Consider the following 57671-nt stretch of genomic DNA (forward strand, 5'->3'; position numbering starts at 1 on the left):
GTTTGTTGTTGCTCGTATGTCTACAAAGTATAGGTGTACTCAATGCGGGGCTCTCCATGAGTTTACCCAAAGGCATAAGCTGATTGGTATTATTGCTGTAATTCCTCTGATAATTTTAGTGAATATTTTAGAAACTATTATTCCATCTTCAGTATTAAGATTTGTATTTCTTTTAGCGCTAGCAGTTACTGTAATGGTTTTTATACCTAAACAATATAGACTTTCAGAGCATGATAATTTGAAAAAATAGGTTAAAATTACTTATTAAAAGATGGGTTTGTGTAAACCCATCAAGCGTTTAACTATAGATTTTTAATGTGTGACTCTATCGCCCCAAATTTCTTCTAGGCGGTTATCGCGTCCGCAGCGCCAGCGGTAGGTATTGTAGCGTATGGGGTTATTTTTATAATAATCCTGATGGTAGCTTTCTTTACCTTTAATTGGGTAAAAAGTGCTGGCATTAAGTATTGGCGTGACCACTGTTTGATTTGGGAATTCTGCTATTACGGCTTGTTTGGTTTGCTCTGCTATTTTGCGCTCTTGCTCGTTAGCTACAAATATGGCGCTTAAATAACTTGGGCCTTTATCGCAAAATTGGCCTTTGGCATCAAAGGGATCAATATTTACCCAAAAATGATCAAGTATGCCTTTGTAGCTTACTACATCAGGGTCGTAAGTAATTTGTACTGCTTCATAATGGCCTTGATGGTTACCATTGTAGGTCGGGTTTTTAATTTTACCGCCTGTAAAACCCGATATAACATCTTTTACGCCTTTGAGCTTTTCAAAGTCGCTTTCCATGCACCAAAAACATCCACCGGCTAAAACTGCTTTTTCGGTTTTAGCTGCATGTGAAAAGGTGCTAAACAACATTGCGGCAGATGTTAATGCAAGCGTAAGTGATTTTTTCATATAATAATCTACCTCTAGTATGAGTTTAAATACATATTCTTAATAGTTAGACCCTTTAACTGTAAAACCTATTTCATTGTTTTTAGTAGGCTAACGTGAATAGCGGAAAAAGTAATATACGTAATGGTTTTTAATTACGGCCATACGTACATTGGGCAACCTCTGTAGCACAATGTTGTATTATTAGAGTGTGTTTATTAAAGTGAAAGCATTGAGATAAAAGTAGTAGGTGTTAAATGAACCAGTTAACCGAAAAATCGATAAGTTGCCCGTATTGCGGCGAAAGCATAGAAGTATTATTAGACGCGGCAGATATTGGCGAGCAATACATAGAAGACTGCCAAGTATGCTGTAAGCCTATTTCGTTTGTTGTTTTTGAAGATGAAGACGAGTTAAAAGTAAATGTATACAGTGAAGACGATACATTTTAATCCTTCGTTACTCTTTATATAGGTGGCTGCACAGTGGCAGCCACTTCCGTTTATACACGGGTGCTAGCTATTATTTTGCTCTCGGGCTAGTTGGTTTGGTAACAGCACTTCTACTATTTCGCGTGCGGGGAGTGTATAACGTGTGCCGTCAAACATTACCGAGGTAAACTCGTTTATATTAGTAATGCCTGTTAGGGTCCAGCCCTCACCACGTTTAGGGCAGTATACGGTTGTGGTAGGTTGAATTACTTTAAAATCGTCGCTCATTATTGCTCTCAATATTGGCTATAAAGATAATGCTTGTGAATACGCTATGGTAAGTTAATAATGCTTAACCATAAAGCGCTATTTTAACTCCTGTATAAAATGTTTAAAACAACTCAGCTTGAACGCGTTACGTTGCGTTTAATTACTCATAAGCATGCCCCACAGTTATTTTCTATTTTGAATCACCCGCAAGTGAGCGAATTTAACGACTATAAAACCCCCTTAAGTAAATGCCAAATTAAACAATTAATACAAGACGATATTACCGCCTATTACGAAGGCGAAGTGATAAGAGTAGCTATTGAACATAATATAAATGGCAAACTTATGGGCACCTGTGGGCTTTATAATTTATCGCCTTGTAAAAGTAGGGCGTTTATTGGGTTTGAGCTTGATCCTATATATTGGGATAAGGGCATTATGTTTGAGGTAATAACCGGCTTTGTTAAAACACTTAAACTGGCTATACCGCTAAACTACTTAGCGGCGCAGGTAAGTGCACATAATGCGCGTTCGCATAACTTATTAGTTAAATTAGGCTTTAGCTTGGGTGAGCATTCTATTTGGTATAAACATGTTTAGAACTGCATTAGTCATGTATTAGTGCTGCATTTGCATTATACACGTTAGTAAATTTCATCATAAGAGGAACAAATGCAATATAAAAAATAGCCAATTTGGCTTATAGTTAAGCGTAAGCAAATGAATTTGTTACCCGAGTTTTTAAAACGTGTTCGCTTAACAAGGATTTTATATGCTAGAAAAACTATCTCAAGATGCCCTCGTTATTTGGGCCACTATTGACCCAATAGGGACTATGGCGCTTTTTGCTGCGCTCACTTCTCATTTAACTGATCAACAACGTCGTAAAACTGCGTTTAAAACTGTGCTATATGCAGGTGCTGTGTTACTTGGCTCTATTTTAATAGGGCAGCTTATTTTAAATGCGATGGGTATAAGGCTGGTATCGTTTCAGTTAGGGGGCGGGATAATTTTATTTTTGTTTGGCTTACAAATGATATTTGGCAATGATTCTAACAAAGCAAAACAAGACCCAGGGCACGATATTGCAGTGTTTCCCCTTGCTATACCTGCTACCGCCACACCAGGTGCTATTTTAGCCGTTATATTACTTACCGATAATCACATTCACCCAATTACAACCCAAATAGGCACAGCTTTAATTACACTGGCAGTGTTAGGTGTAACCTTAATTTTGTTGTTGCTGTCGGGCAAAATTATAAAGCTAATTGGTATTGGCGGGGCGTCTATTTTAACGCGTGTGATGGGGATGATACTGGCCGCATTTTCTGTAGAGCTGATAATGACTGCACTTGAAGTTAAGCAGTGGGTAACGCTAGGGCCCTAATCAATCTTAAGATTTTTATAAAAAAGGCATGCACTGTATTTATATACAGTGCATGCCTTTTTGCTTATAATCCCTTTAATTAATACTTATTTGCTAAGGCTAAAAAACTGACTATACAACGCAATTAACTAAAGCAACAACCATTGCTGGTGGCTTTATAGCAAAAGAACACATCATACTATGTTATTCTAAAGTGCTTAACTTAGCTAAAGAGTGAGGAGGAATAAAAGTAGCCAATAAATAGGGGATAATTGGCTACTTAATTTGATAATTTTACCGGTTATTGATTGCTGCTTAGTACGCTTTAGGTTTTACAAGAAGGGCGATAGCTACAACGGCGCTTAAAATACTGCATATTATAAATACGTTATGTTCACCCCCAGGTATGTACTCCATAAAAGAGGTAAAAAACTGACCGGAGAACACCGCCATTGTGAAATACGATAAGTTACGTCCGCGAACATTTTCTGGGCTTAGCTCTACGGTCATGTGGTTTAAAAGAGGAATGCTAAAACCAAAGCCAATACCAATTAATAGCGCGCCTAATACTAATATCAATGTACTTGATTGTATAAAGCAAAGGTATGATAAACCAAAGGCAAAAAATGCAATTGCTAATACATTTTTCTCACTAAGGCGTTTAGTTGCTTTAGGCATAAATCCCGCTGTAAATACCGCAATTAACGATATAAAAGCCAATAGCTGGCCTATTTCAGACTCATTAAAATTTAGTGCGTGCAAGGTAATAGGTAAAAGCACGGTTGAGGTAAAAAATATGGTCATAGCTAGGGTTGATACTATATAAACCCCTTTAAGCGTTAATGCGTTTGAATTGCTCTTTTTTATTTGTTGAGTTTGCTCTGTGTTTTGGGCGTTTAATTGCTGCTTCCGGGGTACAAACATGAGCAACATAGCTAAAAATACCCAAGCAATTAAATACAAAGCAAGGGGTAATCCCCAATACATTGACGCTAAAACACCGCCTAAAAATAAAAATATAACGCCACCTAGCTCTATCGCCATGCCTTGTTTGGCAATCATATTCAGTCGGGCTTCGCCGCTGTACCACGTTGAAATTAATACGGTGCAACTTGCCATCACTATTGCTGTAATACCACCTAATGCAAAACGATTAATAAATACTAAGGTTGGGCCATGTAAAAAGTAAGCACATGCACCCACTAATCCGTATAAAAATAAACCTATTATAAGTAAAGGATATGCGCCGTACTTGTCTATTAATCTTCCGGCTAGGGGGGCAAACACCACCGCACCTAAAGAAGGTAAAGTAATTAATAATACGCTGTTGCTTTGTATGCCTAGGCCATCAGCAATGGTAACTAAACCCGGCGCTAATAGGGTGCCAACCATTATGGTTAAGCTGGCAATACATAGTAGAGTAAAATTACCGGCGGTTTTGAGTGAACTCATTTTCTCTCCATTAATTTTCGGGTGAATTTATAAGCATGTTTACAGGCATTATTAATACGCAGCGCACACAGCTTTTATAAAGTGTTATAGCAAATAATAGCGATTGTTAACGCATTCAAACATTTAATTTTTTTCATCATTTAACGTTTAAAATAAAAAAGCCCAGCATATAGCTGGGCTTTGTGTGTTGTTATGGTGGGAAATTAAAACTTGTATCTAAAACCAAATGCAATCCCGTCGTCTTCTGAGGCTTCCATTTGCGATTGCTGGTCTTTGTCATCACTTTCAAAGTCGCTAAAATCTTTACGGGCTTCAGCGTAGGCAATGGTGTTTTCGTCAATTAAGTAATGAACACCAATCACAGCAAATTGACGTTTGAATACATCATTAGGATCGGTATTAAAGTTAGGTTGAATAACGTAATCGTCACCGGCATCTAAAATGTTATAAGCCACAAAAGGGCGCACATCGTTATCAAAACGGTACGACATAAAGGTTTCTACACCAATAGAGTCTTTAATTAAGCGCCCTAGGTTATCGGTATCGTGGTTTTCGCTTTTATTTATGTTAGCGGCAACGTATAAACCTAGTTTTTCAATGCTGCCCCACATTACACCCGCACCAAAAATTAAGTCTTCAACGGTTTGTGTTGTGCCATCGCCATACGTTACATCAAATTCACCACGGTTTACGCCTGCTGTTAACGTTAGCATGTCGGTTGCGTTATAAGTTACAGAACCACCAAAGGTGTAGTTAAACTCTACTTCTTGAGCTGCGCTGTCGCCATCATTCCACAGGGCTTCACACGCTTCTTCAGAAATATCATCAACATCACAGGTATAAAATTCGCTGTTTTTAAGTTGCGCTTGAACTGCAAAGCTAAAGTCGTTGTAGCTATTACGGTATTGAATTAGTTTATCACCACGGCCAGTACCATTTACAGCACCGTCGTCTTTGTTGTATGTGTAAACACCCGCAGCATTACCATCCCATACAAAGCTGTTATTGGTGCCATAAACTACGTCGTACCACGCACCCCATTGTTTACCAATGGTAATTTGTCCGTACTTTTCGTGCGAAAGGCCAGCATAACCTAAACGGTTATATAAAAACTCATCTTGAATAGATTCAAAGCGGTTATTGTAAATAATATCGCTACTACCAACAGGGTTTACACCCCATTCAACTAGCGCCAGTGCCGACCAGTCTTTTTTAAGTTGGCGAGTAAAGCCAAAGTTTATACGCGATGTACCATTTACCACTTCGGTTTGGTTTTGCGTATTAATAACGCGCACATCAAGGTAACCACCTACTTTAATAGTGTTCTTTTCATCCTTATAGAGCTCTACTGCTGAAGCAGCTGGCGCAACTACTATGCTTGTTCCTAATAGTAGGGTTACAAAGTTTTTAATCATTTGTGATGCCTTGTGTGTATTAACTTTAAAAAGTGACATTAAATTTAGAAGGAATGAAGACTAGCAAAGCCCTAATGGGCTCAAAAGTGAAAAATAATCAATGAAATTAGCGCCAAAAATGAATAAATATTCACTGGAGGTTAATGGTGTTTTTTATCTGTTAAGGGATATGTTTTTTTTGATTAAAAACTACGTAAATAGTGCTGAAAATAGCGCAAGTAAGTGGGTTTTAAATTGAGTTTTTTTCATGTTGGATAAAAATAAAACGCTAGTGCAAAAACTCTAAAAAGCATTTTATATCATAAATATATACCCAGTTATCTGTTTTTTAAAATGCTTTGCGATAAACAATCGACTTATTAAGTTAAGCGGGTTTATTAATGACAATTTAAACCCTGATATGGCGCACAAATCGCGCTATTATTTTTAGCTAAGCGCATTTTTTAGTTGAATAAGCATTCACTGGCTTAATCGCGTTTTTAGGCACTATTTGTTAGGCATTAATTTACGCCTTTAATGAGTGGAATAGGGCATAGTTCATACGCTTTCAACCTTAAACTTTCATAGAAAAAAAGCTGTATTTAGTTTAAACTGCGCGCAATTTAAATACATCATGTCCCCTTGGAGGGTAGCGCTATTATTAGTACAGCTAACATCACCATGCAATTTGGTGCTAAACCGTTATTTGAAAACATATCTGCAAAGTTTGGCGAAGGAAACCGTTATGGTTTAATTGGTGCAAACGGCTGTGGTAAATCTACATTTATGAAAATCCTAAGTGGCGAACTTGAGCCCTCTGCAGGTAACGTAAGTACAGATCCAAATGAACGTGTGGCTAAACTAAACCAAGACCAGTTTGCTTACGAAGAATACTCTGTAATTGATACTGTCATCATGGGCCATAAAGAATTATGGGATATTAAACAAGAGCGCGATCGCATTTACTCATTACCAGAGATGAGTGAAGAAGACGGCATGAAAGTAGCCGATTTAGAAACTGAGTTTGCCGAAATGGACGGCTATTCAGCTGAGTCTAAAGCGGGTGAGCTTTTATTAGGGGTTGGTATTTCGACAGAGCAGCATTACGGCCCAATGTCTGAAATAGCACCCGGTTTTAAACTACGTGTGTTACTTGCGCAAGTACTGTTTTCTGACCCTGATATTATGCTACTAGATGAGCCAACCAATAACTTGGACATTTACACCATTAAATGGTTAGAAGATGTGCTTAATCAACGCGACTGCACCATGATCATCATCTCGCATGACCGTCACTTTTTAAACTCAGTATGTACGCACATGGCCGATATTGATTACGGCGAGCTTCGTATTTACCCAGGTAACTACGATGAGTACATGTTTGCAGCAACACAAGCACGTGAGCGCCTATTAAGTGAAAACGCGAAAAAGAAAAGTCAAATTGCTGAACTACAACAGTTTGTATCGCGCTTTTCTGCAAACGCGTCAAAGGCTAAACAAGCAACGTCACGTGCAAAACGTATTGATAAAATTCAGCTAGAAGAAGTAAAAGCCTCTTCTCGCCAATCGCCGTTTATTCGCTTTGAGCAAGAAAAACAGCTATTTCGTAATGCATTAGAAATGACCAACCTAAGCCAAGGTTTTGAAGACAATACGCTATTTTCAAATTTAGAAGGCTTAGTAGAAGTAGGCGAGCGCATTGCTATTATCGGTGAAAACGGTGTAGGTAAAACAACATTACTTAATACTCTTGCTGGGCGTTTAGCACCTAAGTCGGGCGAGTTTAAGTGGTCTGAAAATGCCAATATTGGTTACTACGCGCAAGATCATGCTGACGAGTTTGAAAAAGACATGAACTTGTTTGAGTGGATGGAGCAATGGCAACAAGAAGGCGACGACGAGCAAGTAGTTCGTGGCTTTTTAGGACGCATGTTGTTTTCGCAAAACGATATTAAAAAGTCTGTAAAGGTTATTTCAGGTGGTGAACAAGGCCGTATGTTATTTGGTAAAATTATGATGCATAAACCAAATATACTGTTAATGGATGAGCCAACAAACCACATGGATATGGAGTCTATCGAGGCGTTAAACCTTGCATTAGAAGCGTACGAAGGCACATTATTGTTTGTATCGCACGATCGCCAGTTTGTATCATCGGTTGCTACCCGCATTTGGGAGATAAAAGACGGCAAGGTGATTGACTTTAGAGGCAACTACAGCGAATACCTAGCAAGCAAAGAAGTATAAGCACTTTGTAACTGCAACCCTTTAAAAGCCATGTTTAAACGTGGCTTTTTTTGTTTTTGTGAGTCGCAATTAAACTTGGTTTGGGTATAATACCCGCCTAAAACCGGACATAAGTCCGCTATTTTTAAAATACATTACTGAGGAGTATTTATGACTGTTGGCATTATTATGGGTTCTAAATCAGATTGGCCAACCATGGAACACGCAGCGCTCATGCTCGAAAAATTTGGTATTGAGTACGAAACAAAAGTGGTCTCTGCGCACCGCACTCCTCAACTTCTTGCAGATTATGCAAATTCAGCCGCAGATCGTGGCATAAAAGTGATTATAGCTGGCGCCGGTGGTGCTGCGCATTTACCGGGTATGGCAGCGGCATTTACATCTCTTCCTGTGCTTGGTGTACCGGTTAAATCTAAAGCCTTAAACGGAGTAGATTCATTGTTATCTATTTGCCAAATGCCAAAAGGCGTAGCCGTGGGTACACTAGCAATTGGTGAGCCAGGCGCTGCTAACGCAGGTTTACTTGCTGCACAAATTTTAGGGTGCCAAAACCCAGAAATTTTTGCAAAAATTGAAGCATTTCGTAAAGAGCAAACCGAGACTATTTTAGCTAACCCTAATCCTGCAGAGTAAAAATGAAAATTTTAATTTTAGGTGCCGGCCAACTTGCACGAATGATGAGCCTAGCAGGCGCCCCCCTTAATTTAAATGTGGTCGCGTACGATGTAGGCAGCCAAAAAATAATGCATCCGCTAACCGGTGAAATTTACACAACCACACTTGAGCAGGCAATTAGTGACGCTGATGCGATTACCGCAGAGTTTGAGCATATCCCCGATGATGTACTTACACTGTGCTGCAACAGTAATAAATTTTACCCAGGGAAAGCTGCCATAAAAACCGGTGGCGACCGCGCATTAGAAAAAGCGCTACTAGATAAAACAAACGTAGCATGTGCGCCGTATCAACTGATCACAGAAAAAGCGCATTTAGAATTAGCGGTTAAAACCCTAGGTAAACCGCTGGTTATTAAAACGTGCCAAGCAGGGTACGATGGTAAAGGGCAGTGGCGTTTAAAATCAGATGACCAAATAGAGCAAATTTGGTCGGAAATGGCTGATTTTATTGCCTCTGGCACACAGGATGCGCCACACAGCATTATTGCTGAAAAAATGATCCCGTTTGACCGTGAAGTCTCTATTATTGGTGCACGCGATAAGCAAGGTAATGTGGCTATTTACCCAATTACTGAAAACGAGCACACCAACGGTGTGCTTACTTTGTCGATTGCAGGTAAAAATAACACGCTGGTTGAGCAGCAGGCCCATAGTGCATTTACAAAAATTGCCAACGAGCTTAATTATGTTGGCGTACTTGCCATTGAGTTTTTTGATGTAAACGGTACTTTACTGGTTAACGAAATTGCGCCGCGAGTTCATAACTCAGGGCACTGGACACAGCAAGGCTGCCATTGTTCGCAGTTCGAAAACCACATGCGAGCTGTAGCGGGTTTACCACTAGGTAGTACAGAGCTTAAGCATATTACCGCTATGGTTAATGTGCTAGGCCAAAAATGTATTCCTACCGAGGTTTTAACAGTCAGTGATGTAACCAGCCACTGGTACGGAAAAACGGCAAAACCTGGACGTAAAATGGGGCATATTAATGTATCTGCAGATAACATTAATAACCTTGCCGATAAGCTTGGGCAACTTACCGATTACCTACCTGAGCAAGCGTATCCCGGCATTTTAAAAGCCGCTACTGCACTTATGCTAAGTGAGTAAAGGCTGTAATTAACTTATTAAATACCGGCTTAAGCCGGTATTTTTTTGTCATAAAAATAGGTATTAATTGTGTAATACTGGTAAAGTCTATTTTTTAATTTTTTGAAGTAAAAAAATGAAACTAAACATACTTTATGGCGCATTAGCCATTGCCGCTTCATTTAGTTTAAATGCTACAGCCAGCCAAAGCCTTCGTATTGCCACCTTTAATGTGAGTATGGATGCAACTAATCACACGCCAAAAGGCGAGCAAGTTAACCCCGATGCGCTAGTTAATGCACTAAAATCAAACCACCAGCAAATAAAAAATATAGCCGAAATAATTCAGCGTGTTCGCCCTGACATTATTTTATTAAACGAGTTTGACTACGTACCCAAAGCGCAAGGTATAGATTATTTTAAACGCCAGTTTTTAAATGTAAGCCAAAATAAACAAGCCCCCATTGATTACCCATACAGTTTTATTGCCCCTGTAAATACAGGCCTTGCTACTGAGTTTGACCTTGATAACAACGGTAAAAAAACCGCTGTAATGGGCGATGCGCAAGGTTTTGGTTTTTTTGAAGGGCATTACGCAATGGCTATTTTATCTAAATACCCCATTAACCTTGAGAAACTGCGCACGCTTCAAACGTTTAAATATAAAGATATGCCTAATGCGCAAATGCCAATAGACCCAAAAACAAAAGAGAATTGGTATAACACGCAAGAATGGCAAGCGCTTAGGCTTAGCTCAAAATCGTTTTGGGATGTACCTGTTGTAGTAAACAATAAAACAGTGCATGTACTTGCCTCGCACCCAACACCGCCGGTGTTTGATGGTGACGAAGACAGAAACGGCAAACGTAATCATGATGAAGTTAGGTTAATTGCCGATTATGTTGCTAATAAAGCCTATATTTACGACGATAACGGCCAAAAAGGCGGATTAAAAGCAAACTCGCGGTTTGTTATTTTAGGTGACTTAAACGCCGCGCCTGAAGGGGATAAAGCACGGGTTGAAACCACCAATCAAATTTTAAATAACCCACTTATAAATTCACAATTTATACCGCAAAGCGCCGGTGCTAAAGAGCAATACCCGCAGCCATACGCAAAGCACTTTACCGCTAATTGGCAGGCGCGTGTAGATTATGTTTTACCCTCTACCTATGGGTTTAAAATACACGATGGCGGGGTGTTTTGGCCCACTAAAAACAGCGAGCAATATAGATTAATAAAAGATAGAAACGCATCGAGCGATCACCGATTGGTGTGGCTCGATTTGCTAATAGAGTAAACTCAGCTTTACCGTGAAAATGTGTTATTTATCTTAAAAAATTGCAATAACTCAAGTGCTTCTGCTTAAATACGGCTCAATTATAATAACCGTATAGAAGCACTATGATTTTTAACCTATCGTCATCAAAAACATTAGTAGCGCTTGCTGTAACCTCTAGCATTATGCTTGCAGGTTGTAGTGCTACCGCTAATACCTCTTCATCACAGCAAAGCGCTTTACCAGCAACTCCCGTTGCTGCGGTTGTAAACACACCTGCTGATACTGGCTCGCAAAATATTACGCTAGAACAAGCCATGGCAAATCCTGATTGGATAGGCAACCAGCCTAAAAATGCGTACTGGGCAAGTGATTCAGCCACCATTATTTATGCTCAAAAGCAGCAAGGCAGTAACCTAAACGATATTTATAGCCAGCCAATTAACAGCAAAAAAGCGATGCAAGTTTCACTTGATAAACTGCATACTGTAGGTGCTTCTAAAGCGGTTTATTCATCAGATAGAACACTTCAAGCTTATACCTTTAAAGGCAATGTATTTGTTAAAAACCTAACAACGGGTGAACTTAAACAAATAACAGCCACCTCAGCTAATGAGTCTAAACCACAGTTTTTAAACAATGGCGATTTAGTTTACCGCCAAGGTAATGTGTTTTTTAAAGTTGATTTAAAAACAGGGTTAAGTACAGAGCTTGCTAACTTAAAATTGGCCGATGAGCCAAAAGGCTTACAAGAGCCAACTAGTTACATTGCAAAAGAGCAGCATAAACTGATTGAGTTTGTGGCGCTGCAACATAAAAATAAACAGGATACACAAACACGCAATGAACAAATAAACGCGCAAAATAGCTCCATTGCTAACACCGCTTTTTATTTAGGTGATGGCAATGTAATTAAAGAAGCGCAACTATCGCCAAACGGTGATGCTTTAATTGTTGTGCTGCAAAAGCAGCAATCGTGGCGTGATAAAGGCGATATTATGCCTAACTACATCACCGATGATGCCACTATTGAGCCTAAAAAAGTGCGCCGTCGTGTGGCTGATGCAAAAGAGCAAACATCATCGGTGATACACATTAACCTTGTAGATAAAACACAAACGCCACTGAGCTTTGATACGCTACCGGGCTTTGATGAAGATGTTTTAGCCGAGGTTAAAAAAGAAAACTACGCGCGTGATGGTAAAACATATAAATCTAAAAAAGCGCCACGCGGTATTAACTTAATTACTAATTGGGGTTTAAACCAAGCTCCCATAGTGTGGAACGATGACGGCACGCAAGTTGCCATTATGCTAGAGGCGTGGGATAACAAAGACCGCTGGATAGCCACAATCGACTTTGATAAAAACGAGCTTGTGTCGCAGCACCGCCTACATGATGATGCTTGGATAGCTTACGCGTTTAACAATTTTGGCTGGTTACATAATTCAGACACCCTGTATTACTTATCAGAAGAATCGGGCTATAGTCAGCTTTACAAAAAACCGCTTAACGGCAAAGCAACCGCTTTAACTAGTGGCCAGTTTGAAGTATCGGACATTACGTTAACTCATGATAATAGCGCTATTTATTACAAGGCAAACGTAGAGCACCCAGGCCTTTACGAAATTTACCGTGTTAACCCACAAACAGGTAAAAACGAGCAAGTGACAGACCTTAACGGTATGACCGACTACACGTTAAGCCCAGACGAAAGTAAATTACTGCTTAAGCACTCTAAAATAACAATGCCAACAGAGCTTTTTGTTGCCGATGCTAAAGCTAACACCACAGCTACACAGCTCACCCATACAGTGTCGGATGAATTTTTAGCTAAAAAGCTCACCGCACCTAAAATTGTTGCCGTGCCATCTAGCCACACAGAGCAACCTATTTATGCCAAGGTGTATTACCCAAGTGACTATGTAGAAGGTGAAACAGGCAAAACTCGTAAAGCGGTTATTTTTAACCACGGAGCAGGGTACTTACAAAACTCACACATGGGTTGGTCTGTGTATTTTCGTGAGTTTATGTTTCATTCATTACTTGCCGATGAAGGTTACATAGTGATGGATATGGATTACCGCGCTTCTAAAGGTTATGGCCGCGATTGGCGTACTGCGATTTATCGCCAAATGGGCACACCTGAAACGCAAGATTTAGCAGATGGCGTTAAATGGATGGCGCAAAACGCAAATGTTGATACCAACGCAGTAGGCACATACGGTGGCTCATACGGCGGGTTTATGACCTTTATGGCGCTATTTACTGCCCCTGAGCTATTTCAATCGGGGGCAGCACTTCGTCCAGTAACCGATTGGGCGCATTACAACACCGCTTACACGGCTAATATTTTAAATCACCCAGATGTAGATCCCATAGCGTATGAGCGCAGCTCGCCAATTTATTACGCTGAGGGCTTAAACAAGCGCTTATTAATTAACGCACCTATGGTTGACGATAACGTGTTTTTTCAAGACTCAGTACGTTTAGTGCAGCGATTAATTGAACTTGAAAAACAAAACTTTGAAACGGCCATCTTCCCGGTAGAGCCGCATGGCTTTGTACAGCCATCAAGCTGGTTAGATGAATACCGCCGTATTCATAAATTATTTAAAGAAACACTTTAATCTTAAATTAAAGTGTAAAAACAAAAACGCCGCGTTAACTAACGCGGCGTTTTTATTAATATTGAAAAGCTTAATCGCTATTTTTTAAGTATTTAATTGCTAAAGGTATGCCAAACAATGTGCCGCCCACCGCGCCAATTAAGTGCGCATCAATGGCAACGGTTGAATCAATTAATTGGCCAATACTTGCATCGGGGCCGTTTACTTGCTCCATTATTATTTTTATCCACACGCCTATAAATAATAAATAACCCGATTTAAGCGACAGGGTAATGTCTTTTACCGCTCCCCAAATAATGACACCATGTAATAGGGCGCTTAACCCCGTGTAAATAGATATAGCAGGGCAAAACCATAATACGCCGAGCCCACACCACAGTGCTAAAAAAAACACATTAAAGGCATAACGCGCAGGCGACGTGTATTCGCCATGCAGCAACCAAATTAAAAATATGCCTAATGCATTTAATCCTAAATGCGCCCAGTTAGCGTGTACGAATTGACTGGTAAACACTCGCCAAACTTCGCCGTTTTCAATGAGTGCTCGGTTAAATTCAAGTAAATTATTTAAATCAAATGCAGCAAAAACAATACTAAAAAGCATCAAAAATAATGGCGGAAGTAAATAACGAGGTTGTAGCGGTAAATTAAGCATTTTATTATGTTTTTTTAGTCAAAATTTTTGCATATTGTGCCCGTTTAACTTTAAGATGCCAAATACAACTACGTAATTAAGTGTTTTTAGTATTTTTATGCATTTTAAACTTAAGTCATTATTTACTATTGGTTTGTTTGCAGTAACGCTGCCAACAATAGCAAAAGAACCTGCAAAATTAGAAATTCGTGAGCCAGAAGCCACCACCTCAATTGTACAAAAACAATTAGTAACTGGTGATCAATACATGGTGGCCGCGGCTAACCCGTATGCCTCACAAGCTGGACAACAGATTTTAGCTAAAGGCGGAAGCGCGGTAGATGCGGCAATTGCAACGCAATTAGTGCTTACCTTAGTTGAGCCACAATCATCGGGCATTGGTGGTGGTACATTTATGATGTACTACAACAAAGCTGATAACCTACTTACAAGCTTTGATGGCCGTGAAACCGCGCCACAAAATGCTGACGAAAACCTTTTTTTAGATAAACACGGTAAAGCCGTTAAGTGGATTGAAGCAGTTGTTGGCGGTCGCTCTGTGGGTGTGCCAGGTATTTTGCACGCCTTTGCAAGTGCGCATCAACAATACGGTAAACTTGCGTGGAGCGAGTTATTTAAACCCGCTATTAAACTTGCCGAGCAGGGCTTTGAGGTATCGCCACGTTTACACGGTTTATTGGCACGCCAATTAAACCCAGGTGTAATGAGTATGCCGGTGATTAACGAGTACTTTTACCCTAATGGCGAATTAATTAAAGCTGGTACGATTAAAAAAAATCAGCCCTTAGCTAATTTATACAAAGACATTGCTAAACAAGGCATTGATGCATTTTATAAAGGCGATAACGCTAAGCAAATGGTAAGCGCAGTGCAAAATTCAAAAATTGCACCGGGTACATTAAGCGAATCAGACCTGGCTAATTACAAAAGCAAGCAACGCGACGCAGTATGTATTAAATACCGTACTTATAATGTGTGCTCTATGGCCCCACCGAGCAGTGGTGGTGTAGCGGTATTACAAATTTTGGGCTTGCTTGAACACAAAGACATGAGCGCGCTTAAACCTAATAGCGAAGAGGCAATTCATTACTTTAGCCAAGCCTCACGCATAGCATTTTCCGATCGTAATATGTACATGGGTGACCCAGATTTTACACAAGTGCCTACCAAAGAGCTGTTAAATAAAAAGTACATTGCATCGCGCGCCAAGCTTATTACTGAGCAAGACACAAAAGCAGTAGCAGGTAACCCGGTAGGCTATTTAAGCTACGCAAAAGATGATTCTTTTGAACTGCCATCAACATCGCATGTATCCATTGTAGATAGCTTTGGTAATGCCGTATCAATGACCAGTTCAATTGAAATGGCATTTGGCTCAACTGTGATGGTTAATGGCTTTATTTTAAATAACCAATTAACCGATTTTGCGCTTTCGCCACGTATTGACGGCAAATTAGTAGCTAACCGCGTTGAGGCGGGCAAACGCCCACGCAGCTCTATGTCGCCAGTAATGGTGTTTAACAACGACGGCAGCTTACGCTTAGTGGTTGGCTCGCCAGGTGGCAGCCGTATCATTGATTATGTAGCGCAAGTGGTTATTGGTGTACTAGATTGGAATTTATCGGCGCAAGAGGCGATTAACCTGCCAAGAACAACCAATCGTAACGATTACACGAGCCTTGAAAAAGGCACCGCGCTTGAAGCCATAGCCCCACAATTAACTAAACGCGGCCATGCGGTACGCGTACTTGATTTAAACTCTGGCTTACATGCCGTAGAGGTTAAAAACAATAAATTGTATGGCGGTGCCGATCCGCGCCGTGAAGGGGTTGCTTTGTCGGATTTAACTGACAAAAACGCCACTATCAAATTTTAATTTATGTATAATAGCCATGCAGGCAGTGAAGCCTGCATGTGTTTTCTCTCAATGGTCTGACAAGCTTAATTGTCATTGCAATTTAACCTTTTACAATGATAATGGCAGATCATAACTTAAGACTCCGTTAAAGCCTGGAAATATGACAACTAATACTGATCCTAACTACCTTTATATTCCTTACTCTGGCCCTGGCCTAATTGAAACTCCGCTTTTAAACAAAGGCAGCGCGTTTAGTAAAAAAGAACGCGAAAACTTCAACCTTGCGGGTTTGCTTCCTCCACGTTTTGAAACAATTGAAGAGCAGGTTGAGCGTTGTTATCAGCAGTATTCAAGCTTTAACGATAACTTAAACAAGCATATTTACTTGCGTGCCATTCAAGATAACAACGAAACACTTTACTACCGTTTAGTGCGTGATCATCTTGAAGAAATGATGCCAATTATTTACACGCCAACGGTTGGTGATGCCTGTGAAAAATTCTCAGATATTTACCGCAGTGCACGTGGCTTATTTATTTCGTACGAAGATCGCTATCAAATTGACGACATTCTACGTAACGCCACCAAAGGCAAAGTAAAAGTAATTGTGGTTACCGATGGCGAACGTATTTTAGGCCTAGGCGATCAGGGTATTGGTGGCATGGGTATTCCTATTGGTAAATTATCACTTTACACAGCGTGTGGTGGTATTAGCCCAGCGTACACATTACCTGTAATGCTTGATGTAGGTACTAACAACGAAAAACTGCTAAATGACCCTATGTACATGGGCGCGCGTCATAAGCGTATTGCGCAAGATGAATACGATGAGTTTTTAGACTTGTTCATTAAAGCAGTTAAACGTCGCTGGCCAAATGTATTACTGCAGTTTGAAGATTTTGCACAGCCAAACGCTATGCCTTTACTTAAACGCTACCGTAACGAAATCTGTAGCTTTAATGATGACATTCAAGGTACTGCAGCGGTAACTGTAGGCTCTTTATTAGCTGCGTGTCGTGTTAAAGGCTCAACCCTTAGCGAGCAAAAAGTGGTATTTGTTGGCGCAGGCTCAGCCGGTTGTGGTATCGCCGAGCAAATTATTAGCCAAATGGTGTTTGAAGGTATTAGCGAAGCACAAGCGCGTAGCCAAGTATTTATGGTTGACCGTTTTGGCCTACTCACTGAAGGCATGGAAGGCTTACGCGATTTCCAACAAGCACTAGCGCAACCACAAGCTGCATTAAGCGAGTGGACCTACAGCGGCGAATACGCTTCATTGTTAGATGTAATGCACTGTGCAGCACCTGATATTTTAATTGGTGTATCGGGTCAACCGGGTTTATTTACCGAGCAAGTTATCCGCGCTATGCACTCAGGCTGTGAGCAGCCGATTATTTTCCCATTAAGTAATCCATCTAAGCAGGTTGAAGCACACCCAGCAGATGTTATTAAATGGACTGAAGGTAAAGCACTTGTAGCAACGGGTAGCCCGTTTGAGCCAGTAGAATTTAATGGTGAAGTGTTCCCAATCCCACAATGTAACAACAGTTATATTTTCCCAGGTATTGGCCTAGGTGTAATTGCAGCAAAAGCAACACGCATTACCGATGCAATGTTGAGTATGTCGAGCGAAATGCTTGCTGAGTCATCACCCCGTGCAAACACCGGTAAAGGCAGCTTATTACCTGCACTGACTGAAATTGAAACATTAAGTAAGCGTATTGCATTTGCAGTGGCTAAAAAAGCAATTGAAGAGGGTGTAGCTCTTGAGATTAGCGATGATGCACTGTGGGCTGCTATTGATAGAAATTACTGGTTACCTAAATACCGTAACTACAAACGTTGCAGCATTTAATTACGCTGAGTAACGTAAAGTAAATAAGGCTGTACATTGCGTTACAGCCAGTTACAAAAAACAGGCAATTGCCTGTTTTTTTGTGCTTGTTCATTTATTGTTAACCACGTAGGCTCTTTAATGGTGACAACAAAAATACAATGGATAATGCAATGAAAACACACATTCTGTTATTAAGTAGCGCAATTGCCTTAAGTACCTTGAGCCTTGATGCGCATGCAAACTCAACACCTAACGCTCCTCATATTTATGTTAAAGGTGAAGCAACCGTAACCACTATGCCTGACTACGTACAATTAAGCGTAGGCATTGTAGAAATAGATAAAGACCTAATTGATGCTAAAAACAAGGCCGATAAAACCATGGCCAAAGCGATCAAATTAGTAAAAGAGCTTGGCATTAAAGACGGTAATATTAATGCAGGGCATATTTCTATAAATCGCGAAAGCCAATACAACAGAAGCTCTGGCGAGCAAGAATTTAAAGGCTTTAGAGTGTCGCGCACGTTAAGCGTTAAACTCTCGCAAATCGAAAAATACCCTCAGCTGTTACAAAACCTAGTAAATAACGGCATTAACCAAATAAATCAAACTCAATTTTTAGCGAGCAACTATGAAGAGCTACACAAACAGGCGCAAAAACTGGCCATTCAAGATGCCCGTAAAGCCGCTAAAGAACTAAGTGCCGATTACGGCGTTGAGCTTAAAGGGTTATATACGGCATCGCTAAGCCCAATGAACGTACCTGCTCAGCCTTATGCACGCTCAGAAAAAACCATGATGGTAGCAGATAGCGCACCCGGTAATTTTGTTCCTGATGCGTATCATGCTGGAGAAATTAAAGTAACAGCGTCTAGCTATGCGGTTTACTTTATTGACTAGTATGTTTGCAGGTAAAACGAGCCACTAGTTTATCCCCTTGTGGCTTGCTAATGCGGGCAATCGCGTTAAGCATGTTGGTAATTTCTTGTCTGTCGTATTCGTTACTTACATGCTCGTTTATGTCATCTACAATGGCATTTAAGTAATTAAATAGGCTGTTTCGGGCTGCATCATTGCCATGCGCTACAAACAATATATTTTTAAATGCCTCTAAAACGTTCGTCATTACATACGCATCGCCTTTTGCGTAATTACGCAGTGGCGTAAAGTTATCGTGCAGTAACTCATCAAAACTGGTTTCGTGTATAAAGAGTAACGGGGCGTTATCGCTGTGTTTAAACGAATAATTTGTATCGTTAAGCGACAGGCGCTCAATTAATAAAATACTCAGCATATCTATCGATTTAACCGCTGTACCAGGGTCATTAATACCTGGGCTCATTGCTTTAACGGCAATTTCTGAAATTTGCGTTAATCCATAACGGTAATGATCGCTAATGTACTCTTCTATATAAAAAATAAAGCAGTCTAAAATTTTTGCAATAAGTTCTTCGTTGTTAGAAATGTCTTTATCGCATTTTAAAAACGGATAGCCTTTAACGGTAAAGTAACCTTGGTTTACCGAGATATACACCCGAATATTTTCCTCGGCTAATATGGCGCATAACTTATCTGTATGCACCCCTTTGTAATAACCCTCGGTAGTGCTATTAACTGAGTGCCATTGTGTAAAATCAGGAAAGTCAGTGAACGGTTTTTCTGATTGCCTATCAACAATGGCTTTAATTTCGCGTTTAGTTTGGCTAAATAAACCGTTAAGTACATTATCTACTTGAATGGCTTTAGATATTGAATGTATAAAAAATACAAACAAGCCAAGCGATACTAAGCCAAACACCAATGACAGCAGCACCCCAAGCGATGGAATAGCGGTATCGCCACCTTCAAGCTTATTAATATTAATGAGCATAATAATTGAGTAAATTATGCTGCCTAAATAAAAGCCCAATACCATTTGATGCGACTTACGGGTAATAAGCCCAGGTACAACCCGCGGAGATAAACTGGCGCTGGCCGAATTTAAAACCACCATCACCATAGAAAAACTAAACACCGTAAGCGATATAATACTGCCTGCTAGCGTGCTTAAAATGGTGCGGGCATTTTCGGCGCTATCTACCAGCACAACAGATATAAACGCCTTGAGCTGCTCTACAGGCGCTATGTATTCAAGCGACATGGTAATTACAGCAAAAAGTAAAAAACCAACCGAAAGTACAGAAGGGTAAAAGCCAATGCTGTTGATCATTTCACGATAGCGGTCGGCTACTTTGCGAGGGACAAACATAAATTCCTTTAATTGCGTTATAAAATTCAACTAATACACACTGTAGCATAGTTACTAAGTAAACTTATGATTGTGCAAAACTATGTTATTATTGCCAAAAATAAAATAGGACAACACCGTGATAGTTTCTACGTATGCTGCGCTTTTAGCGTTTTATTATATTTACTTAAGTTTTAATGTGATCAAAGTGCGCCGCAGTGAACAAGTGTCGCTTGGCGATAACGGCAACCCTAAATTACAACGTGCTGTGCGTGCCCATGCTAATTTTATGGAATACGTACCCTTTGCGATTATTTTGCTTTTTTTAGCCGAATACCAAGGCCTTGCCAGCCATTATTGTAATATTTTAGGGGGGGCGTTATTAATAGGGCGCGTCTTTCACAATTTAGGCATTGTTGAAAACAACCTTAAGTATCGCCAAATTGGTACCATTGCCACCTTTTTAGTGATGGTTATTAGTGCCTTTTTGTTGCTTGTAACACGCAATAGTTAGTAATAGATGTTATGAGTAAAATATTTATAATAGGGCTTCCGCGTACTGGCACCACCAGTGTATGCCACGCATTTTTAGAGTTTGGCATTGCCACGGCGCACACTGCGTACACCTCGTATTGTTTTGAAAACGCCACAGCCATAGCCGATACCCCTGTGTTTAATGACTACCCAGCATTAGATAGCCATTACCCCGGCGCTAAATTTATATATTTAGCGCGTGAAAAAACACCCTGGATTGCCTCAATTAGGCAATTGCTGCTGCGAATGCATACTAATTTAACGCGCCCAGACGGTGGTTTTAATATTCATATAAAACGGTGTTACTTAACGACCTTTACTGACTTATCGATTGATAATATTAACCAAGATGATTATTTAGCAAAGTGCTACAACACACATTTAGCTAACGCGCGTGAGTATTTTAAGCACCGCAGTAACGACTACTTAGAAATTGATATAGCAAAGCCACAAAGTTTTGCCCAGCTTACTGCGTTTTTAGACATTAAAAGCGAGCGCACCGACTTTGAAAAAATGAACATAGGCGGCAAAGTGACCGCATGGAACGATATTAAACACCCGTTAAAAATTGACTCAACAGCAAAAGGGCGCATAGATAAGCATTTACCTTATATGCGTTAATTTTGCCCTGCGCTGCAAGATTTTTACTATTAAATACGCTAAAATCCCCGCATTATTTTTTAAGTAGTACAAAAAATGTTTGAATTAAAATACAACACCCCCTTTGAATGGACTGAAGCGGTTTTAGCCGACTTTAATACGTTTTTACAAGACCACGCTGCCGCTGAGAAAAAGGCATCGGGCATGGCTATTTCTATGCTGTCTCATTACCCAGACAAACGTAAACTGGTAAAAGCCATGACCGATTTAGCGCTTGAGGAGTTAATCCACTTTAAACAAGTGCTTAAACTGCTTATTGAACGCGATACTAATTTAGGTGATGACAAAAAAGATCCATACATAAAACAAATTCGCGCTTTATTTAGACATGGCCGTGATGGATTTTTAATGGATAGATTACTGGTTGGCGGCGTTATTGAAGCCCGCGGCCACGAGCGTTTTTCATTGGTTGCCCAAGCTTTACCAGAGGGTAAAGAAAAAGACTTTTATGTGGCGATTGCTAAATCAGAAGAAAAACATAAAAACTTATTTGTAGAGTTAGCGTACGAATACTTTGATAAAGAAGAAGTTGATGTTCGTTTAGAAGAGCTACTAGTCGCTGAAGCCGAAATTTGTAAAAACATTCCTTTTACTGCCGCACTGCATTAATACTTTTGGCACAAAGCACTGCTTTGTGCCTTCTCTCCTAACTTCATTTGCATTTTGCAAATCAAAATACTAAAGCCGCCTGTGCTTATATCTCCAACCATTTTAATTTATTGAATTTAAAGCTAAATATTTGCTGGTCTTAAACTTGCTCTGTTAAACCAACGCATACTTGAGGACGCGCATATGTTTAAAGCCATTATTTTTGTAATACTTTTTTTACCGTGCTGTGTATACGCCAAGCAAAGCAGTTTAAATTACATAGAAAACGCCAATGGCGATAGAGTAAAAAAAGTATCTCACTTAGTTAAGTGGACTCATACTCGCTTTGTATTTAACCGCGATATAGCACGTGTTGCGCTAGGCCACGAAACCACACTCGATGTAAACGTAGTAAACGGACGCGAGCTGTTAATTTTAGCTAAAAAGTTGGGCCGCACCTCTATGATGGTGTGGTATGACGACAACACATCAGAAACATTTTTGCTGGGCGTGACCGAAGACTACAGTGTACTTGAAAATGCCCTTAACGATATTCATCCTAACTTAGCGCTCACTATCGCACCTGATAGACACGCGGTAGTACTACGTGGCGAAGTACCTACGCTTAATTATCGCCATGCAGCCCACGAAGCAGCAAAAAACTATTTATATGCAAGTAGCTCGCAATCGGCGCAACCTGTTATTACCTCTGCGCCTAACCAAGGAATGTTTAATTCTTTAGCGCAGCGTTTACAGGGCATGGGTAATTTAAACAATGGCTTAGCACAAAGCTCAAGTAAAGTAGCGATTATTAACCTTATTAAAGTTACGCAAGCGCCAAAGCCTAAGGAAGCGCGCATAGCGCAGGTGTTAAAATCGATGGGGGCTGACAAAGTAACTGTAAAACGTATTTCGGTTGATGAGTTATCAAACGATGATAACGATGTGTTTATGCTCAGCGGCACAGTTAAAAATCAAATTGAACTGGTGCGTTTGTTAAATACCATCAATAAATTATTTGAACCAGAGCAAGCAAGCCAAGCACCCACTTCGGCACTAGATCCAAACGGGCTTATCAGTAGTGCAACGCAAAACGAAACAAGCGCTATTGAAGTACTCGCAAATGAGTCTGGCGGGTTATTAAATGACGATTCTGGCCTGACTTTAAGCAATGTTAATTCAAACGTAGCGCGGGCTACTTTGCTTTCGGTGGCTAAAGGTAAAGTGCTCTCAAGCATTGAAGTAGAAGACTTACCTCAAGTGAGGGTGTCGGTGCAGCTTTATGAAGTTAATCAGCGCCGCTTAAAGCAATGGCGTCCAGATATTAGTGTGCTTTCGAATGGGTATAACAACGAGCAAGGTTTATTTGGCCTAGAAGGCATGAATGCCCGTGAGTCTGGCTCAGCATCAATAGAAAACGCACTGCAATTAATTGGCGGACAATTAACAAATAACTTGCAGTTATCAACCTCGCAATTTGCCATTGATATGTTGTTTTCTTTGCTAGAGCAAGAGGGAATTTCAAGAACGCTTTCGCGACCTACACTTACCGTACTTGCAGGCGAAAGCGCGGTATTTAAAGTAGGCGGCGAAGTGCCAGTACCTACAAGCTACAGCCCATCTGGCGTTTCCAGCGGGCAACAAGGTAACAGCGGTTCAGTGTTTAGTGGTACTGAGTTTAAATCGTTCGGCGTTGAGCTTAATGTTCGTGCTTTAGTGGATGACAAAGACCGCATAACCCTTGATTTAAACCCGGTTATTTCATTGCCAGACACCACACTCACAGCAGAAATAGCACAAAGCACTGGCAGCAGTTTAAACAGCAGTGCATTTAATACGCGCAGCATGCAAACATCTACCCGTTTACAAGACGGACAACCTTTAATTATTGGTGGATTAATTAGTACAGATAACAACGCCAGTCACGACTTTGTACCTGATGCAAACGGCGAGAGCCTGTTTGGTAAATTAAGCGAAACAACCAGTAAAAGCGAAAACAACCGCGAGTTGATTATTGTGGTTACCCCTAATTTAGTCCGCGAGCCGGTTAATAATTTACGTGTGTGGCGAAGAGTTGATTTAGATAGCCAAATGGCCAGTTTTATACAGGAGCAAGGGTTATGAAAATAATATATATCGTTATTTTACTGAGTATATCGGGCTGCGCACATATAGATTATGCGCCTAGTGTAAACCCACATACTGCACTAAGTGAAATTGTTACTAAGTATGCATTAAACAGCAGTGCTTTAACTTGTGAAGGGGTAAGCGCGGTTAATTGTTTAGCCTTAGTGCATGAGCTTAATCAGTTAATGCTTGAGCACCCAAACAATAAGGTTATTTTATCTGTATCAGCTTATGCGATTTATAAAAGCGGACGAGCTAATCAGGCGCAATCGGTAATAAACAAGCTTCTTAATTTACCTAATCCGCCTTTAAACGCGCTATCTTTAGGTATTAACTTGGCTATTGAGCAAGGTAATTTAGCCAAAGCAAAACAAATAGCCCAATACGCTATTGATGAATTTGGTACTGAGGCTTCACCGTATTTACAAATGGCGTCTATTTATTATGCGCAAGGGCATTACGTTATTGCAGCTAACTATTTAGAGCTTGCCTATAAATTTGGCACGCAGAAAAGCCATTATTACTATCACAAAGGGCTAATAGCTGAGGCGACACCTGATAACGCATTGGCGTGCCATTATTATAATGAGGCAATAGGTTTTGATGCGCAGCACAGCCAAGCCACAGCGCGCTACGCGAAACTTTCGGTACTTGGTAATTGTGAAAGTTAAGGCCGCAAGGCCTTTTTATTTTATTAAACTGTGCACTCCTTAGTTAAACCCGCTCATAAAAAGTAAAAGCAACGTACCTACCTAAACAATTAAAATAGCAATCCTCAGCGTTGTTTAAACCTATCTCACTTTATGAATAATCCCAGCTAATTGCTCGTCACTCTTACTTTTAAAAGCTTTGTATAAATGAGTTAACAGCTTGCCTTTTAATTAATCTCTGCTTGCGTTGTAACGCACTTTAATAATGATTTGCAAAATGCGAATCACAACAGGGATAAGTAAAGCTCATTTTAAACAATAAAGGTAACCAATTGATTTTTAATGGTTTAATTAATGGCACGGTCCTCGCTATATATAAAGTGGGCATAAGCTCTAACACATTTAAGGTGATCATTATGAAAACTATGAAAAGCAACTTAAACGGTAAAAAACAACAAGGCTTTGTACTTACTTCTGAGCTAATTATTCTTTCAACTTCTATGGTGGCAGCGCTAGTAATTGGTTTATCAACCTTACGAGACTCTGTAACCAGCGAGCTTGAAGATGTTGCAGAAGCAATTGGCTCGTTAGATCAAAGTTATGTATTTGATGGCATGATCAACGCCGAAGGCACTGCAGAAATTTCAGGCTCTGGCTATGTTGATGCAGTAGATGTTTACGCAGGTGATGGTAGCTCGTTTACTTTTGTTGCCTCTGACTTTAGTGAAAGTGCTGCACTTATTAATGCAACGCCAAGTGGCGATGCTGCAACACGTACAGCAGCAGGTGGTTCACAAGGTAATTAAAATTATAACTACCTAAATCACACTGCCACAACCGTGTGGCAGTGAAATTTGTCAGGAGGAAATTATGAAAAGTAAAAATAATAAAGGGGCGACTACCGCTGCACTCACCTTACTTATCACCTCTGGCATGTTGGCCTCAGCGCTTGGCATCAGACAAGTAAACGAACAAGACTTAGTTACTGCCTGGGTGGTAAATAAAAATATGTCGGCGGGGCAAGTAGTGAGTGTGCACGACATTAGCCAAAAAGATGTAAACCCCAGTAACTATGCAAATATGGCGCTAAGTATACAAAATCCCCGCGCCTTTATTGGTAAGCAATTAGCCACTAATAAAATGGGTGAACAACCACTATTTGAAACAGATTTTATGCAGGTTAAAAGCCAAAATTTATCAGAGGCGATCCCCGCAGGCAGAGTGCTTTATACATTAAAATTAACCACTTTAGATATTCCATTATCGCGGGTGCACAAAGGCGACCGCTTAGATATTGTTGCCAAAACAAACCGGCTTGTAAGAACCGTTGCGCGCGATGTGCAGCTTATTGGTATTTCAAAGGGTCCTGGCAGTAAAGCGCAAAAAAATGGCGTTATGGACAGCCTAGCAAAAAAAGAGCCGGCAACAAGCGCGGGTGTGTCATTAGTGTTGGCTGTACTTCCTAAAGATGTGTATTCGTTAGCCGCAATTGATACCCAAGATAAGGTATCGATAATTGTGCACAGCGCTTATGACATTGAACAAGGGCGCTTACAAAATTTCTCCCAATTACAAACTAGCCGAACAATTCAAGTGGTTAAAGGCGTTAAAAACCAAGCTGTTTATGTAGCTAAGTGAGGCGCTATGTTTAATTTATCAAGTAAACCAGAGTCTGTAGAAGCCAATTTAAATACCTTTGAATCACTTAAAAAAATTCTCCACGATGCAGTAATTGAAGAATATGAGCAAGACCCAAGTGCTTTACTGAATGATGCGCTGCTTGAAAAAATATCCGCCCTTTGCAGTGATATTGACGAATTTGCACAATCATCATTTAACAGCCATCAACAAGCTCAAGTAGTACAAGCCGTTTACGACGAAATACAAGGTTTAGGACCAATAGCGCAATTTATGCTGGATGACCAAGTAAGCGATATTTTAATTAACGATACGCAAAATATTTGGATAGATAAGCAAGGTAAATTGCTATGTACAGCCAGTAAGTTTGACGATGAACGTCACTTACGTCGTTTTGTTGATAGATTACTAGATAGTTGCGCTCGACAAGTTAACGCTCTGACTCCCATTGTAGATGGCAAACTAAAAGATGGCAGCAGGGTACATATTGTAGTGCCACCGGCATGCACCAGTGCTGCTATTGTTTCGATTAGAAAATTTAATCACAAAAAAATTAACGATGATTTTTTAATCGACAATAAGTTTTTAAGCAAAAACTGCCTCACTTTTTTAAAAACCGCGGTGGCCTTAGGGGTTAATATTTTAGTATGTGGAAATGCCGGCGCAGGCAAAACCACCTTATTAAATGTACTCGCTAATTCAATAAATACTAACGAGCGGGTAGTAACTATAGAAGAAAGTGCAGAGCTAAATTTGCACCATAATCATGTGGTGCAATTAGAGGCGCACGACACCAACAGCGATGGCAAAGGCGCCGTTACCCTGCGTGATTTAGTAAAAGCGGCACTAAGAATGCGCGCCGATAGAATACTTGTAGGCGAAGTACGCGCAGGTGAAGTAATAGACATGCTGCAAGCCATGAACTGCGGCCACCAAGGCTCAATGACCACCGTACATGCTAATAGTGCAAGCGATGCGGTAACCCGATTATCAACGCTAGTGCAATTACATAACGCGCAGCTAAGCGACACCCACACCAGCGCATTAATCGCATCAAGCATTCAGTTAATTGTGCATGTTTCTCGAAATACAAACGGTGTAAGAACCCTAAAAAGTATTGGCGAAATAAAGCGAGTAGACGCACGTGCGCAATACTCTGCGCTGTATAGCGTAAGCGATACCGAGCAAGTAAATGATAAGGCAATTAGTACCTCAAGCGTGGTGAGCTTTATGCAAAGCCAAGGTGCCAATGCAAACGAAATTAGTGCATTACTGCAACCGGCCAGGGAGCGTAATTATGAATAAGCTTGATTACTTACTGGCCATAGCAAGTATTATGTCATTTACTTTAGCACTGAGTGTTTTTATAACACTTAAAGTAAAAACACACGCTACAAATACTAAGCACGAGGTTGATGTACTTGAAGAAAAAGACATTATCACAGTGTCACTGCGGGTACTTGGGATTAACATCAGTAATGCTTTATTTATAAGCGTTGCTTGCTCGCTTGCCACCAGTACTTGGTATGTTGCACAGTACTTTTATCCTCAAGCAACTACGAGTGCATTAATCGTTTCTTTGGTTGTATTTATAACCTGCTTTATTGTGATTATTGATTTAGCGCACTATAAATTAGCCAAGTTTGAGCACTTATTTTTAGAGTACATAGAAACCGTACAATCGTGTTTAAGTACTGGGCTTTCACTTGTTCAGGCTATGCAATTTGCCGACGAACACGCCGATAAATACATTAAACCGCAAAGTCATTTATTACTGCAGCGCTTAAATATGGGCAGTGATATACAAAGCTCGTTTGCCCCTTTAATTAAACGCTACAACTGTGAAACCGTGCGGTTATTTGCACATAGCATAATTACTCATACACAAAGCCAGTGCGATTTAACTGACATGCTTAAAAGTGTATGCAAAATGATGTCGTTAAGAACGCTAGATCGCCAGCAGCTCAAAGCTAAGCTTTCTGGTACTAAATACGCTGCGCTGTTTAGTGGCGTTTTACCCTACGCTTTAGTGCCTTTATTTAATTACACCGATCCAACCTGGTTCGATCCGCTGTTAAATAACCCCAATGGCATGGCCTTTATTACCGTTGCGGTGCTTTGCCAGTTATTTGGCTTTTTATGGCTTCGCCTAAGCTTGAGGGTAACGCTATGATAGACCTATTTTTATTTGTTGGCTTATTGGTGAGTATGGGTGCATTTATCCATATTCAAAAGCAGTCATTAAAGGCTGAGGTTCAGCAACCTATCAAAACCAATATAAATTGGTATCCATTAATTGTTATTTCAAAAAGCCAATTTAGACAGGCAGGGTATCAGTTAAATAAAATTTTATTGAGCATGTACTGCTTTAAAATGGCCGCCACATTTTGTGCTTATACTGCCATAGAGATCACTGGTTATGTATTAAGTACACCGCTTGTAGCCATTATCTGTTTTATTAGCTTTTTTGCGCCTGATATGTGGTTTTTATTTAAAAAAGGCCAGCGTAAAGTACAAATAAACAATAGCTTAGAGTTTTTTTTAAGTGTGCTGTTAGTGTATATGCGCGCTGGCTTTTCGCTAGAGCGCGCATTTGCTTTAGCGGTTGATCACGGGTTAAGTAAAAAACACCCTTTATATAAAGAGCTTAAACTATTTTTGTTTGAGCTCAGTGCCGGTAAAGACCGCGAAACAGCCTTTAATTCGTTATATGACAGAACAGGGGTTTCGGGTTTAAAAAAATTAGCTAATTTAATGCTTATTGGCTCTAAGCTTGGCACCCCGTTAATACAGGCGGTTGAGTCACAATTAGAAAGCTTTGCGCTTAAAAAAAATATTTTATTAGCTAAAAAAGTAAATAAAAAAGCATTGCATACCACCTTTCCCATTATCTTAATTTGTTTTCCTATGTTTTTAGTACTGGTGTTTTTTCCTGCGGCGCTGCAGGTAATGAATGTACTAAAAATGCTGGTTGAAGTGCTATAGGAGCGCTCTATGAATAAACAATACCAACAGGGCTACATACTCACTATTGAGCTGATTTTAATTATTACCATTTTAATTATTGGCTCTATTGGTGGTGTTATTTTAGTGCGCGATGCACTTATTAAGCGCTATCACACAAAGGTAGATAACCAAATAACAGTGGTTGATGCTAATAACACCCCTTTGGGAATCGCCATTGGGTTTGATGAGCACCAGGCCCCTTTAATTTTTTACACAGACCGCCAAGCAAATGCAACATATCGCGCTTTAATTGGGATACGCGATGACAGGTTCACCTCACGAGAAGCCATTTATTACGATGCGCCTAATTGCCAAGGCAACCCGTGTATAAAAAGTTTAAGTGATGAGTTTTCAGATAGTCTAGGAGTTAGTAACACCGCTAATAGTGGCAATGTAAGTTATATCAATGCGCTACAGCAAGGCCCTAATTATGCCATTGGCCAATTAAGTAACTCCGTAATGGGGCAATTACTAAAAAGTACAGCATTAGCGTGCCCCGCAACAGGTGACGAAATTGTATCGCGCTATATGTCTCAAAAGGTAGTTACTGGTAACCCATGCGAAAGCTTTTCAATTGCTAAACAGCAAGCCGATAGTAGTTGTTTGGTTGGTGTAACTGCGCTTGGGAATCCGTTACTAGGCATAGACAGTCAGCAATTATCGCAGTCGTGCAATAGTTGCCGAACAGGGTATGAGCCGCAAGGCGATATTCTTGATTTATATTTGCCACAAGTTGAAGTGTTATTAGGAACCGCGCTTGATGCACTGTCGCTCATAGGTGTAGCAAGCAGTGTAGATGTAGAGCTAGGCGGTATTTGCTGCCCACAAGGTACGCAACTAGAAGAAGATGAAAATATAGTAGAAACACTGGCATTTACTATTTTAGAAACAACTTTTGAGCTGCTAGGTATCGATTTAATAAATAACGACATAATTATTCAAACGCTGGCCCTTATTGGCATAGAGCCTGGCGTAACTTACTGCGAGGCTTCGCTCAATTTAACCTCGGCAGAGCCGGTGTTAAATACACAAGGCGAACCTGCTTTAAATAACTTACTTCCGCCATTTAGAGTAAAACTTCCATCACATACAAGTGCTAACAGCACGCGTTGGATTTCTACACCGCCGAAAGGTGAAGGAGTGCGCCCATGAACAGCTCATATGCAAATAATATAAATGAATTTAACAACACACAAATAGATGAAATAAAACAAGAAATAACCGAAACGCTAACCCTAATGAAGCAGTTTTATGATGTTTCTATTGTTAAGTTCGTTGATTATAATGCCTTGTATACGCAACAAATTATTAGCTGCGATGACCCATACAAAGCCGACAGTGAATTAAATAGCTTGGCACAAACGTGCACACAAGAAAAACTCTACATAATTGAAGACACCTTATTTGACCCACTAACAAAAGGGCGCTGCCAACAGGTACGCTTTTACTCTCAATATCCCATTTATAATTTAGATAACAGCTTAATTGGCGTACTGATCATTGCCGATATTTCACCTAAAACACTTATAGGCTCTCAAAAAGAGCAATTTGTATCTTTTGCGCAATTACTGCAAACCCAGCTTAATAAGCATTTTACCCCAACTAAGGCAATTAAACCGAGTGAGACAAAATCACTGAATCGATTTGTTCATTTATTTAGCTTAGCGCCGGTGGCCTTTTTAATTGCGCTGGTTATTTGCTCGTTCTCGGCTTTGCTTTTATATACGTTAGATAAAAAAGATAAAAAAAGTGCCTATGCCATACAAACTCAGCAGTTAAGGCAAACGCTGTTTGATGCATTAGAGCGCTTTGACAACCAAGCACTTTATATTACTCAAAAAGATAAAATTGTTGCAGGCTTTTTAAGAAGCCAACAAAGTTATACACAGCAACAATTAAGTGATTTAGTAAAAACGCAGGTATCAAGCAGTTTAACGTATAAAGGTTTTGTTGTATTTGATAATGACTATAAACAGCTTGCCATATGGTCTAAAAACAACTTTGATTTAGCAGCTTATGGCTTTACTAATTGGCTAAACGCATTTTCAATGCGAGCAAATAAACAATCAGTAGAGGTATTTACTGTAGCCGATACAGCGTTTTTAATTTCAGAAATAAACATGGGTAATAGCGCTATTTATACACTCACAGCCTTTGATTTAAGTAAGTTTTTAAATGCCATTATAGGTAAGCTAAATACGCAAAATTATAATTTATTTATATCAACCCCTCAGTTTATATTAGGAAGTAGGGGGGAGCTAAATGTTAAAACTATCCCTAACAGCATAAGCGCAGCAAGTAGCCGTTTTCCTGCTACGTGGCGCTTGCATGTACAACCCATTAAACCGATAACGCCTGCTAATGTATCTAGGTTCGACTTATTTAAACTGGCATTAATTAGCTTAGCTATATTTGCATTTGTTTATTATTTTTTACGTTTACCAAGGCGCTTACATGACGAAATTAAACAAAAAAATACCCTTATACTTAATAGAGAATCGCTGTTTTCAAGCTCGCTTGATGCACTGCCGCATGGCTTTGCCATTTTTAATAGTAACGAATTTCCGGTAATAACTAATCAGGCATTTAACGAATTGTTTTCTCATGTTATTCAAAGCAATAAGCAATTAAGTTACAGCCAAATAATGAGTATATCTCAACAAAATAATATTATTACGCATTATCAAGAGCATAATAAATTAGCTAATGAACATAGCCAATTAATAGATATCGGCTTTAGTGATGGACGCTGGATCACCGTTGTGCAAAGGCATACCGACTTTGGTGGCTTTGTTTGTTACTTTAGAGATGAAACACAAGCGCATCAAAAAGAGTTATTACTTGCCCAAGTAGTAGAAAAATCTAAGCAAGCTAACCAGCTAAAAGATAAATTTGTAGCACGCTTAGCAATGCAATTAAAAGCACCACTTAGTTCACTGCAATCTATAGTAGAGCTTAATTATAAAAACAGTAAAGGCAATTTTAACAATGAGTTAGAAAATGCATGCACACAGTTAAGTTGTGTTGTGCAGCAGTTGGTTAATATAAATAAAACCGATACCGGTAAATTAAAGCTTAAAATGAGCGCTATTAATTTAGCTGACTTACTTAAAAATACGGCCGATATTCTTAATAAAGACTCTGATGATAAAAATATAATGATTAATAACAATGTGCCCATAGATAAAGGCATAAGCAGTGATGAAAAACTGATTATGCAATTAATTATTCAGCTTGCTAGTGAGCTTATAGAAAGCACACATCAAGGCAAATTGTCATTAAATTCTGAGCTGATTAACGAGCAAGGTAAACATTATTTGTCGCTGGATTTTTCTATAAATAACTTAGCAAATCAGGGAAATTTTTATAGTCAGTTACAAATGGTAAGCAAACAACGGTCTTTTGAAAGCGATATTAATTTTGATGCTACATTAGAGCTGCGGTTTTTTATCTCAATTTTTAAAATGCTCGGCGGTAAAAATATTACTGTGCACGAGCGCGGTAAAACAACATCTATTAATTTATCGTTATTAGTTAACACCGTAGAATTGTTACCCGTAAGTGCAAACAAGCAAGAGTCCATTACTGTAACTACAACGCATACAGAATTTAACAACACCAAATCGTTGTTGTTAGTTGATGATGAGCCGCTCGTAGAAATGGTTATTAAAGCCATGCTAAAAGATGAAAACGTAGCAATAGATTATGCAAGCAATGCAATAGAAGCTATGTTGATGGTGTCGCAAAATAATTACGATATTATTTTAATGGATATTGTTATGCCAGAACTGTCGGGCACTGACGCGATGCTTAAAATAAAAAAACATAACGCAGACAAGCAAACCAAAATTATTGCCCACACTTCAGATTCTGACACAAATAGTAATGCAAAGTATGTTGAACTTGGGTTTGACGACATGCTTGAAAAACCAGTAAAGCAGCAAGTATTAATTAATAAAATTAAGCATTTGCTAAGCTAGTCCAAATTAAACAATATAAAACTGTAAAATACACAGGGCCTATTATTTTTAATAGGCCCAAACTGGCAGTAATTATTTCATGTAGCTGCTACTTTATTTCATAATTTTAAAAATGAAGGTTATTTTAGACTCTTTATATTTTACTCTTTTCGCTTAACTCAAAATAAATCCTACTTACTATTAATAGCCGCAGACCGCATTTTAAAACGCTCTCAGGTTTTTGTAATTATTAAAGCATCAAAAAAAATATTTTAAAAACAAGCTGGGATGATAATTGCTCATCACTATACATACACAGGTTTAGACTAAATTTAAAATATTGATTAGGATAATAAGTATGAGTAAAACACAAACCATTACCGTTGAAGGCCACAAAATTGCGTATCAAGAAATGGGCGAGGGCACACCGCTACTATTATTACATGGTATTCCGACTAACAAATCGTTATGGCGAAATGTTATGCCAACACTGAGTGAGCAACATCGTGTTATTGCGCCTGATTTACTCAATTACGGCGAATCGGATATGCCAAAAAATACCGATGTATCAATTAATGCCCAATGCAAAATAATCAGTCAATTTATGGATGAGCTAGGTATTGCTAAAGCAAACATTGCCTCTCATGATATAGGTGGCGGAATTGCACAACTCATGGCGGTAAATTACCCAGAAAAAGTAAACAGCTTAATATTAATTGATAGTGTTTGCTTTGATTCTTGGCCAATACCCGAGTTTGAACCTTTGCTTGAACCTGGTGTAGAGCAAGAAACATCGGTTGATGAGTTTGTTGATACGCTAAATGATTTTATGCCAAAAGGTGTATACGATAAAAGCATAATGACCGATGAGCTTAAAAAACAGTATTTAAAGCAATGGAGTAATGAGCAAGGTAAAGCAGCGTTATTCAATAATATGCGCCGACTTAATAAAGAGTACACACAAGCAATTGCCGGTGAGCTTAAAAGCTTAAAGCATGAAACCCTCATTTTATGGGGTGATGAAGATAACTTTCAAAAACCTAAATATGCACCTCAGTTAGCTCAAACCTTACCAAATGCAACACTAACTTGGATAGAAAAAGCAGGGCACTGGGTTATAGATGAAAAACCAGAACGAGTAACTTCGTTAATGGGTGAATTTTTGGCTGATAAAAAGTTCTAAAGCACCTTAGTTTTAAAGGACTAGTTAGCCACTTTGGCTAACATGTATATAAAACCATGCCGTTTGAGCTTTATTAATTTTTATATAATTAGTTACTCAAACGGCTTTTTGTTTTCATCTATTTTTTAGTATTAAACCATTTAAGTATAAACCGCTATTAATAGCTCAATGTTCATACATTAAAAGTATGCGTAAACGCTTTATATCAGGGTGATTACGCATAGAAAACCACAAAGAACTCAATTTAACATAATGCATGTAGGTATATAAAAAACCCCTTATTCGCTAGGTCTACAAGTGACGTTACTGCGTTAAATATAAGGCGAGGGTAACTGTATACTCGCGACTTTTATTAGTAATACCAAAAGCCTAAGACGATATTATTGTATTTATAAACAATTAGTTAGATACATATTGCTGTAATAATGTACTGCTAATTTTCACCCTCATTTAATTGAGGATAAAACAATGAAGACAATAATAAAGGCATCAATAGTACTTACAGGTTTATGTTTTGCGCACAGTGCAAGTGCAGACAATTGTTTACAAGGTTGCCCAACAGGTTTAGATAATGGCAATACAATTGAGCGAAGTATTTATACTTTAAAAAATAATCGTTATACAAAGTTTGCAGATTGGGTGGCTTACCATGTTACTACCAGCACTATGAGTGGACCATCGAGAAGTAGAAGTTGGAAAGCCGATCCGGATTTATATTCTCACTATACAAAGGGCGTGCCTGTCTTTCAGGATTAAATTTGTTCGAACTAGGGGCTATTTAATCGCGGCACGAGTTTTGTAACCTAGTGGGCTAAGTAAAAATCGAGTAACAAAGAGTAAATCGCCCCTAGAAAGAACCTTACTAGGCAACGCGTGTTTGGTATTTATGCAGCGTTATCGCCAATTTATGGGGAATAACCACACTACATTGGCTCTGCCTTGCCTAAAAACCAAACACACTGTTGCAAATTCAATCTCGAATGACTGGCACGCCCTTAAACCTAGTGATTACACCGATGCATATGCAACAATAAATACCGATAGAGGCCATCAAGTTCCATTAGCATCTTTTAGCAATACGGCTGATTGGAAACTAACAAACTTACTTTCTAATATTACGCCGCAATCATCCGCATTAAATCAAGGCCCATGGGTTAGGCTTGAATCTGCAGTGCGAAATCACGTAGGAAATGGAAATGATTTATATGTAGTAACAGGTCCATTATACGAATATTATTTTGCAGAGTTACCACAAGCTAACGAAGCACATACGATTCCAAGCGGCTATTTTAAAATTGTTATGCAGCAAACTGGTAGCACAATTAAAGCATCGGCATTTATTATGGAGCAAACAGCAAGTCGCAGTGATAACTTTTGTAATACCGAAGTAAGTATTGATGAAGTTGAATCGCGCTCGGGTATAAATGTAATGCCAAACTTATCGTATAACAGTGCACAAACAATTGAATCATCAGTGTATGGTTTAAGGTCTGAACTAGGTTGTAACTAAGCCATATTATTTTTGCGTTAGGCCTTAGGTTTTGAAGAACTTAAATCTAAGGCTTTAAATTAAACCTGATATGAGGCGTAATAAATTCTTGTAGCAATAAGTTAGCTTCAAATAAAATGATAGAAACGAAAATTACAAAATTTGAGCTTGTTTAAAAAAGGTAATTAATTTTTATAAAGGGAATATAGAGGCAGCTATATGGAATTTGTAATTGCTAGGCTTTATAAGATTGAAATACTAAATAAACATTAGCGAAAATATCGGTGTAAAATGTAGTGCGTAAGTTGTTGTTAAAAGTTACTGTACATAACAATTTGAACGGTTAACTGAAAGACCAACTTTAAAAGACTATTACTCAAAACACCATAAATAAGGGTTTATACGTAAATAATAGAAGCTACTTACTTTGATTACGTATTAATTCACCTTATTTAACATAATATAAATTATAGGTTGTTATGTATATTATAATAAGGAGTGCGTATTGCACTCCTACTATGTCCAATACTAGACGGTATCGGACATTAAGGTGGTTTTACCAAGCTATATCAAGCCTTACTTTGTTAAGTGCTTTTAGTTTATTTCTGGTCATTACGTTTTATTATTCATTACACTTAAAACTTTACTAACTATATTAGTTACAAAGAACTTTAAGCATTGGCTACTTTAAAATTTTAACCATAGCAGTTTTTGCTTTGCTATTTTCATCAACGTTCTTTCATTGCGGCGTTTTTTTATTACAGCGCTATTTAAAACGTTTTATAAAAAGCCTACATTTATTAAAACTTTATTGGTATTTTAAATGAGCCTGTTAATTTTCCTTATTTGAAAATAAAAGGCTCAGTTATCATCCGTAGATTTTAAAAAGCTACCTAAAACAACCTTTGCTAATCCATACTTAAAATACGTTCTGCTGTGTATTCGTTAGTAATTAAACCGCTGATCATATTTGATCTAACTGCACCAAGTATCGCAAGTACCTTATCTTCACCGGCGGCTATAGCGTAAATTTGTTTATTACCTTCAATTTTTAATGGCGTACTGGCAACGCGTTGGTTTACAGTGCAGTCAATTAATTGGCCGCGTTTGTCGTAAACCCAGCTGATCATTTCGCCCACAGCCCCTAAATTTTGTAGCTCTTTTAGCTCTTGCTCATCAACAAAGCCATCAATATGCAATGGCGATTTTTCGCCTAGGCTACCTACACCCACAAACGTTACGTCGGCTTGGGTGGCCAATTTTAAGTTACTGGTAATATTATGTTGTGAATGCAATTGCTGTTTTTCTTCAACACTTCTTGGTAATACAGGAAGCGGCATTGGGTAATGCTTTGCATTTATATGCTCGGCCATTCTAACGACTACATCATAAGGTGAAGCCGACCCATCAAGTGCCATGTTGCCAAGCATAGCCACTACTTTGTGTTGGCTACAATCTAGCGTTGGCAGTTCATCAACGCATGCACGTAGTACGCGCCCGGTCCCCATAGCTAAAATTTTCGGTGTTTCTGATTTTAAATGGCGTTGTATTTCAGCAGCACCGGCTTGCGCTAAACCCACTGTAGAATTTGGATCTGAACCATCGCTAGGCACTACTTCACAAGAGTCTAAGCCAAAACGGCTTTTAATTTTTTCTGCTAAATCCATACATTTAGCAATAGGATGATCGAGCCTTACTTTAATAAGCCCTTGGCTTACAGATAATGCCACCATACGTTGAGCCGATTGACGAGATACATTGAGTTTTTTGGCAATTTCGTCTTGTGTTTTACCCGCAACATAATAGAGCCACCCTGCTCTAGCTGCATCATCGAGCTTACGTATTTCTGTATTTGATAGCTTTGCCACATAAACCTCTTATTTTGATAAGCCGCTTAGTTTAGCGATAAATCATTTTACAATATTTGCAAATATATCATTCATTTATAAAATGCCGAAGTATCACATTAATTTAATAACCAATACTTTAGGTAAATTTGCTATTCCTAAAGTATTGGCCTAAAACGGCGGATTAAACTGTTGGGTTTTTAATCGTTAAACCATTTTTATCAAATCTATGTACCTTGTGCTCAGGTGCACTTAAATAAATTGTATCGCCATATTGTAGTGGGCAATCGCCATCTGCTTTTACCGTAACCGTACTGCCATCGTTAATAGTTACATGTAAAAAGCTTTCAGAACCTAAATGCTCGATAACGCCTACAGTACCTTGCCAAGTTCCTGACTCAGTTGAAATTTCAAAGTGCTCAGGACGTACACCCAAACTGTGCGTTTGTGCATGGCTATCGTTATCTACTTCAATAAAGTTCATTTTTGGTGAACCAATAAAGCCTGCCACAAATTTATTTACCGGGTGCTGATACAGCTCAAGTGGCGTACCGACTTGCTCAATAATCCCCCCATTAAATACCGCAATTCTGTCTGCCATTGTCATCGCTTCAACTTGATCATGTGTTACATAAATCATTGTTGTAGCTAAGCTTTTGTGTAGCTCAGAAATTTCTAAGCGCATATTTACACGAAGTGATGCATCTAAATTTGAAAGCGGTTCGTCAAACAAAAAAGCCGACGGTTGCCTAACAATTGCGCGCCCTATTGCTACACGTTGGCGTTGCCCGCCCGATAATTGCCCTGGTTTACGGTCTAAGTAATCAGTTAAATTAAGTATTTTAGCGGCATTTGCTATTTTACTTTCAATTTCAGCAGGGCTTACTTTTGCGCGTTTTAGTGGAAACGCAATGTTATTGCGTACACTCATGTGCGGGTACAAAGCGTACGACTGAAATACCATAGCTAAACCACGTTTTGCCGGTGGCGTCTGTGTGGCATCTTGGCCATCAATCTCAATTGTGCCGCTGGTTGTGTCTTCCAATCCGGCAATCATACGTAGTAATGTTGATTTACCACAACCCGATGGCCCTACAAATACAATAAATTCGCCGTCTTTTATCTCTAAATCAAGCGGTTTAATTACGTTAACTTCATCAAAACTTTTAGTTACTTTTTTTAGTGTGATGCTGCCCATGTGTGTTCTCCTACTTTACTGCGCCAAAGCTTAAGCCGCGCACTAATTGTTTTTGACTAAACCAACCAAGAATTAATATTGGCACAATGGCCATGGCAGATGCTGCCGACAACTTGGCGTAAAATAACCCTTCTGGGCTTGAGTAACTGGCAATAAATGCCGTTAGTGGTGCGGCATTCGCAGCGGTTAAAATGAGTGTCCAAAATGCTTCGTTCCATGCCAAAATTACGTTTAACAGTAATGTTGAGGCTATGCCGGGTAATGCGATTGGCAGTAATACATGAAATATCTCTTCGCCAATAGTTGCACCATCCATTCGTGACGCCTCTAAAATTTCACCCGGAATTTCTCTAAAGTAGGTGTATAACATCCATACCATAATCGGTAAGTTTATTAAGGTCATAACAATAACTAAGCCCAGTTTTGTATCTAATAAAGCAAAGTCTCTAAAGAGTAAATAAATAGGAATTAACACCCCTACCGGCGGGAGCATTTTTGTAGAAAGCATCCACATAAGTAGGTTTTTAGTTTTTTTCGTTTGCACAAACGCCATTGACCACGCGGCTGGTACGGCTATTAATAAGCCCAATAAACTTGAGCCTAGTGATATAACCACCGAGTTCCAAAAGTGATCAAAATACGGCGAGCGGGCTAACACATCTTGATAGTTTTCCAGTGTCCAATCAAAAGCAAATAACGCTGGTGTGGCTGATATTGCTTCTGCTTCGGTTTTAAAACTGGTAATTAATGTCCATAAAATTGGGAAAAATATCATCCCACTGATGGTCCATGCTGCCAGGGTATAAATTAGTTTTGATTTTTTATTTGCTGCACTAGCCATGATTAACCCTCTAAGTTTTTACCAATAAGGCGCATTAAAAATATGGCTACAATATTGGCAATAATTACTGCAACTATGCCCCCTGCTGAGCCCCCGCCTACATCAAATTGTAATAACGATTGGGTGTAAATTAAGTAAGTAATATTGGTTGATGCATACCCAGGCCCGCCACTGGTTGTCACTAAAATTTCTGCAAAAATAGACAGTAAAAATATAGTTTCAATTAAAATAACAGCGGTAACAGCGCGTGATAAATGCGGCAGCACTATGTAAAAAAACTTACTAAAAGGCCCTGCACCATCTAAATCGGCAGCTTCGAGTTGTTCGCGGTCAAGGGATTGAATTGCCGTGAGTAATATCAACGCAGCAAACGGTAACCACTGCCAAGAAACAATAATAATGATTGAAAACAAAGGCATTTGCGCAAAAAAGTCGATAGGTTCAAACCCGAGCCAAATTGAAAAGTGTGCAAATAATCCGTTTACAGGGTTCATAAACATGTTTTTCCACACCAAAGCCGATACGGTTGGCATAACAAAAAATGGGGCGAGAACCATAATACGAACATAGTTTCGCCCCCATATTGCTTGGTCGAGGAGAACAGCTAAACCGATACCACCACAAATTGTGATAGCTAATACACCCGTTACTAAATAAAGGGTATTAAAAAAGGATTCAACAAATGCGGGATCTGTTAAAAAAAACTCGTAGTTTAAAAAGCCTACAAATTCGCGTTTACCAGGAATAAGTAAGTTGTAATCTACAAACGAGAAATAGAGTGTCATGCACAGCGGCACTATCATCCATCCTAGTAATAAAATTACACTAGGAAATAGCATTATGCGTGCAAGCGTACGAGACTGTGTAGTTGCCATATCAGTGACCTTCAAAAAGTCAGCATTAACCTTAGCAACAACGACAAACGGCTACTAGATAACATGCTAATGCTGACGAAAAATACGAGGTAAGCGCTAAACTTACCCGCCTACTTATTTATTTTGGGTAGCGTGCTTTACGCATTGTGCGCTCAACTAGGCGTTGTGATGTGTTAAGCGCTTGCTCAACAGTCATTTGCCCAGTAAGTGCAGCGGAAAACTGCTGCCCAACAGCAGTGCCAATTCCTTGAAATTCAGGGATAGCTACAAACTGAATGCCAACATAAGGCACGGGTTTAACAGTAGGGTTTTTCGGGTCGGCCGAATTAATAGAATCAAGCGTTATTTGTGCAAACGGTGCTGCATTCATGTATTGCTCGTTTTCATAAAGTGATGCGCGAGTACCCGGCGGTACTTTTGCCCAGCCTTTGTTATCGGCAACTAATTGACTGTACTCTTTTGATGTAGCCCAGCTAATAAATTTCATTGCAGCATCAGATTTTTTACTGCTAGAAGGAATTGCAAGTGTCCATGACCATAGCCAGTTACCACGTTTACCTAGGCCATTATCTGGTGCAAGTGCAAAGCCTACTTTATCAGCGACTTCAGAATCTTTTTTATTGGTTACAAATGCGCCAGCAACCGTTGCATCAATCCAAATACCACATTTACCCGTTTGAAATAACGCTAGGTTTTCGTTAAACCCATTCGCTGACGAACCCGCAGGTCCAGACTCTTTCATAACATCTACATAGTACTGGAGTGTGGCTTTCCACTCAGGGGTGTTAAATTGTGGTTTCCAATTTTCATCAAACCAGCGAGCGCCAAACGAATTTGCCATTGAAGTAATTAAAGCAACATTTTCGCCCCAACCAGCTTTACCGCGTAAGCAAAGGCCATAAACACCTTCATCTTTATTGGTCATCGCTTTTGCAGCTTTTTGAATAAAGCTCCACGTAGGCGCCTTTGGCATTTCTAGGCCGGCTTTTTCCATTAGGTCTGTACGGTACATAACCATAGAGCTTTCGCCATAAAATGGGGCCGCGTATAATTTGTTATCTATCGTTAAGCCACTGCGAATAGCCGGTAGTAAGTCATCAACGTCGTAATTTTCACCTAGGTTATCAAGCTCAGTTAGCCAGTTTTGTTTACCCCAAATTGGCACTTCATATGTGCCAATTGTCATTACGTCGTATTGGCCGCCTTTTGTGGCAACATCGGTTGTTACACGTTGACGTAAAATATTTTCTTCTAGTGTTACCCATTTTAATGAAATATCTGGGTTTTGTTCTTCAAAATGATTGCTAAGCTCTTTCATGGTGATCATGTCACCATTATTAACAGTGGCAATGGTTATGGTTTCTTTAGCGGCTACGTTAATAGCCATAACTGAACACGCGAGCATTAATAATTTAGTTTTCATCGGGTTAACCCTCATAAATATGTTAAATGACGCTTAAAAAATAACTGTAAAGCGCCTTAGTAAATAAAGCGGTGAGTAATTTCAACGTATTTACAGCGCTGAAATTACCTTTAAACCAAACAGTAAGTTAGTAAGCTATTTAAAATTTAACTGAGATTTCTGAGGTGAAACCGTCAAAACCACGACCAATTTGGCCGCCTGAGTTTGCGCCTTCTTCTTGGTTTACATACTCAACTTTTAAAAGTGTAGAATCTGTAAACCAGTAACCTGCGGCTACTTGTAAGCGCTCAACGGTGTTATCGTTTTGGCTGATTAAATCGGAAGTGTTTTCTGACTCTGCATAGCGCGCGGCTACGTAAAGTTTTTCAGGAATGATATATTGCTGTGCTTCAACTGCGTAATATTCTACTGAGCTTTCGCCTTTAATTACACTGTTAGAATCAAACGTGGTACCGTTTTCGTCTGCCACGCCATCTGTACCAAAGTAGGTAATACCTGCCACTGCGTTACCTGCAGAGTCTGCAAAGGTGTAATCGTCAGACGATTTACCCAACATTAAAATGATGCTGGTTTGATCTGATGGCTGATACGCTAAATTTAATTGAATGATGGACTGATCAAGCCCTGGCATAACACCTACGTGAGTATCACGTTCGCTTGAAGGAGAAGCCGAAAAGTTATAGTTTTCGCCATCACCAAAACGGTAATTTGTTGTTGTGAGTCCATCTAAGCTCGCTACGCCATTTTCAAAACGAAGTTGGTCGCCTTGGTTAGCTTGTAAGTAATTTAAGCCAACTTTAAAGCCACCTTCAAACTCTAATGTACCTTGTAAGCGGTAATTAAAGCCTCTATCTTCTTGAAATGCTTCGCCAAAGCTTGATGTAGTAATGTGACCTGCCACGTTATAAGAGCGAAGTACACCACTGTCAAAAGTTTCTGTGTAGCTTAATTGTGCACCGTTTTCTGCGGTTGCGTAGTCGTTAATGCCGTTACCAATTAAGGCATTACCTTGGTTATCTGCGCCGTCTTGAAAACCTTTAAACTGAAATGGAGACGCGCCAATATTACCTAAACGAAGCGTTAAATTTTCGTTTTCGTTTGGTGTGCCGTATAAGCCAAGTAAATCAAATTCAATACCTGCAAAGTCGTTATGAAACGAAAAATCACGGTCGCCGCCGCCAAAATCGTTTGGCTCTTCGGCTATATCAATGTCGGCAGTAATGTATTCATTTATATGAAACTTAAGCATTAAGTTAGCTCTGATACGGCCAAAACCTGATGATTGCTCTTCATCTCCAGGACGAAATGCACCGTCTTTAGCTTGAATAGACTGAAAGTTTTGCATTGCTAGAAAGTTAACGTCAAGGCGGTCAAAGTAATCTGACATTTCTGCTTGTGCAGGCGTCGCCAACGCTGCTGCTACTAAAGTTAGCGCAAATTTAGCTTTCTTATTATTTAACATAATGAACTCTCTATTTAGTGTGTTGTGTATTTTCAGTGTGCAGCTAAAGCTAATGGGCATTTTATTTAAATGTGTTTTTAAACTTCGTAATGGGCATCGGCTCAGCTAATGAGCATAATCACAAATGAATAATGTAACGTCAACATCTTTTATTACAAAACATTTACATGGAATCGTGTTTATAAAAATTTACACTTATAAACAAGGGTTTAATAGTTTTGAATTCCAAAATAAAATTGCCAGTTATGACTAAAGTCTTATTTAAAATGTTCTGTAGAGGGCTATTGAAGAGCGTTATTTAACATTTATTAACCAATTAAATGGTGTGGGCGTTTAATTAATACGGCAGGTTTAGACGCGTAAAAGCGCTAATTGGTTGTTTTTTGATTTACTTTCTTGAGCTTATACAGTGCTTAGCATAAAATTAAATTACTTTAGATGTATAAAAAATAGAAGTAATTAACATATGGAATTTGTGCGCCCGCTTGAGCCTATACTTATTATTGATGACGTTAAGGAAATACGTGACTACCTAAACCAAATTTTAACGGAGCTAGGCTTTGAAGATATTTTAGAAAGCAACGATTACCTTTCTGCAAAACCCCTTCTTGATAAAAAATCACCCAATGTCATCTTTTTGGATGTGGACTTACCTGATTCTGAAAGCTCTGATATTCTAGAACATATTAATGATAGCTACCCTCACGCTCACGTTGTTATGTGCTCGGGTCATAACACCCTTGAAAACGTGCAAAACACATGGGAATTAGGCGCTAAAGGCTTTATAGAAAAACCTTTTAACGCTAAAAAAGTTAATTCTGTTATGAAGCGCCTCGAACTAAGCGAATAAAATAAGGTCAGTATGCAAAGCACTGTTACGGCAATTATCGACGATTTATCGAGTGTTATTTTTGGCAAAAAACAACAAATAAAACTAGCACTCACCTGCTTATTCAGTGAAGGACATTTACTGATAGAAGATTTACCCGGTATGGGCAAAACTACGCTCTCACATGCACTTGCTGCTGTGCTTGGGCTGTCGTATCAGCGTATACAATTTACAAGCGATCTTTTACCTGCCGATATTTTAGGAACTAATGTATTTAACGCTAATGAGCACACGTTTACATTCCATAAAGGGCCGATTTTTAGCCAAGTTGTATTAGCAGATGAAATAAACCGCGCGGGCCCTAAAACGCAAAGTGCATTGCTTGAGGCAATGGAAGAGCAGCAAGTTACAGTAGATGGTACTAAGTACACGTTACCAAATCCTTTTTTTGTAATTGCCACGCAAAACCCGCTTTATCAGTCGGGTACTTACCCACTTCCAGAATCGCAGTTAGATCGATTTTTAATGCGTATAAGTTTAGGCTTTCCTCCTAAAGAGGCTGAAAAACAACTTATTTTAAACATTAAACCGCGAGACTACAGCCAATTACCACAAAGAATAGACGCTAAGCAGCTACAGCAAATTCAAACCTTAATTAACCAAATTGTGATAAGCAGCCCTGTAATCGATTATATTATTGAATTAGTAACACATACTCGTCAAAGCGCAGCATTTGCAGGCTCGCTCTCTCCTCGGGCAAGTATGGCGCTGGCCAAAGCGGCTAAGTCGTGGGCATTTATTGAAGGGCGAGAGTTTGTAACCCCTGACGATGTACAAGCTGTATTTGCAAGTGTGTGCCAACACCGCTTAGGACTGCATAACGAGTCGGGAGAAGCGCAAGTAAATGAAATCTTAAAAACCGTTGCTGTGCCAGTTTAACGTGTTATTTAAAAAAAAAGCCCAAAAGGTCAGTATATTAGGCGCATTAAAAAAGCGTTTACTTAATAAACTCCTTAAAAACAAGCATTCAAAGCAATCCATTACGCTGGCTCATAACAATATATATGTAGTGCCCTCGCAACTCGGCTTTTACTTTATTATTGTGGCTATTTTAAATTTTGTTATGGGCATTAATTATCAAAATAACTTAATTTTGGTGATGGCTTATTTAATGTTTGTGGTGATGATTATTGCCGTTCTGCTTGGTTATACAAATGCCAAAGGGCTAAAAGTTGAATATATAAAAAGTTTTGCCAGCTTCTCACCAAATAAAGGCTCGGTTAAATTTATTTTAAAAGCCCCTACACTTACGCAATCAGTATCGCTTAGCTACTCAAGTGACCCTGAATACGCAAAGCACTTAGCGCAAGTTACGCCCAAAGACAGCGCTTTAATTATTAACCTACCTTATAATGCCCGCGGTATATATACCCTTGAACGTTTTAAAATACACAGTAATTACCCATTTGGGCTGGTAAGCGTGTGGAGTTATATACAACCCAATGACTCTGTTTACGTTTACCCTGCGCCAGAGCATGTATTAAACGACACTTACAACAGTACGTTTGAACACACAACGCAAACAGGCAGTATTAAAGAGCCCGGCAGCGAAGAGTTTGATGAGCTAATTACGCATTTACCAGAAATGGGATTGCAGCGAATTTCATGGAAACATTACGCTAAATCACAGCAGTTACTCGTAAAAGAATTTATAGATTATAAAAAGTCCGATATTGTTTTTGATTTTAACCTGCTAACGGGTAACACCGAGCAACGCTTGAGTCAGCTTTGCTTTTTAGTGTGTAATGCATGCGAAAACAACACACCGTTTACACTGATTTTGCCCTCAGCAAATTACAAAGCAACTAACAACGCGCACGATAAATCACAGTGTTTAGCACTTCTGAGCGAATACGGCGGAGCAACTAATGGCTGAGCTATTAAATTACCGGGCAATTAATTTAGCAATGAGCTTTATATACGCCTGCTTATTTGCGTTTTATTTATCGCATATGCCCATACTGTTTATTGGGGTTTTATCGCTTTTATGTCTTTGGAACGTGTACTTAACACTGACTAACAACCCTAAACCTAACGCGTGGCTTGCAAATATTTTGGCTGGATTAGCTTTAATATTAATGATTTACACCATAGGTATAGGCGATACAGTCATATTGTTTGTTGCTATGCTATTGCTCTCTAGTATTTTTAAATTACTGCAGGCTAAAACAAAAAAACATTACCATATTATTGTCACACTCACGTTTTTTTCTATTTCATCGGCGTATTTGTTTAACCAAAGCATAATAACCACCTTAACCATGAGCGCCCTATTTTTACTCAACTTTGCTGTATTGAGCTTAATTGAATCTTCTCATAGTTTAAAATTAGCCTCTAAACAAAGTGCTAAGCTGTTATTTATTGCTTTGCCTTTAGCAATATTTTTGCTGTTGTTTTTACCTAAAATGCCCGCTTTTTGGCAGTTACCTGGGCCAAAGCTTGCTAAAACAGGGCTCTCTGAACAAGTAGACCCGTTTGATATTGCAAAGCTGTCTAATTCTGATGAACTGGTTTTTAGAGCGCGTTTTGATAACGACACGCCCGCCTCACCTTATTATTGGCGAGCACTTGTACACGATACCTTTGATGGTAAAGCGTGGAAAACATCTGATTTATTAAAATATAATAATCAAAGTGCTGATCCCAATAAACAAATTACGATACAACACACCTACACTATTATTGCCGAGCCTGCAAATCAAAAATGGTTATATGGGCTTGGTTACGCAACCAGTAACAATAAAAATGTTGAAAGTAATGCGCTAGGTTTACTTCGAAAAAAACAATATCAAGCTAAAAGCTTGCAGTATCAGGTATCAAGTGCAGCACTGAGTACAGAGCAACTTTCAGATTGGCAAACCGCTTATTACACACGTTTAAATAACCAAACAAACCAACAAGCAGCCAAGCTTGCTGCCGAACTTAAACAATCAACAACCTCGCAAAGTGACTTTTATAATGCATTGCTTAGCTACTTTGCTAAACAAGAATTTAGTTACACGTTAACCCCCGAGCCTATGACCGGTGACAGCACTATTGATCAATTTTTATTTGATAAAAAACGCGGCTTTTGCGGCCATTACGCCAGTGCAGCAGCGTATATTTTTAGAAGCGCCGGTATTCCCGCGCGCTTGGCCAGCGGTTATTTAGGTGGCGAAAAAAACCAAACAAATAATTATTTATCGGTTCGCCAATACGATGCCCACGCTTGGGTTGAAGTGTATATTAATAATCAGTGGCAAATTTTTGATGCCACTGCGGTGGTCGCCCCCGAGCGTTTAAATGGTTCACTTTCACAAAACGAAGAACTCAATGATGAATTTAAAAGTAATCTCGATTTTGGCTTAGTGAGTTTAAGTAACTTTGCAGCCGTTAATTGGTTAAGGCTCAAACTAGAAACCCTTGATTACCAATGGACCAGCTGGGTACTTGGCTTTGACGAAGAAAAGCAAAGCAACTTTTTAAAATCACTTTTTGGTAGTAAACATCTTTGGCTGGTACCTTTAGCGGTTATTTTAGGACTTGCTTTTAGCTTTGCTGCTTACTTTATTTATTTAAATTGGCCACGCAATAAAAGTAAACGCCCGCCGTTAGTTTCAGAATTTGAGGCAATTAAGCACTGGGCAGATAAAAACGACATAGCGGCGCCTAGTCACTATTCACCTAATCAGCAGTTAATATACTTTGCTGAGCAAAGCCCTGATACTGCGGAACCTTTAAGCGAATTTAGCTATTTATTTAATCAAGTGCGCTACGCTAAAAAACCTTTTACTAAAGAACGTAAAAATCAGGCTAAAGATCTGATAAAATTAATTAAATCTTCAAAATAGAGAAAACTATGAATGCGGTTGTTATAGGCGTTATTTTAATGCTTGGGCTCTCCTTAGCACGTGTAAATGTCATTGTAGCTATGATAATTAGTGCACTTGTAGCTGGTTTAACAGCGGGTTTAGGAATAAAAGAAAGTGTTGATGCATTTAATTCTGGTTTGTCGGCCGGCGCTGAAATTGCACTAAGTTACGCAATGTTAGGTGCCTTTGCAGTGGCTATTTCAAAATCGGGATTAACCCGTATCCTCGCCGAAAAGCTATTAAACAAAGTGAATGCACAAGGTGCAGGCAGCGAAACCTTTTTAAGCTATTTTATTTTATTAATTATATTAGGCTGCGCTATTTCTTCTCAAAATTTAGTGCCTGTTCACATAGCCTTTATACCTATTTTAATCCCCCCTTTGCTGGTTGTGTTTAATCAACTACGTTTAGACCGCCGCGCCATTGCCTGTATATTAACGTTTGGTTTAGCTACCTCTTACATGGTATTGCCTTATGGATTTGGTGGCATTTACTTATACTCTATTTTGCATAAAAACTTAGTTGATAACGGCCTAGACATAGTTAACACACAAGTGCCTATGGCAATGATTATTCCTGCCTGCGGTATGTTGGTTGGGTTAATTATTGCGGTGTTTATAAGTTACGCAAAGCGCCGTGACTACCAAGCGCAACCGTTAACAACACAAAGCAAAGCTAGCGACATTGAGAAGCCAAAAAAAGTGATGATCGTGGGTTTGTTTGCTGTGCTTTCATCATTGGTTGCACAAAACCTAAGTGGCTCTATGATATTAGGCGGCCTTGTTGGCGTAATGATATTTAGTGTATTTGGTGTTGTTAAGTGGGAAGAAAACGGCGACGTATTTAGTAAAGGCGTCGCCATGATGGCGATGATTGGCTTTATTATGATTTCGGCTCAAGGATTTGCCTCAGTAATGAAAGCAACCGGTGATGTAGCAAGTTTAGTTCACAGTGGCGCGGCGTTATTTGATGGCAATAAGCCTCTCGCTGCGGCCTCTATTTTATTGGTGGGATTATTGATAACAATGGGTATTGGTAGTTCGTTTTCTACAGTGCCAATTATAGCTACCTTATTTGTGCCTTTATGTTTAGATTTAGGTTTCTCGGTTATGGCAACTGCGGCTTTAGTGGGTACTGCGGGTGCATTAGGTGATGCGGGCTCTCCAGCCTCTGACTCTACACTTGGACCAACCTCGGGTTTAAATGCCGATGGTCAACATGACCATATACGAGATTCGGTGATCCCCACCTTTATACATTTTAATATTCCATTACTTATATTTGGTTGGATTGCGGCTATGGTGCTTTAGCACCTCTGCACTTATAGTGTGTATAATTCATTATTTTTAAGGCATGTATTTCATGCCTTTTTTATACCTCCCTATTTGCTGACTTAATCTATATATTTTTATAGCTGCTAAGATTGCTTTTACAATTAACTAGTATGATGTGTTCTTTTGCTATAATTAAATAAGCACCTAATAAAGATGCTTATTTAAAGGCTGCTTGCCTTAATATTTATTTATTCAAAACCGTAAATCATTTTATCGCACACAACCGGTGTCGGTCTGTGGTCATCATCTACGGCTACAAAGGTAAAGCTGCCTGAAATCGCCGAGTGCTTATCATCTTTATGCATGGTTTCTAAACAAATATCCACATCCACTTTAAGTGATGTATTGCCCACATGCACAACTTTAGCAATTAGCTCAGCAAAAGTCCCCGCTGGAATAGCCTCTTTAAAATCAACTCTATCAGATGAAATAGTCACTAACGGCTTTCGGCAAAAACGAGTGGCGGCAATAAAAGCAACCTCGTCCATCCATGCTAACGCATCGCCACCAAATAATGTGTTGTGATGATTAGTGCGCCCAGGAAACACCGTTTTAGTAACCGAGGTCGTTGAGTCTTCAATACGCTTTGCAATAATTGCATCGCGGTTAATGTCTGTCATAGTATCTACTTTTTATTAGCAAGCTTATCTTGCATCAATAATGCTGGGTCTAGGCGCTCGCCTTCCCAGTTAAAACGCCAATCAAGGTGTGGGCCTGTTACACGCCCAGTCGCACCTATTTCGGCAACTTTGTCGCCTTGGCTTATTGTATCGCCTACTTTTACATCTAATTTGCTTAAATGAATATATGTAGAGGTAACGCCATGGCCGTGGTCAATAATAAGCGTACCGCCCGAGTAGTATAAATCGGGGTCGGCAAACACCACAGTGCCACTAATCGGAGCATAAACAGGCGAGCCGGTTTTATTGGCAATATCTAAACCAAAATGTGGGCGTCGCGGTTCACCGTTAAAATAACGTTGGCTACCATAAACACCCGATATACGCCCTTGTGCCGGCTTTAACACCGGGTCTAAAAAGTACTGTAAATCAGAGTTAACCGCGCGCGCTTTACGTATTGCTTGCGCTTCGCGGCTAATACGTGCGCTTACTTCTTTAGGAGGCGACACATACTTTTTAGCCACACCGGTAATTTTATCAATTTTATAATCGCGTTTAGTGATCATTAAATCTTGCGTGTGTGTTTTACCATTATTATCTACCCACGTAAGGGCATGTTTTGCTTTCGCGTCGCGACCAAAGCCAAACACAAAATCGCCAGAGTCTGATAACTTTAATGTTTTACCATCTAACGATACTGACTTTACATTTTCAAGCTTGCCTGTCACCAAGCCGCCCTGCGTAAGGTGCCCTTTTAGCTCAAGCGCTAATGCACTAAAGCTAGTTGTGGTTACAAGCGCTGTTGCTAAAAGAGTTTTAAGCATAACTAATCGATCCCTTTCCTACGCCTTCATATGCGATAATTTTTACGTCTTTGTCTGGGTATTCTGCCTTAACTTGCTCAGCAAGGTGTTGAGCAATACATTCTACCGTTGTATCAACAGGTAAAATGTCACAGCGTGACTCGCTTATCGCCATTTCAAAGTAACCTTGTGCAGCGGTATAAGCAAAACACACATCATCGTTTTTAGCGCTTATGTGTTTTAATTCGCTTGCAGCGATTTGATCCTCAGCCGTGGCTAAGTAAATATCTTGCCATTTTTCAGCCCATTGTTTTTGTAAGCGAGGCATAGACATACCATCTAAACTAATACCTATTTGCGAGCGATGGCCATGAATAATGCGCTGACAGTTACCATCATGCTTTTTAAGGCCATGACTGTAGTGATAATAAAAGCTTTGGCTGTGCTCTGGTTTTAGCGACAATTCAATTTTTTCAATATTACTTGGTAGTTTAGGTAAAATAGTGTCGATTAAAAATTCAGTGACTGATTCAACACTAATTTCTGGTGCATCTATCATGCAATAAGCTTGATGCGGAGCACTCATGGCTAAATGGTGGTTATCACCAAATGTGCAATCGAGCGTTTTGTAAGTATCAAATTCTTGTACCGTGCCATTTAAACCTTTAGCAATGGCTAGTTTGTGGTCTAAACAATCGTCAATTATGCCTTTAATTTGCTTTTTAACTAAGCCAAAGTCTAACACCATAGACTCTTCGTTTAGCTTGCCATGCAACGTTAAGTCAACAATCCAGCTCTCGCCAACGGCGCCGCGTTTGTTACATAAGTAAGAAAAATCAATCACTGTTAGTGAGTTAACAAAAAGGATCATAAACTTCCTTTAAACTGGTTATAAGTCAGGGGTAATTATAATGATTTCTGATTGTAATTGCGCGGTTTTATGGTCTAAAAAGCCGTCTCCACTACTGATTGGCGATAAATCACGCAAAAAAGTGTCTTTTTTCAACTGCTCCGAGTTGTTTGGCGTACAAGTGTACGCTAAAGTACTTGGCAATTTCTAAGCGAAGATAAGTGTTATGGAACCTAAAAATAGCTATACAAAAGAAGATTTGATCCTATGTGGTCAAGGTGAAATGTTTGGTGAAGGTAACTGCCGTTTACCAAGCGACAACATGTTAATGATGGACCGTATTACTTCAATCACTGCTGATGGCGGCGAGCACGGTAAAGGCCAAATTGTAGCTGAGCTTGATATTGACCCAAGCCTTTGGTTTTTTGACTGCCATTTTAAAGGCGATCCAGTTATGCCAGGCTGCTTAGGCCTAGATGCTATGTGGCAACTGGTTGGCTTTTTCTTAGGCTGGTCTGGTGGCCCCGGTTTAGGCCGTGCGCTTGGTGTAGGTGAAGTTAAATTTACCGGCCAAATTTTACCTACAGCTAAAAAAGTAACGTACCGCCTTGATATGAAACGTGTAATAAAGCGTAAATTATTTATGGGCATGGCTGATGGCACAGTTGAAGTAGACGGCCGCGTTATTTACGAAGCAAAAGATCTAAAAGTGGGCTTATTTCAAGATACGAGCGCATTTTAATATTATATATTTAAGCAAAAAGGCCTCCATATGGAGGCCTTTTTACGTTAATTCTTTTGTGATGAATTAGGTTTTGTACATGTTTCGGTTTTCAATTGCTTCGCGCCAACCGCCTAACCATTCAGACTTAGGATCGATTTGCTGATAAGGGCATAGCTCTTTAGAGCGCCCAGCTAAACCTGCTTTAAAACCTTGAGAATGAGCTCTTTCTAAACGATCTCTTTTTTGTCTCTTCATCGGTAATATCCTCACCTTTTTTAATTATAAATTTTGTAGCATTAGTGAAATCTACATTTAATGAATAGTTAATAAAAATGTTAAATTCAAATAGCAAAATTAATTAATTTGTTTGACATTAACTAACCTGCTGATGCAAAAATAATTTAACATTTATAAAAACACAGTGGTCATACCACTTAATTTCTTACTGCTTATTTAATTTACAATACGGCTATCTAACCGCTTAAATGCACTTATGTGCTTAATGTCGGACACACCATTTTTGGCTTAGTTCCCTACAATAATGTAATCATGACAATTTTATTGCACTCTTAATTTTGAATAAAAAACAGTTCAAATGATTTATTTTTGAACAACTGCTATTAGTGCTTGATTAATTAAAGTCGATCGGTCTAATATGGGTTAACACAAAAAAGACTATAAAACCAATTCGCATAATTAAGTGATCAATTTTGAGGATGGATAAATGTGTTGATAGCAAGGCAAAAAATTCGCTATTTAGTTATTCTAAATGAGAATTTTTTAACGCAGATAGCGACACGTTTAGCCCCTGAAAATGATTAAGTATTATTGCTGATTGGTATAAGGGGTTACTAATAATGAATACAGCTCAGGCACCTGCACGGCGCGGAAGGCCCCCTAAAATACCTCGCGAAAACGCTGATACGAAAGCGCATCTTATTCGGATTGGCCTAGAAACCTTAACTGAATTTGGTTTTAGCGCAACTGGACTTGATACCATTTTAAAAAAAGCCGGTGTGCCTAAAGGCTCGTTTTATCATTACTTTAAAAGTAAAGAGGCGTTTGGTATTGCTTTAGTAAATGCCTACGATGAATACTTTATCACTAAGCTTAAAAAATACTTAACCGATAGCAGTACCCCGCCGCTTGAACGTTTAATACACTTTACGCAAAGTGCCATAATGGGCATGCAAAAATATCAGTACAAACGCGGTTGTTTAGTCGGAAACTTAAATCAAGAGCTCAACCATTTAAGTGATGAGTTTAAAACCCGCTTATTACAAAGCTATGTAGCATGGCAGCAGCAAGTTGAGCAGTGTTTAAATGAAGCACAACAACAAGGCACACTTGCTAAATCTGTTAATACAAAGCTTATGAGTGAATATTTTTGGATTGGCTGGGAAGGCGCTGTTATGCGCGCTAAATTAACCCAATCAAGCAAACCACTTACACTGTATACAGAAATGTTTTTACGCGCATTACTCACTTAATGCGCATTTTATTTAGCCATTAAAAACCGATCGGTCTAAAAGGATATGTTATGAGTAACCCAATTAAAGCTATTGTAATTACGAAAGACGAAAACTACGCTGCCGCGCTTAGTGGTGTGCAGCAAAGTGACCTACCAGATCAAAACGTGCAACTTGATGTACTTTATAGCACGCTCAATTACAAAGATGGGCTAGCCATTACAGGTAAAGGCCCTGTCGTGCGTAGCTTTCCTATGGTGCCCGGCATCGATTTGGTGGGTACAGTAAGTGGAACAAGTACGGATGAATTTAGTGTAGGCGATAATGTAATTTTAAATGGCTTTGGTGTAGGCGAAAAACACTGGGGCGGCCTTGCACAAAAGGCATCGCTTAATAGTGACTGGTTAATCCCCCTCCCTTCAGCGCTTTTGCCAAAACAAGCAATGCAAATTGGCACTGCGGGTTACACAGCAATGCTCAGTGTTATTGCCCTTGAAAAACATGGTATTACACCAAGTGATGGTGAAATATTAGTGACCGGCGCAAACGGTGGTGTTGGCAGCTTTGCCATTTATTTATTAAATCAGCTGGGCTATAACGTAACCGCTGCAACAGGGAGAATGGAACAAAGCGATTACTTAAATGAGCTGGGTGCATCACAAATTATTAGCCGCGATGAGCTTTCAAACCCAGGTAAGCCACTTCAAAAAGAACGCTTTGCTGGCGCTATAGATTCGGTAGGCAGCCATACGCTTGCCAATATTTGTGCATCACTTAAATATGGAGGGGTAGTTACTGCCTGTGGTTTAGCCCAAGGGATGGATTTACCCGCCTCAGTAGCGCCCTTTATTTTGCGTGGTGTATCTTTAATTGGTATAGACAGCGTTATGCGCCCTAAAAAAGACAGAATCGAAGCATGGGACAGACTAGCAAGCTTAGTTAAAGCCGATTACCTTGATAAAATTTCAACCGAAATTACACTTGAGCAAGTCATTGAAAATGGCGAGCAACTTATGGACGGTAAAATTCGCGGCCGCGTAGTTGTTAATTGCCAAAGTTAAGCAATTTTATCTATTAAAGCCTCGTTATTAAATTTATAATGACATTTGTATTTTTATTAATGAGGCAACACCTATGAGCAACCAAGATCTTTACAGTAATAACCCACTGCAAGGCGTAAAATTAGAGCAAGTGGTTGAAGAACTGGTTGAGCAATATGGGTGGGAGCTACTGCACGCTTATTTGCAATTAAACTGTTTTAAAAACAACCCAGATATAAAATCGGCGGTTAAATTTTTACGTAAAACACAATGGGCACAAGAAAAGGTAGATAACTTTTACCTATACCGTCTTAAAAACTTGCCTAAACCCGACGATGTACAATACCAATTACCGCCTCGAGATAGAGTTATACCTGCGGATCATAAACCGGGGGAGCCGTGCGAACTAAGCTTTAGTGATGCAAAGCGAATTATGGAAAAAAAGGCCACTAAACAACGCGCCAGAGCACGAAAGCAACGTTCAAACGCCAGTAACCCGTGGGGTAACTAAGTTAACCTCAACTTTGGATAATAAATCTATCTCTAGCAGCTATTTTCAGCGCTAAAAGCGTTGAATTTACTTGCAATAGGCTAGCTATTGACGCATAAATTCGCCTTGTTTTCACCGAAAACCGCTGGCTAGAGAATTAAGCTTAAAGATCATCATGATAAATTATGTTGGTGTATCTCTTAACCAGAGTCCAGGTTAAGTTATATTTTTAAAGCCAATGTATATTGACTTTTTTTAGCGCTGCAATATAAGGGCTTAGTAACCACGTTTGCGCCAAAAGTAATTAACTGAGCCTTGCTCTTCAAGCGCAACTTTAAATGTTTTATCAGCAATAATTTTATTGTTCAGGGTAAGTGTCATCCGCCAATCACCTAATTTATTTTCAATAGGCTCCCACAGCGTATCCCCTAAATAAAACTGCCAGTCATTCTCTTTAATGTATTCAACGCCTGCAAAGGGCGGCATTATTTCACCATTGTTGTCTGGTATATCAGGGTGATAAATACAAAAGTGGAGTTTTTCCCCTTTGGCTTTTTTGATATTAATTATTAAACCAAATTCAACATCAAGCTTAGCAATAACATTGGTTGTAAATTGCTCAATTTGTGGCAACGCCTTACTTTTACTATCCCATGTAGAATAAATGCCGAAGCTTTGAATTGACACCTCAGGTTTTGATTTTGCCATTACACCATTCTTTATTTTGGGCTGTTAAAACACTGATTTTATAATACTTACATCTTAAGTAAAATCATCCATTAACATACATACTCAATGTTGTTGTATTTTTGCACATTGCTTGCACATTTAAGATTAAAAATAGCGTCAATTAGTACTTAATTGGCTGTGTACAATGAATCACTCACTACCTAATAAAATTAAACTATTAAAAATTTCGTTATTAAGCGCAGCAATTTGCTCTATTGTTGCATGCGGTAGTGATGAGCAAAGCATAACAACCGCTACCGATGAAAGTACACCTTCAAGCAGTAACACTACAACAGCAACAGGTAGCAGCTCTACCGAACAAGTGCTATGTGATTACAGTTACAATGAATACAACGACTCTACATCAGTGCAAACCACCAGCTCTGCTGATTGGGCATGCACAGGGACAACACGCTATGTAGTCGCTAATGGCATTCCAGATCATGATGTAGGCACGTTCCCTAACCCCGATAATCCAAACACCATTTCTGAACAAACTGTGAGTGAAAGCTTTACGCTAACGCCTATACAAAGCGATACCACAACCTTAATGGGCGGCCCTCGTGGCGTATTAGGCATAGTACTAAATGGCGTTAAAATTGATGCTGGTACAGGCGTCAGCTGCGATGATTCTGGCGATAACTGTTCGCCTGGCGATAATAGTGGCAACTGGAGTATTGAAGCTCTAAGCCAAAATACTTTTAGTTTTGGTACAGACGATAACAACGCACATGTCCAGCCCGATGGCACCTATCATTACCATGGCATGCCAGAGGGATTTGTTACCCTTAGAGGCGGCAACAGCTCAACAATGACTCTAATTGCATGGGCGGCTGACGGGTTTCCTATTTATGCGCGTTATGGCTACAGCACTGCTGATGATGCCAGTTCGCCGCTTAAAGTGATGACAGGTAGCTACCAGCATATTAGTACAGTAAGCGATAACCGCCCTTCTATCGAAATTTATCCTCTGGGTACTTTTGCACAAGATTGGGAGTATGTAGCTGGCTCTGGCGATTTAGATGAGTGTAACGGGCGCTTTGGTGTTACCCCTGAATTCCCACAAGGCATATACCATTACTACGCAACC

53 protein-coding genes and 1 pseudogene (2 of these 54 cut by a window edge) are annotated in these 57671 nt (G+C 39.4%); 37 read left to right on the forward strand and 17 right to left on the reverse strand.

Features of this window, described 5'->3' with window-relative positions:
- A protein-coding gene (locus OIZ54_RS01610) for a hypothetical protein (RefSeq protein WP_096739638.1) crosses the window boundary here: on the forward strand, positions 1 to 250 show its 3' portion. 47 nt of this gene lie to the left of the window's left edge; the window shows 250 of its 297 coding nt (coding positions 48-297); its start codon lies off the left edge, out of view; its stop codon occupies positions 248 to 250.
- Positions 251 to 312: 62 nt separating this feature from the next.
- On the opposite strand, the gene msrA is transcribed toward OIZ54_RS01610, so the two are convergent.
- Positions 313 to 912 carry a peptide-methionine (S)-S-oxide reductase MsrA gene (gene msrA, locus OIZ54_RS01615; RefSeq protein ID WP_138576380.1) on the reverse strand — a complete coding sequence of 200 codons (600 nt, stop codon included), beginning with the start codon at positions 910 to 912 and terminating at the stop codon, positions 313 to 315.
- Between the two features lie 236 nt (positions 913 to 1148).
- Between msrA and OIZ54_RS01620 the strand changes: the two genes are divergently transcribed.
- Entirely contained in the window at positions 1149 to 1343 is a 195-nt protein-coding gene (locus OIZ54_RS01620) for a CPXCG motif-containing cysteine-rich protein (RefSeq protein WP_004586615.1), read from the forward strand.
- A gap of 63 nt (positions 1344 to 1406) precedes the next feature.
- On the opposite strand, the gene OIZ54_RS01625 is transcribed toward OIZ54_RS01620, so the two are convergent.
- The gene (locus OIZ54_RS01625; protein ID WP_264389513.1) at positions 1407 to 1610 is read right to left on the reverse strand and encodes a hypothetical protein; all 204 of its coding nucleotides are present in this window, start codon (positions 1608 to 1610) and stop codon (positions 1407 to 1409) included.
- Between the two features lie 99 nt (positions 1611 to 1709).
- Between OIZ54_RS01625 and OIZ54_RS01630 the strand changes: the two genes are divergently transcribed.
- Entirely contained in the window at positions 1710 to 2192 is a 483-nt protein-coding gene (locus OIZ54_RS01630) for a GNAT family N-acetyltransferase (protein ID WP_264389514.1), read from the forward strand.
- Positions 2193 to 2364: 172 nt separating this feature from the next.
- On the forward strand, positions 2365 to 2979 hold the full coding sequence (locus tag OIZ54_RS01635) for a MarC family protein (RefSeq protein ID WP_004586612.1): 615 nt from the start codon (positions 2365 to 2367) through the stop codon (positions 2977 to 2979).
- Between the two features lie 294 nt (positions 2980 to 3273).
- Here the strand turns inward: OIZ54_RS01635 and OIZ54_RS01640 are convergent, their stop codons facing one another.
- Entirely contained in the window at positions 3274 to 4410 is a 1137-nt protein-coding gene (locus OIZ54_RS01640) for an MFS transporter (protein ID WP_264389515.1), read from the reverse strand.
- A gap of 203 nt (positions 4411 to 4613) precedes the next feature.
- On the reverse strand, positions 4614 to 5825 hold the full coding sequence (locus OIZ54_RS01645) for a porin (RefSeq protein WP_264389517.1): 1212 nt from the start codon (positions 5823 to 5825) through the stop codon (positions 4614 to 4616).
- A gap of 636 nt (positions 5826 to 6461) precedes the next feature.
- On the opposite strand from OIZ54_RS01645, the gene OIZ54_RS01650 reads away from it, so the two are divergent.
- From OIZ54_RS01650 to OIZ54_RS01670, 5 genes are all read left to right on the forward strand, one after another.
- Positions 6462 to 8051: an ABC-F family ATPase gene (locus OIZ54_RS01650; protein WP_095206740.1), complete on the forward strand. Its 1590-nt coding sequence runs from the start codon at positions 6462 to 6464 to the stop codon at positions 8049 to 8051.
- Positions 8052 to 8201: 150 nt separating this feature from the next.
- Positions 8202 to 8684 (forward strand): 5-(carboxyamino)imidazole ribonucleotide mutase, encoded by a 483-nt coding sequence (gene purE, locus OIZ54_RS01655; protein WP_024033606.1) that lies wholly within the window; start codon positions 8202 to 8204, stop codon positions 8682 to 8684.
- 2 nt (positions 8685 to 8686) lie between these two features.
- The gene (locus OIZ54_RS01660; RefSeq protein ID WP_264389518.1) at positions 8687 to 9838 is read left to right on the forward strand and encodes a 5-(carboxyamino)imidazole ribonucleotide synthase; all 1152 of its coding nucleotides are present in this window, start codon (positions 8687 to 8689) and stop codon (positions 9836 to 9838) included.
- 115 nt (positions 9839 to 9953) lie between these two features.
- Entirely contained in the window at positions 9954 to 11117 is a 1164-nt protein-coding gene (locus tag OIZ54_RS01665) for an endonuclease/exonuclease/phosphatase family protein (protein ID WP_096739644.1), read from the forward strand.
- Positions 11118 to 11221: 104 nt separating this feature from the next.
- Positions 11222 to 13726, forward strand: coding sequence for a prolyl oligopeptidase family serine peptidase (locus OIZ54_RS01670; protein ID WP_264389519.1), 2505 nt, complete (start codon positions 11222 to 11224; stop codon positions 13724 to 13726).
- 70 nt (positions 13727 to 13796) lie between these two features.
- Here OIZ54_RS01670 and rrtA read toward each other — a convergent pair whose 3' ends face one another.
- Positions 13797 to 14381 carry a rhombosortase gene (gene rrtA, locus OIZ54_RS01675; RefSeq protein ID WP_264389520.1) on the reverse strand — a complete coding sequence of 195 codons (585 nt, stop codon included), beginning with the start codon at positions 14379 to 14381 and terminating at the stop codon, positions 13797 to 13799.
- Between the two features lie 97 nt (positions 14382 to 14478).
- Between rrtA and ggt the strand changes: the two genes are divergently transcribed.
- From ggt to OIZ54_RS01690, 3 genes are all read left to right on the forward strand, one after another.
- Positions 14479 to 16257 carry a gamma-glutamyltransferase gene (gene ggt, locus OIZ54_RS01680; RefSeq protein WP_264389521.1) on the forward strand — a complete coding sequence of 593 codons (1779 nt, stop codon included), beginning with the start codon at positions 14479 to 14481 and terminating at the stop codon, positions 16255 to 16257.
- Positions 16258 to 16399: 142 nt separating this feature from the next.
- A complete protein-coding gene (locus tag OIZ54_RS01685) occupies positions 16400 to 18094 on the forward strand; it encodes an NAD-dependent malic enzyme (protein ID WP_004586602.1) in 1695 nt (564 codons plus the stop codon).
- Positions 18095 to 18246: 152 nt separating this feature from the next.
- Complete coding sequence (locus OIZ54_RS01690; RefSeq protein WP_054982514.1) at positions 18247 to 18975, forward strand: SIMPL domain-containing protein; 729 nt, start codon at positions 18247 to 18249, stop codon at positions 18973 to 18975.
- Here OIZ54_RS01690 and OIZ54_RS01695 read toward each other — a convergent pair.
- Complete coding sequence (locus OIZ54_RS01695) at positions 18965 to 20323, reverse strand: DUF2254 domain-containing protein (RefSeq protein WP_055253583.1); 1359 nt, start codon at positions 20321 to 20323, stop codon at positions 18965 to 18967. The two genes, OIZ54_RS01690 and OIZ54_RS01695, sit on opposite strands and share 11 nt — an antisense overlap.
- Positions 20324 to 20441: 118 nt before the next feature.
- On the opposite strand from OIZ54_RS01695, the gene OIZ54_RS01700 reads away from it, so the two are divergent.
- The 15 genes and pseudogenes from OIZ54_RS01700 to OIZ54_RS01770 all read left to right on the forward strand — a co-directional run bounded on the left by OIZ54_RS01700 (position 20442) and on the right by OIZ54_RS01770 (position 36157).
- Positions 20442 to 20816, forward strand: a complete 375-nt coding sequence (locus OIZ54_RS01700; protein WP_054982679.1) for an MAPEG family protein — start codon at positions 20442 to 20444, stop codon at positions 20814 to 20816.
- Between the two features lie 11 nt (positions 20817 to 20827).
- Positions 20828 to 21457 (forward strand): sulfotransferase, encoded by a 630-nt coding sequence (locus OIZ54_RS01705; RefSeq protein ID WP_264389522.1) that lies wholly within the window; start codon positions 20828 to 20830, stop codon positions 21455 to 21457.
- Positions 21458 to 21532: 75 nt separating this feature from the next.
- The gene (locus tag OIZ54_RS01710; RefSeq protein WP_024033616.1) at positions 21533 to 22105 is read left to right on the forward strand and encodes a tRNA-(ms[2]io[6]A)-hydroxylase; all 573 of its coding nucleotides are present in this window, start codon (positions 21533 to 21535) and stop codon (positions 22103 to 22105) included.
- A gap of 183 nt (positions 22106 to 22288) precedes the next feature.
- Entirely contained in the window at positions 22289 to 24208 is a 1920-nt protein-coding gene (locus OIZ54_RS01715) for a pilus assembly protein N-terminal domain-containing protein (RefSeq protein ID WP_264389523.1), read from the forward strand.
- Positions 24205 to 24882, forward strand: a complete 678-nt coding sequence (locus OIZ54_RS01720) for a tetratricopeptide repeat protein (RefSeq protein WP_264389524.1) — start codon at positions 24205 to 24207, stop codon at positions 24880 to 24882. Before OIZ54_RS01715 ends, OIZ54_RS01720 begins: the two co-directional genes overlap by 4 nt.
- Positions 24883 to 25277: 395 nt before the next feature.
- Positions 25278 to 25667: a hypothetical protein gene (locus OIZ54_RS01725; protein ID WP_024033620.1), complete on the forward strand. Its 390-nt coding sequence runs from the start codon at positions 25278 to 25280 to the stop codon at positions 25665 to 25667.
- Between the two features lie 64 nt (positions 25668 to 25731).
- Positions 25732 to 26499, forward strand: coding sequence for a hypothetical protein (locus OIZ54_RS01730; protein WP_264389525.1), 768 nt, complete (start codon positions 25732 to 25734; stop codon positions 26497 to 26499).
- 6 nt (positions 26500 to 26505) lie between these two features.
- Entirely contained in the window at positions 26506 to 27804 is a 1299-nt protein-coding gene (locus OIZ54_RS01735; protein ID WP_264389526.1) for a CpaF family protein, read from the forward strand.
- Positions 27797 to 28672 carry a type II secretion system F family protein gene (locus OIZ54_RS01740; RefSeq protein WP_264389527.1) on the forward strand — a complete coding sequence of 292 codons (876 nt, stop codon included), beginning with the start codon at positions 27797 to 27799 and terminating at the stop codon, positions 28670 to 28672. Before OIZ54_RS01735 ends, OIZ54_RS01740 begins: the two co-directional genes overlap by 8 nt.
- A complete protein-coding gene (locus OIZ54_RS01745) occupies positions 28669 to 29484 on the forward strand; it encodes a type II secretion system F family protein (RefSeq protein ID WP_055253567.1) in 816 nt (271 codons plus the stop codon). Before OIZ54_RS01740 ends, OIZ54_RS01745 begins: the two co-directional genes overlap by 4 nt.
- Before the next feature lie 9 nt (positions 29485 to 29493).
- Positions 29494 to 30657, forward strand: coding sequence for a hypothetical protein (locus tag OIZ54_RS01750; protein WP_264389528.1), 1164 nt, complete (start codon positions 29494 to 29496; stop codon positions 30655 to 30657).
- On the forward strand, positions 30654 to 33485 hold the full coding sequence (locus OIZ54_RS01755) for a response regulator (RefSeq protein WP_264389529.1): 2832 nt from the start codon (positions 30654 to 30656) through the stop codon (positions 33483 to 33485). The genes OIZ54_RS01750 and OIZ54_RS01755 overlap by 4 nt, the downstream gene beginning before the upstream one ends.
- A gap of 337 nt (positions 33486 to 33822) precedes the next feature.
- Positions 33823 to 34647 carry an alpha/beta fold hydrolase gene (locus OIZ54_RS01760; RefSeq protein ID WP_154944449.1) on the forward strand — a complete coding sequence of 275 codons (825 nt, stop codon included), beginning with the start codon at positions 33823 to 33825 and terminating at the stop codon, positions 34645 to 34647.
- Between the two features lie 468 nt (positions 34648 to 35115).
- Positions 35116 to 35376, forward strand: a pseudogene (locus tag OIZ54_RS01765) (DNA/RNA non-specific endonuclease); the annotation flags it as partial.
- Between the two features lie 157 nt (positions 35377 to 35533).
- Positions 35534 to 36157: a DNA/RNA non-specific endonuclease gene (locus OIZ54_RS01770; protein WP_264389530.1), complete on the forward strand. Its 624-nt coding sequence runs from the start codon at positions 35534 to 35536 to the stop codon at positions 36155 to 36157.
- Between the two features lie 887 nt (positions 36158 to 37044).
- On the opposite strand, the gene OIZ54_RS01775 is transcribed toward OIZ54_RS01770, so the two are convergent.
- The 6 genes from OIZ54_RS01775 to OIZ54_RS01800 form a co-directional block, all read right to left on the reverse strand.
- Complete coding sequence (locus OIZ54_RS01775) at positions 37045 to 38004, reverse strand: sugar-binding transcriptional regulator (RefSeq protein WP_004586535.1); 960 nt, start codon at positions 38002 to 38004, stop codon at positions 37045 to 37047.
- A gap of 163 nt (positions 38005 to 38167) precedes the next feature.
- Positions 38168 to 39181 carry an ABC transporter ATP-binding protein gene (locus OIZ54_RS01780; RefSeq protein WP_029772719.1) on the reverse strand — a complete coding sequence of 338 codons (1014 nt, stop codon included), beginning with the start codon at positions 39179 to 39181 and terminating at the stop codon, positions 38168 to 38170.
- 10 nt (positions 39182 to 39191) lie between these two features.
- Positions 39192 to 40022 (reverse strand): carbohydrate ABC transporter permease, encoded by an 831-nt coding sequence (locus OIZ54_RS01785; RefSeq protein WP_004586533.1) that lies wholly within the window; start codon positions 40020 to 40022, stop codon positions 39192 to 39194.
- A gap of 2 nt (positions 40023 to 40024) precedes the next feature.
- Complete coding sequence (locus OIZ54_RS01790; protein WP_264389533.1) at positions 40025 to 40897, reverse strand: carbohydrate ABC transporter permease; 873 nt, start codon at positions 40895 to 40897, stop codon at positions 40025 to 40027.
- A gap of 118 nt (positions 40898 to 41015) precedes the next feature.
- Positions 41016 to 42320 (reverse strand): ABC transporter substrate-binding protein, encoded by a 1305-nt coding sequence (locus OIZ54_RS01795; protein ID WP_256850414.1) that lies wholly within the window; start codon positions 42318 to 42320, stop codon positions 41016 to 41018.
- Positions 42321 to 42459: 139 nt separating this feature from the next.
- Positions 42460 to 43782, reverse strand: a complete 1323-nt coding sequence (locus OIZ54_RS01800) for a hypothetical protein (RefSeq protein ID WP_264389534.1) — start codon at positions 43780 to 43782, stop codon at positions 42460 to 42462.
- Between the two features lie 466 nt (positions 43783 to 44248).
- Between OIZ54_RS01800 and OIZ54_RS01805 the strand changes: the two genes are divergently transcribed.
- From OIZ54_RS01805 to OIZ54_RS01825, 5 genes are read left to right on the forward strand one after another with little or no spacing between them, the layout of a single operon-like run.
- Positions 44249 to 44632, forward strand: coding sequence for a response regulator (locus tag OIZ54_RS01805; RefSeq protein WP_029772290.1), 384 nt, complete (start codon positions 44249 to 44251; stop codon positions 44630 to 44632).
- Positions 44633 to 44644: 12 nt separating this feature from the next.
- Positions 44645 to 45550 (forward strand): AAA family ATPase, encoded by a 906-nt coding sequence (locus OIZ54_RS01810; RefSeq protein ID WP_029772289.1) that lies wholly within the window; start codon positions 44645 to 44647, stop codon positions 45548 to 45550.
- The gene (locus OIZ54_RS01815; RefSeq protein ID WP_413680423.1) at positions 45534 to 46547 is read left to right on the forward strand and encodes a DUF58 domain-containing protein; all 1014 of its coding nucleotides are present in this window, start codon (positions 45534 to 45536) and stop codon (positions 46545 to 46547) included. Before OIZ54_RS01810 ends, OIZ54_RS01815 begins: the two co-directional genes overlap by 17 nt.
- Positions 46540 to 48501 carry a DUF3488 and transglutaminase-like domain-containing protein gene (locus tag OIZ54_RS01820; RefSeq protein WP_264389536.1) on the forward strand — a complete coding sequence of 654 codons (1962 nt, stop codon included), beginning with the start codon at positions 46540 to 46542 and terminating at the stop codon, positions 48499 to 48501. The genes OIZ54_RS01815 and OIZ54_RS01820 overlap by 8 nt, the downstream gene beginning before the upstream one ends.
- 8 nt (positions 48502 to 48509) lie before the next feature.
- Positions 48510 to 49832 (forward strand): Na+/H+ antiporter family protein, encoded by a 1323-nt coding sequence (locus tag OIZ54_RS01825; RefSeq protein ID WP_054982498.1) that lies wholly within the window; start codon positions 48510 to 48512, stop codon positions 49830 to 49832.
- A 212-nt stretch (positions 49833 to 50044) separates the two neighbouring features.
- On the opposite strand, the gene OIZ54_RS01830 is transcribed toward OIZ54_RS01825, so the two are convergent.
- Genes OIZ54_RS01830 through OIZ54_RS01840 form a run of 3 tightly spaced genes read right to left on the reverse strand, consistent with a single transcriptional unit; the run spans position 50045 to position 52150 of the window.
- Entirely contained in the window at positions 50045 to 50476 is a 432-nt protein-coding gene (locus tag OIZ54_RS01830) for an acyl-CoA thioesterase (RefSeq protein ID WP_029772286.1), read from the reverse strand.
- Positions 50477 to 50481: 5 nt separating this feature from the next.
- Positions 50482 to 51300, reverse strand: coding sequence for a M23 family metallopeptidase (locus OIZ54_RS01835; protein WP_248442368.1), 819 nt, complete (start codon positions 51298 to 51300; stop codon positions 50482 to 50484).
- Positions 51293 to 52150, reverse strand: coding sequence for a 6-carboxytetrahydropterin synthase (locus OIZ54_RS01840; protein ID WP_264389537.1), 858 nt, complete (start codon positions 52148 to 52150; stop codon positions 51293 to 51295). The genes OIZ54_RS01835 and OIZ54_RS01840 overlap by 8 nt, the downstream gene beginning before the upstream one ends.
- A gap of 205 nt (positions 52151 to 52355) precedes the next feature.
- Here OIZ54_RS01840 and fabA point away from each other — a divergent pair, with 205 nt between their 5' ends.
- On the forward strand, positions 52356 to 52871 hold the full coding sequence (fabA, locus tag OIZ54_RS01845) for a bifunctional 3-hydroxydecanoyl-ACP dehydratase/trans-2-decenoyl-ACP isomerase (RefSeq protein WP_004586523.1): 516 nt from the start codon (positions 52356 to 52358) through the stop codon (positions 52869 to 52871).
- A 66-nt stretch (positions 52872 to 52937) separates the two neighbouring features.
- Here fabA and rmf read toward each other — a convergent pair whose 3' ends face one another.
- Positions 52938 to 53108, reverse strand: a complete 171-nt coding sequence (rmf, locus tag OIZ54_RS01850) for a ribosome modulation factor (protein ID WP_004586522.1) — start codon at positions 53106 to 53108, stop codon at positions 52938 to 52940.
- A 602-nt stretch (positions 53109 to 53710) separates the two neighbouring features.
- On the opposite strand from rmf, the gene OIZ54_RS01855 reads away from it, so the two are divergent.
- The 3 genes from OIZ54_RS01855 to OIZ54_RS01865 all read left to right on the forward strand — a co-directional run bounded on the left by OIZ54_RS01855 (position 53711) and on the right by OIZ54_RS01865 (position 55873).
- Positions 53711 to 54343: a TetR/AcrR family transcriptional regulator gene (locus tag OIZ54_RS01855; protein WP_138541049.1), complete on the forward strand. Its 633-nt coding sequence runs from the start codon at positions 53711 to 53713 to the stop codon at positions 54341 to 54343.
- Between the two features lie 50 nt (positions 54344 to 54393).
- A complete protein-coding gene (locus tag OIZ54_RS01860) occupies positions 54394 to 55383 on the forward strand; it encodes an MDR family oxidoreductase (RefSeq protein WP_264389538.1) in 990 nt (329 codons plus the stop codon).
- A 73-nt stretch (positions 55384 to 55456) separates the two neighbouring features.
- Complete coding sequence (locus OIZ54_RS01865) at positions 55457 to 55873, forward strand: VF530 family DNA-binding protein (RefSeq protein WP_055014778.1); 417 nt, start codon at positions 55457 to 55459, stop codon at positions 55871 to 55873.
- 255 nt (positions 55874 to 56128) lie between these two features.
- Here the strand turns inward: OIZ54_RS01865 and OIZ54_RS01870 are convergent, their stop codons facing one another.
- Positions 56129 to 56560 carry a DUF3859 domain-containing protein gene (locus OIZ54_RS01870; protein ID WP_264389539.1) on the reverse strand — a complete coding sequence of 144 codons (432 nt, stop codon included), beginning with the start codon at positions 56558 to 56560 and terminating at the stop codon, positions 56129 to 56131.
- 166 nt (positions 56561 to 56726) lie between these two features.
- Here OIZ54_RS01870 and OIZ54_RS01875 point away from each other — a divergent pair, with 166 nt between their 5' ends.
- A protein-coding gene (locus tag OIZ54_RS01875) for a YHYH protein (RefSeq protein ID WP_264389541.1) crosses the window boundary here: on the forward strand, positions 56727 to 57671 show its 5' portion. It continues 45 nt past the right edge of the window; 945 of the gene's 990 nt are visible here — the first part of the coding sequence; it begins with the start codon at positions 56727 to 56729; its stop codon lies off the right edge, out of view.

Source organism: Pseudoalteromonas sp. A3 (assembly GCF_025942345.1).
Lineage (GTDB): Bacteria > Pseudomonadota > Gammaproteobacteria > Enterobacterales > Alteromonadaceae > Pseudoalteromonas > Pseudoalteromonas atlantica.

Bases quoted from the DNA above. Each gene is read 5' to 3' on its own strand.
- msrA (WP_138576380.1), bottom strand. From the start codon at position 912: ATGAAAAAATCACTTACGCTTGCATTAACATCTGCCGCAATGTTGTTT.
- OIZ54_RS01620 (WP_004586615.1), top strand. From the start codon at position 1,149: ATGAACCAGTTAACCGAAAAATCGATAAGTTGCCCGTATTGCGGCGAA.
- OIZ54_RS01625 (WP_264389513.1), bottom strand. From the start codon at position 1,610: ATGAGCGACGATTTTAAAGTAATTCAACCTACCACAACCGTATACTGC.
- OIZ54_RS01630 (WP_264389514.1), top strand. From the start codon at position 1,710: ATGTTTAAAACAACTCAGCTTGAACGCGTTACGTTGCGTTTAATTACT.
- OIZ54_RS01635 (WP_004586612.1), top strand. From the start codon at position 2,365: ATGCTAGAAAAACTATCTCAAGATGCCCTCGTTATTTGGGCCACTATT.
- OIZ54_RS01640 (WP_264389515.1), bottom strand. From the start codon at position 4,410: ATGAGTTCACTCAAAACCGCCGGTAATTTTACTCTACTATGTATTGCC.
- OIZ54_RS01645 (WP_264389517.1), bottom strand. From the start codon at position 5,825: ATGATTAAAAACTTTGTAACCCTACTATTAGGAACAAGCATAGTAGTT.
- purE (WP_024033606.1), top strand. From the start codon at position 8,202: ATGACTGTTGGCATTATTATGGGTTCTAAATCAGATTGGCCAACCATG.
- OIZ54_RS01660 (WP_264389518.1), top strand. From the start codon at position 8,687: ATGAAAATTTTAATTTTAGGTGCCGGCCAACTTGCACGAATGATGAGC.
- OIZ54_RS01665 (WP_096739644.1), top strand. From the start codon at position 9,954: ATGAAACTAAACATACTTTATGGCGCATTAGCCATTGCCGCTTCATTT.
- OIZ54_RS01670 (WP_264389519.1), top strand. From the start codon at position 11,222: ATGATTTTTAACCTATCGTCATCAAAAACATTAGTAGCGCTTGCTGTA.
- rrtA (WP_264389520.1), bottom strand. From the start codon at position 14,381: ATGCTTAATTTACCGCTACAACCTCGTTATTTACTTCCGCCATTATTT.
- ggt (WP_264389521.1), top strand. From the start codon at position 14,479: ATGCATTTTAAACTTAAGTCATTATTTACTATTGGTTTGTTTGCAGTA.
- OIZ54_RS01685 (WP_004586602.1), top strand. From the start codon at position 16,400: ATGACAACTAATACTGATCCTAACTACCTTTATATTCCTTACTCTGGC.
- OIZ54_RS01690 (WP_054982514.1), top strand. From the start codon at position 18,247: ATGAAAACACACATTCTGTTATTAAGTAGCGCAATTGCCTTAAGTACC.
- OIZ54_RS01695 (WP_055253583.1), bottom strand. From the start codon at position 20,323: ATGTTTGTCCCTCGCAAAGTAGCCGACCGCTATCGTGAAATGATCAAC.
- OIZ54_RS01705 (WP_264389522.1), top strand. From the start codon at position 20,828: ATGAGTAAAATATTTATAATAGGGCTTCCGCGTACTGGCACCACCAGT.
- OIZ54_RS01710 (WP_024033616.1), top strand. From the start codon at position 21,533: ATGTTTGAATTAAAATACAACACCCCCTTTGAATGGACTGAAGCGGTT.
- OIZ54_RS01715 (WP_264389523.1), top strand. From the start codon at position 22,289: ATGTTTAAAGCCATTATTTTTGTAATACTTTTTTTACCGTGCTGTGTA.
- OIZ54_RS01720 (WP_264389524.1), top strand. From the start codon at position 24,205: ATGAAAATAATATATATCGTTATTTTACTGAGTATATCGGGCTGCGCA.
- OIZ54_RS01725 (WP_024033620.1), top strand. From the start codon at position 25,278: ATGAAAACTATGAAAAGCAACTTAAACGGTAAAAAACAACAAGGCTTT.
- OIZ54_RS01730 (WP_264389525.1), top strand. From the start codon at position 25,732: ATGAAAAGTAAAAATAATAAAGGGGCGACTACCGCTGCACTCACCTTA.
- OIZ54_RS01735 (WP_264389526.1), top strand. From the start codon at position 26,506: ATGTTTAATTTATCAAGTAAACCAGAGTCTGTAGAAGCCAATTTAAAT.
- OIZ54_RS01740 (WP_264389527.1), top strand. From the start codon at position 27,797: ATGAATAAGCTTGATTACTTACTGGCCATAGCAAGTATTATGTCATTT.
- OIZ54_RS01745 (WP_055253567.1), top strand. From the start codon at position 28,669: ATGATAGACCTATTTTTATTTGTTGGCTTATTGGTGAGTATGGGTGCA.
- OIZ54_RS01750 (WP_264389528.1), top strand. From the start codon at position 29,494: ATGAATAAACAATACCAACAGGGCTACATACTCACTATTGAGCTGATT.
- OIZ54_RS01755 (WP_264389529.1), top strand. From the start codon at position 30,654: ATGAACAGCTCATATGCAAATAATATAAATGAATTTAACAACACACAA.
- OIZ54_RS01760 (WP_154944449.1), top strand. From the start codon at position 33,823: ATGAGTAAAACACAAACCATTACCGTTGAAGGCCACAAAATTGCGTAT.
- OIZ54_RS01770 (WP_264389530.1), top strand. From the start codon at position 35,534: ATGCAGCGTTATCGCCAATTTATGGGGAATAACCACACTACATTGGCT.
- OIZ54_RS01780 (WP_029772719.1), bottom strand. From the start codon at position 39,181: ATGGGCAGCATCACACTAAAAAAAGTAACTAAAAGTTTTGATGAAGTT.
- OIZ54_RS01785 (WP_004586533.1), bottom strand. From the start codon at position 40,022: ATGGCTAGTGCAGCAAATAAAAAATCAAAACTAATTTATACCCTGGCA.
- OIZ54_RS01790 (WP_264389533.1), bottom strand. From the start codon at position 40,897: ATGGCAACTACACAGTCTCGTACGCTTGCACGCATAATGCTATTTCCT.
- OIZ54_RS01795 (WP_256850414.1), bottom strand. From the start codon at position 42,320: ATGAAAACTAAATTATTAATGCTCGCGTGTTCAGTTATGGCTATTAAC.
- OIZ54_RS01800 (WP_264389534.1), bottom strand. From the start codon at position 43,782: ATGTTAAATAATAAGAAAGCTAAATTTGCGCTAACTTTAGTAGCAGCA.
- OIZ54_RS01805 (WP_029772290.1), top strand. From the start codon at position 44,249: ATGGAATTTGTGCGCCCGCTTGAGCCTATACTTATTATTGATGACGTT.
- OIZ54_RS01810 (WP_029772289.1), top strand. From the start codon at position 44,645: ATGCAAAGCACTGTTACGGCAATTATCGACGATTTATCGAGTGTTATT.
- OIZ54_RS01820 (WP_264389536.1), top strand. From the start codon at position 46,540: ATGGCTGAGCTATTAAATTACCGGGCAATTAATTTAGCAATGAGCTTT.
- OIZ54_RS01825 (WP_054982498.1), top strand. From the start codon at position 48,510: ATGAATGCGGTTGTTATAGGCGTTATTTTAATGCTTGGGCTCTCCTTA.
- OIZ54_RS01830 (WP_029772286.1), bottom strand. From the start codon at position 50,476: ATGACAGACATTAACCGCGATGCAATTATTGCAAAGCGTATTGAAGAC.
- OIZ54_RS01835 (WP_248442368.1), bottom strand. From the start codon at position 51,300: ATGCTTAAAACTCTTTTAGCAACAGCGCTTGTAACCACAACTAGCTTT.
- OIZ54_RS01840 (WP_264389537.1), bottom strand. From the start codon at position 52,150: ATGATCCTTTTTGTTAACTCACTAACAGTGATTGATTTTTCTTACTTA.
- fabA (WP_004586523.1), top strand. From the start codon at position 52,356: ATGGAACCTAAAAATAGCTATACAAAAGAAGATTTGATCCTATGTGGT.
- rmf (WP_004586522.1), bottom strand. From the start codon at position 53,108: ATGAAGAGACAAAAAAGAGATCGTTTAGAAAGAGCTCATTCTCAAGGT.
- OIZ54_RS01855 (WP_138541049.1), top strand. From the start codon at position 53,711: ATGAATACAGCTCAGGCACCTGCACGGCGCGGAAGGCCCCCTAAAATA.
- OIZ54_RS01860 (WP_264389538.1), top strand. From the start codon at position 54,394: ATGAGTAACCCAATTAAAGCTATTGTAATTACGAAAGACGAAAACTAC.
- OIZ54_RS01865 (WP_055014778.1), top strand. From the start codon at position 55,457: ATGAGCAACCAAGATCTTTACAGTAATAACCCACTGCAAGGCGTAAAA.
- OIZ54_RS01870 (WP_264389539.1), bottom strand. From the start codon at position 56,560: ATGGCAAAATCAAAACCTGAGGTGTCAATTCAAAGCTTCGGCATTTAT.